Origin of the sequence: Methanothrix sp. (genome assembly GCF_030055635.1) — an archaeon.
Taxonomy (GTDB): Archaea; Halobacteriota; Methanosarcinia; order Methanotrichales; family Methanotrichaceae; genus Methanothrix_B.
This window is the reverse complement of the sequence record NZ_JASFYM010000001.1, coordinates 104462-161791: the sequence shown is the minus strand read 5'-3', so window position 1 is coordinate 161791 and position 57330 is coordinate 104462. Positions and strand designations below refer to the sequence as shown.

Genomic DNA, 57330 nt, shown 5'->3' with positions numbered 1-57330 from the left:
TCGCAGAGCTCATCCACCCTGGACTCGATATCCTCCAGGGATGTGCCCCTTCTCGCCTTTGGAACCGTTATCGCTCTGGCCAGATCCTGGCTCAGGTTTTCAGCCCAGAGCTCCCCTGCAGGCCTGATGCCACCGTTGTACGTCTCGTACACCCTGAGCGCTGCTATGCTCATGGGCGGCACCTCCACCACTGTCACAGGCACGCTGATCTCCATGCCCTCTGTGAGGCTTCTCGGCCTGTCATCTATCATCATGACATGTGTCATGCCAGCTTTGTATCCGGCAAAGCCGGCCATTCCGGCCCTCTCTTCTGAGACCCAGGATCTTATCCTTGGAACCTCGCTCTTGGCCCTCTTCCTGGGGCTGAAGGCCAGCGAACCCCGCCTCGGTCGGTGTATCTTTGCCATTTACTCCTCCAGACGCACCAGGTTCAGCAGGGCAAGCGTCGAGAAGACGGCCTCCTCGACACGAACCGTCTCAGTTCCCTGATGCGGAATTGTGTTGATCACGCAGCATCTCTCCAGCATCTCGCGGCTCAGAAACGCATCAACGCCCCGTGCGGGGGAGCCGAACACCACCGCAAGCCCCTTTGAGCTTGATCTCCCTATGTGGTTGAGCAGATCAAAGCTCACCGGAGTCCCCCTTCTGGATGTGGCCACGATGAACTCGTCCCTGGAGCGGAGGTACTCCTCCGCGCTCTCCACGACCGTCGTCTCGTAGCCCCAGTATCCGGGTATCTCACTCCGGTCCACAGGCTCAGCGGCGAGTGGACTCAGCGAAAAGATCCTGACGTTCAGGCGCTGCCCCTTCTGGAATCTCCTGTCTGACTTAAGGGGTACAGGGCGGTCGAGACCGACCTCAACCCAGGCGCCACCATCAGATCCGACGCTTTCTACTACCACTCCGACTCTTATCTCGCCTACCTTGAGCGTTGAGCTTCTGGAGCCCACTGGATGATGAGCGGTTCTCAGCGGCGGCAGAACTCCCGCATGCCTCAGCTCCCTCATCCTGGGGAAGAGGAGCTTCCGCAGGTACTGCGGAGTCTCTGCATACCGCAGCACTGTGCTTATGAACCTGGAATCGTCGAACTCATCATCGCGATACACGACGATCCGGTCGATGCGGAAGACCGCCGCAGCCCTCGCGATAAGCCCGACCTTCGCGGTGCGAAGGCGCAGATCCGCCGTCTCCATCGTGTACGAGGACGGTATCAGTATGGACCGCTCGCAAGGACCGCTCATCAGATGTCCTTCTCTCAGGGGAGGTATCGTATATAAAAAGGTTTGCACGATCGATGGTTATTTTTCCTCACAGGAAAGGATCGTGGTAGTGTGCCGATTTTGCTGTAATTTTGATCGTGAGTCCTGCAATCCCTGTTTTCATTTGCTGTTATCCATGGTTAAATACCTTTTACTGGTCATCCATTCTTCGTTGATGTCCATCAGGATCGATACAGCGAGCCTGATAAATGCGTTGTCGCTTGGGAATGCACCGACGACTCTTGATCTTCGTTTGAGTTCTTTATGTATTCGCTCCATGCTGTTTGTGGTCTGTATTCTTTTCCAGTGCTCCCTGGGGAATGACTTGTAGTTCCACAATCCGAACCTGAACCGGTCGATGGTATCGATGGCTTTTGAATATCCTCTATCTTCCAGTTCACCGACCAGCACATCCATCATGCTTTCGTGTTCGAGTGCGAGTTTGAGCTTGTCGGCAATCTCTTTCAGATCTTTCCTGGCCACATTTCTCAGGACAGCTCTTATGAAGTGAACGTGCTTCGACTTCGTCGAAGCCTCTCGACGTAGTCGAGAGTGGCACATTTGCCAAGACGCACCCAGAAATGAGCTTTCAACAGCGCTTTGTATCCCTTTATGGCCATCGGATACGACGAGCTTCACTCCTGAGAGGCCACGGTCCTTCAGCTCCTGGAACAGACCATACCAGAAGTTCTCATCCTCTCCATCCGCGATCCTCGCACCAAGTATCTCGCGATATCCGTCATCCCGGATTCCTGTAACGATCATGAATGCCTTGGTTACGTACATTGGGCCATCCCTGACCTTGAAGTAGCTTGCATCGACGAAGATATACGGAACTGGTCGCTCTATCGGCCTTTTCAGGAACTCCTCGACCTTATCATCGAGCTCTTTAGCTAACCGCGAAACGCTTGATGCTGAGAGGTACTCGAGACCTAACTGAGATACGACGGACTTTATCCGTCTGGTTGATACGCCCTGGATATACGATTCTGCCACCGCACTGATAAGTGCCTTCTCAACCCGCGAGTACCTCTCAAAGACCTTGGTCTCAAACGGCATCTCGCGGAACTGCGGCTTCTTGAGTGTGATCTCTCCCACGCGTGTCTTCAACGACCTCTCCTTGTAACCGTTCCTGTGCGCTTTGCGCGATTCCGATCGCTGATACGGCTCCGCACCCGACTGCTGAATCGCTTCAAGCTGCATGACCAGATTCAAAAAGTAGGTCAACAGCTTCTTCAAACCCTCTTCCTGATCGATAAGGTAATCTTCCAGGAGGTCTACAGGTATCATGGTCCTGTCTCCGTTTTCCTTACATGTTATGGGATACAGGACCCTTATTCATCATTACCATCAAATTACAGAAAATTCGGCACGCTGCCGAGAGATGCCGGAGATACAGGGGCAGTTACATTTCTGAGACAGTTTTCCAGTACCCCTTGCCTGCAAGCCCAAAGCAAATGCGATCCTCCCATGGGGAGATCTGGAGGGCACAGCCTGCCCTCAGATGCGTCTCCTCCTCTTGATGTCGAGCCGTGCCTTGCATCTCGGACACGCCTTCGGCTTGCTCACCCTCGCCACCCACTGGTATCCACATTTAGTGCACTTCATCTGTTTCATATGTACATGGTTGTAATAAGAGTATTAATAACTTTCCATTGATGATAATATTTTGATGCCATGAACCATAATCATAAATTTTGATTTTTGCTCTGCATGTGCACAAATAAAAGATTACATAATATTAATATAAATTAATACTATCCACTGTTGCGGATGTTCGCACCCTGGGAAGGATGATCACCTCTATCTCGATGCCGAACTCCTCCGCGTAGGACCGGATCCTGCGCTCAGCATGCTCCACCATGCCACCGGATGTTATGATGAGAGAGCTCTTGCCTGCTATCGCCTTGAGCACGCACTTGTCCACGACTCCATATGAGAAATCGAGCTCCAGAAGCTCTTCGCTTGCGACCATCTTGGCCTTCGTTCCCATCGCGCCGATGTAGCTCACAGCGCCCGATGAGAGGATATCGCGAATCTTTGAGGGCGGGGTGCCTGATATATCGCATATGTATATCCTGCCTGGTTTTCTCCCCGATATTCCAGCAGCAGATTCTATCAGGTGCATCAGATCCACAATGTTCCTGGGCAGCTCATCCACAGGTGCCAGAAGACCCCTCCCGAGCATCTCCCTGTAGATCTCCAGGACCGCGGGGAGCTTCAGGCGCGCCTTCCTGAGCGTATCGGGATCCGCGAACACATTCTCAGGCGCGCCGGTCCGCACGATCTCCCCTTTGTCCATCAGAACGACCTCATCAGCCCAGCGGTACGCAAGCTCCACATCATGGGTGGAGATCACAACGGTCTTACCGTAGAGGTTGAGCTCATCGAGCATCTCCATGATCTCCTCGGATGTCGCGGGATCCAGGTTGCTCGTCGGCTCATCGAGAACCAAGACCTCAGGCTCCATAACAAGGACCCCTGCTATGGCGACCCGCTTCTTCTCCCCACCGCTGAGATGATGTGGAGGTCGGTTCCGGTGCTCCTCAAGACCCACATAGCTCAGAGCATATCCGACGTATCTCGTGATCTTCTCCTTCGGATATCCGAGATTAAGAGGACCGAATGCGATATCCTGCTCAACCGTGGGGGCGAAGAGCTGGTCATCGGAATTCTGAAAGACCATGCCCACACTCTTTCTGATGGCCATAAGAGAGCGAGAATCGTACCTCATCGGCTCGCCCCTGAACAGGACCACCCCGGACGATGGCCTCAGGGTACCATTCAGCATCAGCAGCAGCGTGGACTTTCCAGCGCCGTTTGGCCCGACTAGGGCGACCTTGCTGCCGCTCTCTATGGAGAGCGTGACATTCCTGAGAGCAGCATGCCCATCGCCGTAGATGTAGCACACATCCCTGAGACCCAGTATCTCGCTCAAGCAGATCCACCCCTCACAACCGCCAGGAGAAGCGCTGTGATCGAGAGGATGTAAATAAGAGATGCCACAAGATGACCCGGCCTCACAGCATGGCTCTCACCCAGAGGCATCCTCCCGTTATAGCACCTGGAGTCCATGGCCACCATCAGCCTCTCTCCCCTCTCCCAGGCTCTTATGAAGAGAACGCTTGCGAGCATCGCGAAGGAGCTGATGGAACGCCTGACGCTGGAGTGACCCATCCTCATCTCCTGAGCGCTGTGCACCATCATCGCCTCCTCGAGAAGGACGAAGATATAGCGGTATATGAGCATCGAGAGCTCCACCAGCGACTCCGGCATTCCTATGGACCTGAGAATGGCGAAGATCTCGGTCATCGGGGTTGTGAGGGCCATGAAGAATAGGGAGGAAGTGCCGCCGATCGTTCTCGATACCAGAAGCAGTCCGAGCCACAAACCCTCGCGGCTGAGCCTGAGAGCGCCGATGCTCATCAGCACCTCCCCCGGGCTCAGGAGCGCGACGATCGCGGCGCTCAGGAGAGCGAAGGAGAGGGGTACTGCTGTGATGCCGATGTACACCCTCCAGGGTATCCTGGCCAGCGCGATCACGGCAGCGCCCAGACATGCTGACACCGCAAGGGGCACAGCGGGCGTTGGGGATGCGATGCATGCGATTATGGAGAATGCGCCTACAGCGAGCTTGAGCCTCGGGCTTACATCTCTCAACCCGTTCTCATGCGCATAGTCGTCAAGGAGCCTGTGCATGCCCTAGTTTTCATCTCCAGCTTTCCTTCTGTAGTATCCCAGGAAGTACCCTATGACCAGGCCGCCGATCGCAGCCTGGATGCTGAAGAAGAGGCTCTCGATCTCTCCACTCGGTGGCTCCCAGAGGGGTTTAAGCCACGGGCTGTAGCTTCCGCCTGTTATCTCCTCTATCACACCCTCAGCCTTCGAGTCAGCTCCCTCCCATTCGTGCAGGCCGCTCTGGCTGGTCCAGAGGAATGCCAGGAAGAATATGAGAATCGATGCGATTGCTATGAGCTCTCCCTTCATGTCGCACCCTCCTGCAGCCTCAAAAGATCCGGTTTTGATATCACGTTGAGCCTCAGCAGAACCTCACCCCTCGCCTGGAGTATGTACTTGAACATCAGTGCTGAGATCACGCCCTCAATACCCGCCAGCGGCACCTGCGTGATCGCGAAAACCGCAGCGAATGCCTTCAGTGAGAGAAGAACGCCACCATCAGCAGCAGGAAATGCAAGCGCGAGCTGCAGCGACGTCACGATGTATGTTGCGAGATCTGCCAGTGCAGCTGCCAGGAAGACCGCCAGGTAGAGGTTGAATCTCTGTGCAGCTCTGTACACCATATAACCCACGACAGGCCCGGCGATCCCCATGGAGAAGACGTTCGCTCCAAGAGTGCTCAGGCCCCCGTGCGCGAGAAAGAGCGCCTGGTACAGGAGAACGATTGTGGAAAGTACGGATGTTATCCATGGCCCGAAGAGTATCGCTCCTATCCCGGTGCCTGTGGGATGCGAGCAGCTCCCTGTGACAGAGGGAAGCTTCAGGGAGGAGAGCACGAATATGAATGCTCCGGCAACTGCGAGAAGCGGCAGGGTCTCGCGCCGCTCGCGCGCCATTCTGCCAATCCTGCTCACTCCATAGGCCACGAAAGGAAGCGATGCCGCAAACCAGATCTCCCACCAGGGATGCGGGAGAAACCCCTCCATGATGTGCATGAGCCCTGATCCGTGTACCAGATATATAAAGATTACTTGATTATGTATCAAAAAAGTTTAACTCAGATGTCGATCTTGGGTGCTCGTATCTGAGCGACGTAACAGAAGGTGGTCGTGTAGTTGAATCACCGAATGGAAATTCGGGAATCGGCATTCTCAGACGCAACAGATCACAAATCCTGCATGCACATCCAGTTGAGTTCGATGATCTTAGTACCTGGCCAAGGTTGCGTGCTTGTATCGCTGAGATCAACAGGAGCGCATAGCAGGACCGGTGCCTCTACAGGCAGGCTTTCGATTGATGAGAGGGGGTGTCAGGTTACATAAAACTCAGTATTCCGTTGCCGGTTCGGGCCTCTCGGTTCTGCACCCGTCGATCACACATATCAAACGCGAGGGGCCTGATGATGCCAGCCTTTTCTCATTCCCTCTGGAACAATCTCGAGGATGATGCTGTAGCTGCCCCTCGCGCCGCCCGAGTTGATCCTCATGCTCCCCTTGCCGAGCATCAGATCATCGTCGATCGTGAGACTTATGTTGCCAACAACCTCACCAGCTTCCTCCCCAGATCTCGCATCTCTGAAGCTGATTCTGGCCAGCTCCGCATCTATTCTGGTTATATTTCCAGATCGTGTGAGGGCAATCCCCCTCATCTGGTAAACATCCTGCGCAATCCGGAGAACACCTCTGTATGTGATGTTGCTCCTGCTTATCTCCGACTGTATCTCCTCGAGGCTCATGTTCGATGAGAGCAGCTCCCTCGCCCTGGCCGGCTCCACCTCCCTCATGCCCTCGACCCAGACGCTCAGCATGGAGGATGTGTTTTCGCGCAGAGCGAAACCACGGTAATGAAGCATCGGGATCATGCAGCCCTCCTGTATGCACATCCCATGCCGCAGCGTGTCCAGCTCCTGCGGAGGACCTGGCGGAGGCATATCCGAAGGTGCATCCATGCTCAAGCCTGAGAATGAGATGCAAGAGGATGAGCCTATAACAATGAATCCCACGATCAGGGCTACTGCCAGTTTATGCATCAATCACACCACGCCCAGATGCTCCTGTGGAATATACAGATCTACTCCAGGTGCATGGATAAATATGCAATGGGAGATCATGACATAAAGGTTACCAGGATTGCTGGACCTCAGCAGGCCAGCAATCCTGCAGGGGAACCCCATATCATAGTCATCTCTGCATCTTTCCGAATCTTGGTCCTCCCATCGGACCCTGCGCTCCGCCCATGGGCCAGTATGGGCACTCCGTGTAGCCCGGGCCCTTTCCCCTCATCTCCGCAAGCGTCGTGCTGTTCATCTCTGCAAGCTTTTTCTCTCTGAGCTCCCTGATCTCTGCGAGCGTCATGTTCTCCAGCTCGGCCCTCTTCTTCTCCCTGAGCTCCCTGATCTCCGCTAGCGTCATGTTGTCGAGCTCCTCCTGCGTGAGGTCATCCATCAGGAGCCAGATGCCTCCGATGGACCCCACACATGTCTCTGCATCACATGGCCCCATTCCTCTGAATCCCGTCGGACCCTGCGCTCCACCCATGGGCCAGTATGGGCACTCCGTGTAGCCCGGGCCCTTTCCCCTCATCTCTGCAAGCGTCATGTTGTTCATCTGTGCAAGCTTTTTCTCTCTGAGCTCCCTGATCTCCGCGAGCGTCATGTTCTCCAGCTCAGCCCTCTTCTTCTCCCTGAGCTCTCTGATCTCAGCGAGCGTCATGTTCTCGAGCTCCTCCTGAGTGATATCATCCATGAGGAGCCAGATGCCACCGGGCCCAACCTCAGGACCCCATCCGCGATCGTCAAATCCGCCGCGCATCCACCCATGCATGGCCATCGCTGGCACAGCAAGAAGCGCTGTGAGCGCCAGCACACCCATAATCTTCAGTTTCGACACATCATCACCTCGTCCTCTCGGACAGGATCAGCTCTGACCGAACGATATAAAAGAGGCATGCAGGACGAACGTTCTTTTTTTGATTCCCCTTTGAGATCAGAATGTTCAGGAATGTTCTTTTCTGGAAACAAACCACTCCGAGATCTCTATAACGTTTGTTCTCCCCCATTCTCTCTTTTTTATCAGCTTTCTCCTCTCCAGAGAGTTCAGAATGCCGCTCAGGGACGACTTGGGGATGCCGGTCTCGTATCTCAGATCCGCCTGGGTCATGCGCCCGCTCCTCTTCAGGAGAGCCTCCATGACAGCTTTCTCCCTGGCGGTCAGAGTCTCTATCACCGCAGCCATCTCACTCGTTATCTCTATCGGCTCAGAGCCCGGGATGAACGGAGCTCTTGGGATCTCCTCGGCAGGCTGATCGACATCCAACGTGCCATCGTGCATCTCATTATCATCAGTGGCGCTTTCAGAGCGGAGCGATCCATCCGGTTCCTTCCGTGGGATATCCTGCGGGCTGCTCGCCTGCGGCTCAGGTCGCGGTGTTATTGATCCCATTCGTCTCCTCAGGATCAAGAAGGCGCTGCCACATGCGACCAGTATCAGAGACGCCGCTGCAACTGCAAAATACGCCTGGCTCCTCTTTGCCGGCGGGAGAGATGTATTTATCGATGAGAGGTTTGATGCTGTCAGGAGCGGCTGCCTGTATTCGATAACCACAGAAGGATCCACGAGATCGTATCCCTGAAGATCGACAGCCAGTGACTGGTTTGTGGATGATACAAGATAGCTCAGGCCATCTGAGGGGCTTATGCTGCTGAGCATGGCATCTCCCGGAAGATACAGCATCATGCTGTACCGCTCGTAAAATCCATATGACTGGATCTGGAGGGTCCATGCATCTCCGGCCTTAGATGTTAGCGTGTTTGTGAGGGCATAGAGCTGAGATGTGGAGTTGTCATAGCTGTACTGGGATGAGTTCAGGAATGGAAGCCCCTCAATGCCGTCTGCATATCCGGTTATGAGAGCCTTTCCGGTCCAGTCCAGGTAAACATTCAGGACGAGAGATCGGTTATCATAGGCTGAGATGGCAGCAGTGCTCATTACAAGCAGAACGAGGGTACAAAGCCATAGGGCCTTCGCAGCTCTGATAAACAGCCTGGACTTTCGATTCATACTGCCTTCACATGCGCTGATCTTCTGAGGTCTACTTGCTTCAATATGTAGAAATGGTTTTCGATGTCGAAAGTGATGTTGGCATCACACGAATTAAGCTTAATCTATGAAGATGTTATAATGACATGCTCTGTGGCCGGTCCCCTTGAAATATTACTAAATTACCGTGAAGGTGCTCAAATGCGGCTTACAAATCACTGGCCTGAGATCTCATCATCGATCATTCTCCTCATTTTGGATCGTTTCTTTAGCATTTGTTGTTTCTCACTCGCTCCTCAGCGCCTCGATCGGATCCAGCATTGCTGCCCTGTTGGCAGGGTAAACTCCTGCTATTATTGTTGATAGTGCTCCGAAGAGCATCCCTATGAGCATCGACTGTATCCTTATTGCGGAGGGCAGACCTGCAAGAGATCCTATTGCAAATGATATTACGATGCCGAGCACTATCCCGATGATGCTGCTGACCACACCAAGCATACCGGCCTCCAGCAGGTACTGGATGCGGATATCACGCGTCGTTGCGCCGAGTGCCTTCATGACCCCTATCTCGCGAATCCTCTCCTTCACAGTGAGCATCATCACATTTGCGATGCCTATCCCGCCAACGACAAGCGATATCGCGCCTATTCCGGCAAGCGCATACTTGATCATGCTAAGTATGCTCATCAGGGATGAGAGCATATCCCTCGCTGTCGTTGCATCATATGCCTCGTCCTTGTGATACCTCTCGAGATCGAGCTTTATCCGGTCGACCACCTCATCGACGCTCTCAGGATCATCGACCGTCACCTGGAAAGTTCCATAGTAGTAGTTCTCCCTTCCCAAAAGCTCCTTCATGGCCTTATGCGTGACATACATCTGTGTGTTGATGTTGCCCGCTCTCATTCCGGAGGACTCCTCCTCCCTGAGAACCCCCACAACCTTGAAGTCCATGTGGTTATCCTCATAGTATATCATTATCCTGTTCCCAGGCGAGATCCTCATTCTGAAGAGCCCATCGGCGACACCGCTGCCTATCACGATCGATGTGTAGTCGGATTCTGTGAGAAATCTCCCCTGAGAGATCTTCGATTTGAGATCGTGCTCCTTTTCCGGATCGACCCCGATCAGAGTGGCGGAGGCGTTTGTATTCCTGAAGCTGACTATCACACCTGCGGAGGTCTGGGGAGCAACATTTCTCACTCCAGGTATGTTCTCCAGGAGCTTTGTGTCCTTGTCTGTGAACCTGGCCGGCTCCTCCGGGCTCCTGCCCGGCGGCCCCCCAAAGGTGAACCTGCCTGGAAACACATGTACGACATCGAGGTCCAGCGTGCTGAACTGTGATGAGACTCCTGAGTAAAGACCCTCGCCAACGGAGAGCATGACCACTATGGCCATGACTCCTATTATTATCCCAAGGCTGGACATCAGGGTCTTGAAGCGATCAGCCTTGAACCCTATCGATATCAGATCCAGGATATCGTAAAGCTTCATGTTGCAGCCCCTGGCCCTAAACCTTCATCCTCTTTCGTCTGTAGATATAGGCGGCTGGTATCAGGAGCAGAACCGCCACGCCAGCAAGGACAAGATTGTTCCGCCTCGGCTCGACTTTTGGAGGAGAGTATCGTGTCTCATATGCCTCAGACTCATGCCAGGTCTCGCCGTTCTTGAACCTCGCCACAAAGCTCAGGTTCAGGGGTGAATTCAGCTCTGCCAGCCCCATGGAATCCACCTTGAAGCTTATCGTGAAGACCTCGTCTGGGTCCATGGTACCGATGTAGTACTCCTCGGGCGAGAACCTGACGCCCCTCGCAGACGGAATTATTGTGACTGCATTCACCTTGTTCTCGCGCGGGTTGGCGACGTTGAGGTTGATGGTGCCCATGGTTGTATCCTCAGCTCGCGTCAGGGTGACAGCTGCTGGATCCACCTTCACAGGTATCGTTCTGTGGATTTTTATGCTATCGTAACCGCCCTGCACCTCGAAGTCGAGAAGATGCGTGCCCCTCGTGGCATTCCCGGAGGCCCTGATCTTGTAGTAGATTGTGATCCTGTCGGTGGGGCCGATCATCCCGAGGTTATGGTAATCCTCTGTGAGAACCTCGATCATGTCAGTGCCTGTGAGTTTTGTGGTATTGAGGGGGGTCGAGATGAGCGTGCTGTGCGCTGAGGTTCCTGCGACCGATTCCCCGCCAGCGCCGTAGTTGGCTGCGCCGTTCTCAAGCTCTATGGCGATTATCGCCTCATCCCCGGGCATGAGAACCGCCGGGTCCACGGATGAGTGTATGTTCACAGGCATGTGATATATGTAAGCGAATGCACCTGAAGAGATGAGCAGCAATGATATCATCCACAACAGTAATCTCATGATGATTGCCCCACAGATGACTGATCAAGTATTCTGCCGTCCCTCATTCTGATGACCCGATTGCAGTACTTTGTGATCTCAGGGTTGTGTGTAACCATTATGATCGTCCGCCCTTCCCTGTTCAGACCGCTCAGAATATCCATCACCTCCTCGGTGCTTTTGAGATCGAGATTCCCCGTGGGCTCGTCCGCGATTATGATCTCTGGGTTGTTTGCTAGCGCCCGTGCTATCGCAACCCTCTGCCTCTCTCCTCCGGAGATGTTGAGCGGGCTGAAATCCGCCCTGTGGGCCACGCCAACGGATTCCAGCAGCTGAAGCGCTCTGGATCTCCGCTCGTCACATGGCATACCTTTTAACATCATCGGAAGCTCGACATTCTTGAGCACAGATATTCGCCCGATGAGATTGAACGCCTGAAATATGAAGCCTATTCTGTCTCTTCGTACCATCGCGAGCTCCTCCTCGGATGCTTTGCTTATATCACGATCGAGGAGCAGGTAGGTGCCCGCGGTTGGTCTGTCAAGACATCCGATGATGTTCATGAGCGTTGACTTCCCGCTGCCAGAAGGCCCCATAAGCGCCAGAAAATCTCCAGACTCTATGCTGAGGTTGATCCCCTTCAGCACAGGAAGCTCTGCATCGCCTATGATGTATGTCTTTCTTATGTCACTGAGCGATATAACCCTCAATCCAGCATCACCACGGTTCCCACGGAAACTGTTCAGAGATCAGCGGAACGATAGATAAAGTATACACCGATCGAACGTACGGCGAACGTACATATCGTTCCGTTTCGCAGCAAAGGTCACATGAGAGCTCTCAGGCAAGCCTCAATGCACGATGTCAGGATCCTTGTACTGGATCATCGATAGTGCCATGGCTTCTCCCTGCAAGCTCCATGGATCTTCTCGCCAGAGACCATCGATGCCTGATGTCCTGCTCATGGCTGTTCAAGCCCACAGCCCTAAAACGCCTTCCATCGGGCACGCGTATCCTGTTTGCATGCGGGGTTTGATATGCCTTCCCTAAAAAGAAGAGGTGATGCTAAAAATCTGTCCTCAGCGAACCGAAGATCCCCTCGGTACTCTCCCATGGCAGATCAGACCCCACAATGCATATGATTGATCCGGATCCATTCACCTGATCCGGACTCCATCCAGCTATGTAGAGAGCCCCATTGTTGATGGTGAAAAGCCATCCATCCTGTCCATCTATGGTGCGCACTTCCTTCTCGAAACTCACACGACGGGGCATCATACTCGACTCCATGATGCAGTGCTCAATCCCTGTAGCATCCTCTCGCTCAGAGATTGGAGCATCGAGTGGGACTGGAGCGTTCATCTGGTGGACCTCGATCCAGATCCTGTGACCGTCCTCCATGGTGATGGTGGCAGGATATATCGTGTACTGAAACTCAACGCCACCTTTGCTGTGATCCATTGAAATTGCATCTTCCTTCTCAACACTTTGGACCTTAAGATCCTCCAGATCCATATATACACTAACAGGACCCAGATCGATGGTCTCGCCGCATGCCATCTGTACAAGACAAATCATGCAGATCAACAAAAGCAGTCTTGGGATACCCATTACTATCTTCCAGTGCCTCATATGATACCTCCATTTGATGCCAGCTCCTCACAGACAGCTCAGAGCTGACAGCCCCAGCTTTTTTTTTGAACGATTTAAAAATATGTAGGCGAACGAACATGCATGCATATATCCAGAACAGTCAATCGATGGTTCAAGGAGCTATAAGCGCCGTTCCGCCTGGCTTTTTCCCCACGCCAGAACAGATATGCTGTACCGAACGGTGCCACCACATCGATTTCCGATTCGCCAAAGAGGCAGTGCATACTCATATCATTGAGATCTACACCATCTGATCCCGCAGAAATCAGAGATCTGGATTATCTGAAATAGTATTTATAAATTTCCTTAAATTAATTTTATACTCAGTTCCTGTTTTTTATCTTTCGGACAGGTCCCCATGATTCATCGCAAAGTTTTTTAATCATACCTTTCATATATGTAGTTCACATGGGGGTTTAAGCACATGGATCGGTTTCTGGGGATTGTTGAAAATGGCAGACTGAACATCATGATGCCGCGCGAGCACTGCTGCACCGTGAGGCTTACTCAGATAGTCAAACCGGCGACCTCTGCAGAAGAGCTTGCTGCATCGCATGAGATAGATCTGAGCCAGTACGAGGGATGCGCGATAATGGTGACCGGAAAGCTTCCAGAGGGCAAGGGCTGGATATTCGAGGCGAAGATCATAGACACTGCCGGACCAATACTGACAGAGGTCGTGAGAAGCCTGTTCTGCTGATGCTCTGGCAGCCCTGCATGCCTGAATCAGCGGGGTTCACACTACCATTTTTGTAGAGGTTGTCAGGGATATCCTGGGGTCACATGCAACTGAGATATGGGATCTGGGCTGGAGAGATATGATTTTTGGGGCTGCCGCCTTTAAGAAGATCGATTCAGGCTTTTGGGTTCAGAATGGCTTTATTCCAGCATCAGACCTTGAGCACTCCCGATCTCAGTATCTCAAAGAATGCATCGAACACCTGCATCTCTGAATCGAAGAGGAATCGACTGCATCCCACGGAATCACATATATCTGATATCCTGGCATTGTGCGCCTCGAGCCTGGATCTGTAATCGTCTCTTAGCCTCTGGCTCACTCTCGTTATCAGTGCCTCTCCGCTCTCCATATCGATGAATCTCGCATCCCCCGCTATTCCGAGATCGCGCTCCTCATGGGAGAGTATCTGCACGACGATGAGGTCATGGCGTGACAATCTGTAGATCGCTGTCTCCACCTTATCAAGATCATCTAGCATGTCTGATATGAGAACAACAAGGCTGGTCGTCGAGATCATCCTGTCGAACTGGTCAGATGCCTTCAGGATATCCGTGCCACCAGAGGGCTCCGTGCTGTCCAGCAGATCTATCACCTTCAGGAGGTTTCCAACGCCCCTCACAGGCTCGCCTGCTCTGAGATCCTCGCCGAATGTGGAGACGGAGAACTTCTCGTTCTCCTGTGTGGCGATGAACGCAAAGCCTGCTGCAATTCTCGATGCGAGATCGAACTTTCTGTTGAAGCGCATGCTGCCGCTCGAGTCCAGCAGGATGTGAACAAGCAGGCTCCTCTCCTCCTCGTGCTCTCTGACGTAGAGCCGCTCTGTCCTCGCATACACCTTCCAGTCGACGAGCTTGAAGTCATCCCCTTTCCTGTACTCACGGTATCCCACAGGGCTTATCCCATGGCCGAACCTGATGGACCTTCTGGATCCGATATGAGCTGTGGACACCCGCTTTCTTACAAGCAGGCTGAAACGCTCAAGCTCCTTGAAGAACTCCGTGTCCATATCAGATTTTCAACTCTTTCAGTATGTCGGTTATCACCTGGTCCTGGGTCAGGCCACGCCGCTCAGCCTCGAATGTCAGTATGAGCCTGTGCCTAAGGACAGGATAGGCCATGACGTGGAGATCCTCCCTGGAGACGTAGTTCCTGCCATCGAGCAGCGCTCTCGATTTGGCTGCGAGGATGAGACCTATGCTGGCCCTGGGGCTGGCCCCGTATCTCACACCATCCCATTTCCTTGTGGATACCACGAGCCGCACCGCCGCCTTCCTGAGATCCTCGGATATCGGCACCTCTCTCGCTATCTGCTGCAGCCCGAGGATCTCCTCCTTGCTAGCGACGCTCTGGACCCGGGGCTCCACACGCCCTGTGTACCGCTCCATGATCTGGAACTCCTCATCAGGCGAGGGATAGTCCATCTTTATCTTCATGAGGAACCTGTCGAGCTGCGCCTCTGGCAGTGGGAACGTCCCCTCCATCTCTATCGGGTTCTGTGTTGCCAGGACGAAGAAAGGATCATCGAGCCTGTAGGTTCTGTTTCCAACAGTCACCTGCTTCTCCTGCATCGACTCGAGCATCGCAGACTGCGTCTTTGGCGAAGCTCTGTTTATCTCGTCCGCCAGGACTATGTTGGCGAATATCGGCCCGGGCTCGAACCTGAACCTCTTCTCCCCGTCAACCTCCTCGATGATCGTGGTACCTGTGATATCAGCCGGCATCAGATCAGGTGTGCACTGTATCCGGCTGAAGCTCAGGCTCATGGTCTTCGCTGTGGTCTTTATCAGCAGGGTCTTCCCGAGGCCGGGGTTGGACTCGAGCAGCGCATGCCCTCCAGCGATTATGGCTGCAAGAAGCTGCTCTATCGCAACCCTCTGCCCGACCATCACCTTCTCTATCTCGCCACGTATGCCCCGGAATATGGCAGGGGCCCTTGCGTAAATGCTACTCAGATCCTCTGACATCTATCTCTCCGGTCCCAGCTCAACTCGGGCGCATACAATTTAATCTTTTGGAAGCAGGTTGCCTCCGGGCGATCGGGGACTCATTAAGAGCGCTCTTATTCATCTGATAGGCTCGGAGAGATTGTGGTGCTGCCATGCGTTCTTGGCGATTGAGTGAGTGCTTCCAGCAACCGCCTTGCATGGCCTCCAGGTTGCTTTATACATAAGAGAGTAAGTGAAATGCCACAACATGTGGGTCCTATGGCGCATTTCCTACACCCGTGAATTGGCAAGGAGGTTGCGGGCCCGCAGGGTGGAGGACTGCCCCGGCCCGCAGCTGTTAAAACTGGTCGCCTCCACGGTTACGTTTTCGTAATATTATTTAAAGATTTCGTAACAAACTGGCCTGATAGGATTAGACGTTTGCTGATACGCTCCGGCGAAACTATATCATCCAGCAGGTTTACACTCATCTGGAGGAGTTAGTGTGAGCCTGTGGAGATCTGCACTGATCGTGGTTCTGATGGTCGTAATAGTATCAGCCTCCAGCGCGAGGACTCTTGTTGTAGACCAGGGGAAGACCGGCGCGATCAGAAGCGTGAACGCGGCGCTCGCAAATGCGCAGGATGGAGATGAGATACTCGTCATGCAGGGTTACTACAGGGAGAGCGTGGAGGTCAACAAGCTGGTATCCATAAAGGGATACGGCGCCACCATCGACGGCATGGGCCGGACGACCTTCAGGATGATATCCCACGGAAGCAGCATATCCAACCTCACGATCCTCGGGAGCGGCAGGGAGCCGGCGGTCGTCATAGAGGGATATGCGTATGTGACCGGCTGCAGCATCAAAAACTCCTCCACAGGAATCGCGGCATACAGAGGGGTGGTATCTAACAACACCATCTCAGCCACTGCATACGGGATCAGGCTGAACGGCTCCGCGATCGTCGAGGAGAACACGATATCAGGACCGCTGGGAGCTGGCATAGAGGTGAGATGCAATGACTCCACGATCATCGGTAACACCGTGACCTCTGCAGGAAATGCGATAGATGTGGCCGGACACAACAACAGCATTGTTTCCAACAACCTCTCCAAATCAAACATAGGCATACGCCTGAAGTCGGCGAAGAGCAACATGATAATGAACAACACATGCGAGAGCAACAGGATAGCCGGGGTTTATCTGGAGGACTCGAGGAACAACAGCATATCCTCGAACATGCTTCTCCGCAACGGCAACGGTCTCCTCATGAAATCATCCTCCGGGAACAGTATAATCGGCAACATCGTGGAGAGGAACGAGTACGGGATATCGATGAAGGGCTCAGGCGGAAACATGCTCAGGGAGAACCTGCTGGTCTCAAACAGATACAACCTCAGAATAGAAGCAGGCAACCTCGGCGACCTCAGGCTCATATCAGATCCAAGGGCCAGAATGGACGACAACTCCTTCAACCAGAGCATTGACGAGTCGAACAGGATAGATGGCAGGCCGGTTCTTTATCTGGTCGGTGCACGCAACATTTCGATAGATAAGAGATACGGCTTCGTGGGTCTCATAGACTGCGAGAACATCACTGTGAGAAACCAGAGCATATCAAACAGCAGCGCAGCCATCATGCTCGTGGGAGTGGTGAGCTCCAGGATCTCTGACTGCAGGCTCACCAGAAGCGAGATAGGCCTGTCGATACTTGATTCAGGAGATTGTATGGTGGAGAACACGACCGCAGAGGCCTGCGGGATCGGCTTCTGGTTCGGTCGCTCGCAGGATATTCTTATGAGAAGCAGCGCTGCGCTGGACTGCACTGAGAGCGGATTCAGGCTCGAGGGCGACAGGAGGTCGAGGATAACAGACTCCCGGGCGGAGAACTGCACTGCCGGGATGCATCTCCTCGATGCCCTGTCCTCAGAGATCGCTCGTTCCAGAATTTTGTCGAACAGAGAGGATGGGATAAGACTTGTGAGATCGCACAGATCAACGGTGAATGAGAATGAGGTGACAGGAAACAGCAACGGTATAGCTATCTCTGGCTCGAACCAGTGCGTCCTCGCGATGAACAACGCGAGCGGCAACGCCATAGGGATAAGAATCGAGCAGCTATCTGGAGGATCTGCCGCTGATAACACCGCTCTCCGGAACAGGGAGGGGATATTCGTGAACGGCGTGCGTGGGTTCCAGTTCATCGGCAACAGCATCAGCATGAACGAGAGATTCGGCATGCGAATGGGAAGCAGCTCAGGGTGCAACATAACCGATAACAGGTTCGTGGGCAACGGCATGGTCGGCCTGAGCCTGACCGACTGCAACGACAACAGAATTTACCACAACAGCTTCATCGATAACGGTTCCATGTTCGGACAGAACGCAGTGGACAACGGGAGCAACCTCTGGGACATGGGGCCGGAGATCGGAGGAAATTACTGGTCGGATCACCAGGTGAGAGGTAACCCCGGAGACTCTCCGAGGACCGTGCCATCGAGGGGCGTGGACCGCTACCCGTTCGAGAGGGACAGCGGATGGAGGTCATCCGCTCTGCCCTGAGAGGTTCAGCGCACGCAGGAGGAGATATGTACGAGGATATGGATCCGACGGATCTCGCGCTGCTCAGGGCAGCTCAGGATGGGATACCAATCGTTCCCCATCCTTTCAGAGAGCTCGGAGAGAGGCTCGGGCTTGATGAGGGGACTGTGATATCAAGGCTCAGAGCTCTCCGCGAATCCGGGGTTGTGAGAAGGTTCGCGGCCACGATAGGGCACAGGGCTCTCGGGATTGTCGCTAACGCGATGATCGTCTGGAGGGTCGAGGGTGATATCGAGAGGATTGGAGGCATAATGGCCTCCTTCGAGGAGGTCACACACTGCTACCAGAGGGCTACATGCGAGGAGTGGCCATACAACCTATACACGGTCGTGCATTCAAGAAGCAGGGAGGAGTGCGAGAAGATCGCATCCAGAATATCTGAAGCCACCGGCGTGAAGGAGTACAGAGTACTCTTCAGCGAGAGGGAGTACAAGAAGACGAGCGCGAGGATATGAGCAGAAGCCACGTTCCTCTTTTGATAGACCTGAAGGGAAGGCGCGTTGTCATATTCGGCGGTGGGGGTGTGGCAGCGCGCAAGGCCAGGCTTTTCTCCCACGGTGATCTCTTGGTTGTGAGCAGGGAATTCTCTCCGGCTGTTCTCAGAATGGCATCTGAGGGATTGCTTAAGATCTTGAAGGCGGACCTCATGAGCGAGGATGGTCTTGAGATTGCGGTGAGAGCTCTGGATGGGGCGTTCATCGCGGTGCCTGCAACAAGCAATCAGGCGCTGAATGCAGCTCTGGAGGATATCGCGCGCAGAAAGGGTGTGCTCGTGAACAGCGTCGACAGGGAGGGGGAGGTCGTGGTGCCATCCATCATAGAAAAGGGATCCGTTGTCCTCGCGATATCAACGGGGATACCGGCGCTCTCGAGGTACATCCGCATGAGGCTGGAGCGTGATGTGGAGCTGTACGCTCTGATGGCAGATCTACTGAGCAGTATAAGAGAAGATCTGAAAAAGAACGTGGAGCCGCAGAGCAGGAGGCGGGATCTGCTCTGGTCTGTGGTCTCCGATAAATCCATATGGTCATGCCTGGAGAATGGCGATATCGCAGGAGCCCATGAAAAGGCCTATATGAGAGTCCGGGAGAATCTCACGCCAGATGAGCAGGATAACCTCGATGCTGGTGACTCACAAGAAGGCCTCGATAAGTGAGATCGAGAATGCGTGGCATGGCGATGTCGAGGCTCTCCTGAAGTGGGTCTCCTCGCATGACACCGTCGAGGAGTGCGCGGTCCTCAAGACGTGCAACCGCGTCGAGATATACGTGGTCTCCCCCCGCGGTGAGAAGGTCCTCTTCGAGATAGCAAAGAAGGCCCGGGTCTCCTCCAGGATAATAGACATCCATGACCATGACGAGTCGCTTCTCCACCTTCTCAGGCTCGCCTCAGGCCTGGAGTCCATGATAATAGGAGAGGACCAGATACTCGGCCAGATGAAGGAGCTCTACAGGATCGCGAAGAGCCTCGGATACACAGGCTGGGTCCTGGATACCGCATTCAAGAAGGCCATCCAGGTTGGAAAGCGCGTCCGGAAGGAGACCGCCATCAACGAGCGCTCTGTCTCCGTTGGATCTGCAGCTGTCGATCTCGCCGAGCAGATACTTGGGAGTCTTGAGGGAAAATCTGTACTGGTAATAGGCGCAGGCGAGACCGGGGAGCTGATATCGAAAGCACTGGTATCAAAGAACATAGGCGCCCTCTATGTGACAAACCGCACATTCGGAACTGCGCTCTCCCTTGCCGCATCTCTCGGGGGCACAGCTGTGCCATATGAGGAGATGAAGAGAAAGATAAGGGATGCGGATGTTGTGATAAGCGCGACCTCGGCGCCCCACTACATACTTCTCAAGGAGGATATCGAGCGCGCGATGGAGGGCCGGAAGAACAAGCTTCTGATCATAGACATTGCAAATCCCAGGGATGTGGATGAGGCGGTGCGCGAGATCGAGGGGGTGGAGCTTCACAATATAGACAGCCTGAAGCAGATAAGTGACGAGAACATGCGGCTGAGGATGAAGGAGATCGAGAAGGTCGAGGCAATAATAGAGGAGGAGCTCGAGCTTCTCAGGGCCAAGTACAAGAGAAAGGAGGCCGAGGAGCTGCTTGCGAGGATCTACTCAGAGGCTGAGAAGATAAAGGAGCAGGAGGTCAGGAGGGCGATGAACAAGCTCAGCGCCTATCACACCCTGGGGGAGATAGAGCAGAAGGTTCTCATGGACATGAGCCACTCGATTGTAAACAAGATATTCGCAGAGCCGACAAAGGCCCTGAAAGCCGCTGCTGAGAGGGGCGACACCGAGATGCTCAGGTATGCTGCGGATCTCTTCAGGCTGAACCAGGAGGGATCTGATTGAGACGCATGAGGCGCTTGAGAAAGCCCGGCATCAGGGAGATGGTCGCAGAGACAAGGCTCTCCGTCAGGGATCTCATAATGCCGGTATTTGTGGATGAGCGCATCGATGAGCCTGTTCCGATAAGCTCAATGCCAGGACAGATGCGGCAGAGCCTGAAGACGGTGGCAGAGGAGGCTGGACGCATCGAGGATCTCGGCATCCCGGCGGTGATACTCTTCGGGATACCGTCCAGTAAGGATGATACAGGATCCGGAGCTTATGATCGTGAGGGTGTTATACAGAAAGCCGTGAGGCGCATCAAGGAGTCCACAGATCTTGCTGTCATAACAGACCTCTGCCTCTGCGAGTACACCAGCCACGGCCACTGCGGCGTGGTTCGCGGTCAGGAGATAATTAACGATGAGACGCTTCCCATCCTCGGAAGAACGGCCGTGAGCCAGGCAGAGGCCGGCGCTGATATCGTCGCTCCGAGCGGGATGATGGATCACATGGTGAGAGCTATAAGATCTGCTCTCGATGATGCTGGATATAGCGATGTCGCGATCCTCTCATACGCTGCAAAATACGCATCACACTTCTACGGACCGTTCAGAGAGGCGGCCGAGTCCGGATTCGCGTTCGGGGATCGCCGGAGCTACCAGATGGACCCGGCAAATGCGAACGAGGCCCTCTGGGAGGTCCAGCTCGATATAGAGGAGGGCGCTGATATGGTCATGGTCAAGCCTGCGATGCCGTATCTGGACATACTCCGGATGGTCAAGGACACGTTCAGGATGCCGACTGCCGCTTACCAGGTCAGCGGGGAGTACAGCATGATCATGGCAGCTGCAGAGAGGAACTGGATTGATAGAGATGGAGCGATGCTGGAGGCGCTGACGTCCATAAAAAGAGCGGGCGCTGATATGATAATCACCTACTACGCCAAGGAGTTTGCATCCAGATTCGCGTAGGGGAAGAGGGAGGTCCAGGGAAGGATTCTGAATCAGCGAGTTGGTCTCAGCCGGATCGTTCTGCTGGAACGGGGATTGTCCATACTGTGGCAGGACAGGTTGTGGGAGCATGGTCAAGATGGTTGACCCCGTTTGATTTTCAGCATTTTCTCGGATCTGGAAGGTCGTCGATCATCAAACTGTTCGGACCAGAATGCGAAAAAGCTACGGACTGGAGCGTTAATGCGGAATTTGGGATATTATTCTCAGTTCTGGTTTTCATCTTATCCGGACAGGTTCCCGGTCAGCACCGATACGTTTATCTGACCCTTCTGTTCTCTATCCAGTGAGGGCAGGTAGATCAGCTGGAAGATCGCTACCTTGGCATGGTAGAGGCCTCGGGTCCGAATCCCGACCTGTCCATCACATCGAGTTCTTCAAGACTTACAAAAGTGACTTCCTATCCGGCCCGAAGACCGGAGTTTGCGCCCTGTTACTCTATCAACGCAGAGGCTATCTGTCAGATGGCATGTGCGCCGGCGCATCTATCAAGAAGCCTCAAAAATACATCACCAATCCGCCGCGATAGCCTCCAGTACTCCCCACTGGGACCATGCAACCACCGATGACATCTGGCTGTTTTGATGCATGTTCGACAAAAGCGCGCCCTCAGCTCTGAGCCTCGCTCAGAAGCGTGAAGTACCTCCTGATTATCTCCCTGTGCTTTGGTGGCAGGCTCTCGATATACACCTCAGATGGGACCGCAACCCCCTGGCCCGGCGGCCCTTCTCTGAAAAGCCGCTCTGTCGCCTCTGTGGGCCTTGCCCTGGATCCAACGCCAGATCCCGGGTAGAGCTCCAGCTCCAGTCTGGTCTCAGAGAGCACAGCAAGAGACGGCTTGCCGTATATGCTTACGTTATCCCTTATCTCAGAGACCGGCTGCTTTGAGCTGAGAACATCCTCAGCGAGATCTCTTATCCCGCCGACAACTCCGAGATTCGCGGGCGTGATCTCTTCAGAGATGCTGCTGGATACCACAACCGCAAGCGCCAGCATGACGAATACCAGCAGCACTCTCCTGTGGATCCTGCTGGTGTCGATTACGTCCCTCTCCGAGATCCCGGAAAGGATGTGCCTGAGGTCCTGCGCGAGGCTCCTCATCACTATGCTGTCATGAAACCGATTATCGTAAGCTGCTTTAAGCTTCTCGGAGAGCTCCTCCTCAAAGAGGTCGAAGACGCTGATCCTGCGCCTTCTTCTTACGATATGCGAGAGGATCACGCCGAGGATGAGCGATAGCACGACTGGAGCCTGCTCGAGCGGCGTGCCGCTCCAGTAGAACCTGAAGTAAGCCACAAGGCCGAGCGGTATGAAGATGATGTAAAGAGCGATGGCGATCGCCAGCGCATCCAGGGCAGATACTCTGCGCTCGAATCCGCTGCAGGCATCGCTGAGCCTCTTCAGATCGAGCAGAAACTCATATTTGATGCTCTCAGATCTCTGTGGCATCAATACCTCAAGTTCAAATACAGGGCATCCAGTCGACGCTGATCTCCCCTGCTGTGCTGTTGTTCCAGAGCTGGATGAACTTCTCTATGGAGAACACCCCTGTGAGATCCTCGATGCTGCGGCCGTAAACTCCTCTGGAATCGGCTGAGAGCCATCCGATGTGCGCGCTCCCGATAACATTCGATCTGATGTTCGCCTCGAGGATGCCATTCTGTGCGGACTTGGCAGCACCGCTGTAGGCGGTCCTCACCTCCGTGAACCTCTCCAGCCTCTCCACGCTCGTGTAGCTCTCAGAGAGAGCCGAGCCGCCGCTCACTATGAAGAGACTCTCCGAGAACCTCGGGTCCTGGCCCGCCGCATAGTTCACCGGAACCGGGAAAGAGCACGATAGTCCCACGAGCACCATGCACAGAGCAACCAGAGCCGATGCTTTCATGCTTTACGAGTACACATTCGTCGATTAAATACTAATCGCGCCTCTGCTCTGAGAGGATCGACTTCCCCTCATCGACCACTATGTAATCCTTTATCGCACAGACCGCGCTGAAGGGTATGCGAACGAATCTGCCGTCTGCTCTGTACTTCACGCGGCTCAGGTTGCGGTCGGGTTTGACGACAAGATCCACGAGCTCGCCTGTATCCAGATTGAAGGTTATGTTCTCCAGCTCTCCCAGGACGATGCCATCCACTGTGACTATCTCCTTGCCGGCGAGATCCGAGGCGAAGATCTTCTTCATAACACCTCCTGCGTCCAGGGATGGCAGAGGCTATCAGGAATCATATGAATCCATCACCTGTAGCCCATGAGCGAGCTCGACTCGACCCTGCCGCCGCCTCTGAACCGCTCGCTTATCCTCTCGTAGTAGCTTATCATGCTCTCCTCCACGCTCGGCCTGACCCTCTTCAGAGCCTCAAGGTAATGCCTCATCTCGACGATCTCTGCATTCTCGTTCTCCCTGAGCGCTAGCAGCACGGCCTCCCTGCAGAGAGCGCCCAGATCTGCGCCGACATATCCGTCTGTGAGATCCGCGAGCTCCTCAAGGCTGACGTCCTCTGCATTCGGAATCCTGGCAGTGTGAATCCTGAGAATCTCCAGCCTGCCTTCGCGATCAGGCGGGCCGATCATTATCAGCCTGTCGAACCTGCCGGAGCGGAGAAGCGCAGGGTCTATCATATCAGGCCGGTTTGTCGCTCCGATCACGATCACGTTCTTCAGATCCTCCAGTCCATCCATCTCTGCCAGCAGCTGGTTGACGACACGCTCGGTGACCCGCGCACCCTCATCCATGCCCCTCATGGGCGCGATCGCATCGAGCTCATCGAAGAATATTATCGCGGGCGAGACCTGCTTCGCCTTTCTGAATATCTCCCTTATCGCCCTCTCCGACTCCCCGACCCACTTCGAGAGGAGCTGCGGGCCTCTGACTGAGATGAAGTTCGCGTTCGTCTCATTTGCAACAGCCTGCGCTATGAGGGTCTTGCCTGTGCCCGGGGGGCCGTAGAGCAGTATGCCCTTCGGGGGCTTTATCCCCATCTGCTCGAACCTCTCCGGCCTCTTCAGGGGCCACTCTATCGCCTCTATCAGCTCCTGCTTGATCTGGCCCAGTCCGCCGACGTTCTCCCAGGTGACCTTCGGGAGCTCCACCAGGACCTCCCTCATCGCGCTCGGCTCGATCTCCTTGAGCGCCATCTCAAAGTCATCTCTGGTCACCTTCATGCTCTCCACGATCTCAGGAGGTATGTCATCCTCTGTCCCGAGATCCGGGAGGTACCTGCGCAGAGCCTTCATCGCGGCCTCCTTGCAGAGAGCTGCGATGTCGGCTCCCACGAACCCGTGAGTCCTGTTCGCCAGCTCCTCCAGGTTCACATCATCTGCAAGCGGCATGTTCCTCACGTGGATCTGGAGGATCTCCACGCGATCATCCCTGTCAGGAACGCCTATCTCGATCTCCCTGTCGAATCTGCCGGGCCTGCGCAGAGCTGGATCTATCGCGTCTATCCTGTTCGTGGCGCCTATGACCACGAGCTGGCCGCGCTCCTTCAGACCGTCCATCATCGCAAGGAGCTGCGCCACAACCCTTCTCTCGACCTCGCCGGTGACCTCGCTTCGCTTGGGAGCGATCGAATCCAGCTCGTCTATGAATATTATGGAGGGCGTGTTGTTGTTCGCCTCCTCGAATATCTCGCGGAGCCTCTGCTCGCTCTCACCGTAGTACTTGGACATTATCTCAGGCCCTGCGATGCTGAAGAAGCTGGCCCCGCTCTCATTGGCGACTGCTTTTGCAATAAGAGTCTTGCCGGTGCCCGGCGGTCCGTATAGAAGCACGCCCTTCGGCGGATCGATCCCGAGCTTTCTGAAGACCTCAGGGTGCTTCATGGGAAGCTCGATCATCTCCCTCACCCGCTGGACCTCGGCGCGCAGCCCCCCAACGCTCTCGTATGTGACTCCGGTCGCCTTTATCGATCCGACGCCGCGCGCTGGCTTGTCCATGAGGAGTATCTCAGTTCTGTCTGTTATCACCACGATCCCGCCGGGATCGGTGGCCGTTACGACGAGAGGGATCGCCTCCATCCTGCCCAGGAATGTCTGGCCGGACGTGCTCATAACCGGAAGAATATCACCAGCGACAACAGGACGCTTCAGTGTCTGTCTCTTTATCATATCCACAGCGTCCGGGCCGAACTGCATGTGCGAGCCGGCTGGCGGCGCCAGGACTATCCGGGTCGCGTCGCTGTACCTGGCCTTTCTCACCTTCACGCGATCGCTTATCCCAACGCCAGCGTTCTGCCTGATGAAGCCATCAATTCTTATGTAATCCTGGATCCAGTCCTGCCTGTCCGCGCGCCAGACCTTCGCTGCTGTGATCTTCTTCCCCTCGATCTCTATGATATCTCCCGGGGAGAGGCGCAGTGTGAGGAGCGCGCTCGGATCAAGCCTGGCTATGCCCCTGGCAGAGTCGTTCGGATAGGCCTTCGCCACCTTGAGCTGAAGTTCTTTGACTTCCCACACGCTACGTGATTATATGATTAACATTATTTAGATTTATCTAGCAGGAGGAAGAGCAGGAGGCACGTGAACCTCAGACCCCACCGCGCTCTGTAGCTGTCGACCTCTCCAGAGATAACCGCTCTAATGGGTGGTTCGAGCATCTGAACAGGGAGTCAGAAATCAGCATGCATTGGCATTGTGCTGCATGGATCACGCGGCCGCATGCGACCCATTTAAATTCAGGTACACGACCCTGTCATGGAGGCTGTTAAAAACGATCCGGTGTAAATGCTCACGTTACTCGAGCAGAACTGCACTCAATATGCTGCAGGCTGCTGCTGCGTCACGCAGTGGACCGTGCCGAGGCCGTAGACCATCGCTAGGGCGTCGATCCCAACGATCTTCCTGTCTGGAAAGAGTGCACCGATGATGCTCAGTGCCCTAGCATCGTTCCTGTGGCCGAATACCGGCACAAGCACCGCGCTGTTCCCGATGTAGAAGTTTGCGTAGCTTGCGGGCAGTCTATGATCGTCACCGACATAACCTGGCATCGGCAGTCGAATCACCTCGAGCGGGTTTCCATCCTGGTCTGTCTCGTTTTTGAGGATCTCGCAGTTCTCTCTGAGCGGTTTGTAGTTCTCGTCATCCCTATCATCCTCGAACGCGACAACCACTCTCCTGGGGGAGACGAATCTCGCCACATCATCGACATGCCCATCGGTGTCATCGCCTGCTATTCCCCTCCTTAGCCAGATTATCTTCCTGACCCCCAGATACTCCCGGAGGTAGAACTCTATCTCCCACCTGCTCAGGTGAGGGTTCCTGTTAGGGTTCAGCAGGCACTGCTCTGTGGTCATGAGCGTTCCTGAGCCGTTGACGTCTATAGATCCTCCTTCAAGCACGATCCCCGGGCGGAAGCACCTCACACCGAGATCGCGCGCAATGTAGCACGGTATCTTCACATCACCCATGAGCTCGCAGTACTTCCCGCCCCATGCGTTGAAGTTCCAGGCGACCATTCCAAGGCGCTTTTCGTTTCGGTTCACGACGAATGTCGGGCCGTAGTCCCTGAACCAGACGTCCGCGTAATCCATGGTATGGATTCTCAGGCTGCTCATCCTGACATCCCGCTGGAGGAGATGCTCCACACGTTCGCGCATCTCCTCGTCTCTCACCAGCAGGTTCACGGTCTCTCCCACATGGAGCGCTTTTATCATCGAGACGTACGCGCGCTCCACAGAATCGATATCGTTAAAAGTATCAGTGTCATGCGGCCAGGCGAGCCAGACACCATCATGCCTCTCCCACTCCGCAGGCATGTGGTATCCATCGCCCCTAGGTGTTGCAGAGAGCCTCTCAGGATCCTTCACCAGAGAGCGGTACGCATCGGGCCGCCTGTTCCTGAGGAATCCCCATCCCTCCCTCACCATCACGTTCTTCGAGAGGTCGAGATCTGCGATAAGAACCTCTTCATCAGCGCCCGCATGTGCGATGAAGCTCCCGAACGAGTCGCATACGAACGATCCTCCCCAGAACGCTATCTCGCCCTCCACGCCCACCCGGTTCACTGCGGCCACATGCACGCCGTTCGCAATCGCATGCCCGCGCTGGACTGTCTCCCAGGCGGCCTGCCAGTCGCCCTCTGACTCCTCAACACCTCTTATTCTGCCGATGGCGGTCGGGTAGAATATTATGTCCGCACCGTCAAGCACCACAGCGCGCGCTGCCTCCGGGAACCACTGGTCGTAGCATATCAGCACTGCAAAACATGCGTGTTTCGTCCTGAATACCCTGAAGCCATCTCCCTCTGAGAAGTATCTCTTTTCATAGAACATGGGATCGCACGGGATGTGGGACTTCCTGTACACACCTGCGATCGAGCCGTCGGCATCGATTACAGCTGCGGAATTGTAGTAGACACTGCCATACCGCTCGAAGAGCGGGACTATCACAGCTATGTTCTTCCTCGCCGCGAGCTTTGAGAAGGCTGCGGTCGATTCGCCGGGGATCGTCTCGGCGTAGTGCTGGACCTGAGCTCTATCCTCTCTGGGAAAGTATGGAGTCCGGTAGAGCTCCGGAAGGCAGACGATCTCCGCGCCCCTGTCCGCAGCACCTTCCACCAGATCGAGAGCTCTCGCTAGATTTAGGTTCAGGTCCTCGGTGACACTGATCTGAACAAGTCCCACCCTGACCATGGCTCAGCTCACCGCAGCTCAGGATTCTGCAGTGACTGTCGGCTCAGGAACAGCAGATGGCTGCGGGACCTCTCCCGGCCCTGCGAGTATCTCCGTCTTTCTTATCTCGACTCTCCTGAGGGGATACACAGCCTTCGCGTCCTTGTATATATCGAGAGAGAGCTTGCCCAGAACTACCTCCTGGATGAGCCCGTTGAGGTCTATGTTCCCGGCCTTGGAGAGGATGACCTGCCGCGAGATCTCCCTTATCGCCTTGACCTGATTCGCCCTGGCCCTCTTGACTGTGAAGCAGCTCGGCTTGACCCTGACCAGATACCCATCACTTGTCATCACATCGACAACGGCATCGATACGTGATGTCCTGCGCTTGACAAGGGATCTGATGTAGTCTGTGGTCATCTCGTGGCCTATGAACCTGGTGTAGGCTGTATCGCCGGCCACCGCGTCGATCTTGAACCTGAGCTTTGTGTTCTGCTTCGAGAAGTTGTTTGTAAGGTCGCCCAGCGTGGTCTCGATCACACGCCCTAGAAGCTTGTTCGGATCGTTTGCGAGCGTCTCGCCAACAGGCGTGCGCCCGAACATCTCGGGTGCGAGGACCTTGTACCACTGCTTGACCTTTGCCCTTTCTGCTTTCCTCTGTGCCCTTCTAGCCAATAAACATCCTCCAGACAATGAATAGCAATCCGAGATCCAATCAGGCTAACCATATATAAGCTTATCCGGAGGCAGGTGGTCTCCGGCGGGCTGAAATGGAATCGATCCATCCGGCCGGATTCGTTGAGAATCCCGTTTGCGGATTCCGGTTCCATATGAATTGTAATATTTGCCCACGACCCTCATGGCACGATCTTCGAGATATCCATCTCCAGGATATCGGATGCGCCTGCCTTCTTGAGCTGAGGTATCAGCAGATTGATATCCTTTTTATCGACGACGCTCTCGATCGCGTAGTAGCCTGAGTTGTAGAGCTTTGAGATCGTGGGGTGCTTCATGCTGGGCAGTATGGAGATGACCTGCTCTATGTTCTTCTCAGAGACATTCATCTTGAGCAGTGCCTTGCCTCTGGCCCTGATCACCGCTGAGAGCAGAGTCTCCACCGCCTCGATCTCCTCCCTCTTGGAGGGATCTGACCAGCTCTGCTGGTTTGCTATCAGCTCTGATGTCGATTCCATTATGACATCGATTATCTTCAACCCGTTCTTGATCAGCGTCGAGCCTGTCTCTGTGAGATCGACAACGACATCCGTGAGCTCAGGAACCTTCGCCTCGGTGGCGCCGTAGGAGAACTGCACATCAACCGGTATGCCCAGCCGCTCGAAGTAGCTTCTGGTGATGTTCGGGTACTCTGTCGCAACCCTGCTCCCTGGAGGTATCTCTCTGGAGGAGCTGATCGGCATCGACTCTGGCACCGCGACGACGATTTTAACAACTCCAGGCCCCTGCTTCCCGTAGTTCAGGTTGGCCACTGTCACAACATCTGCTCCGGACTCGACGATCCAGTCTGTGCCCGAGATGCCCAGATCGAAGTATCCCCTGCTGACGTAGGTCGGGATCTCCTGTGGCCTCAGGATCTTCACCTTGCCTATTCTGGGGTCGTTTATCCTGGCGTTGTACTCCCTCTCCGTCCTCCGCACCTCCAGCCCAGCCCTCTCGAAGAGCTCGAGGGTCTGGTTGAGCAGGCTCCCCTTTGGAATTGCTATGTCTATCATGGGCTATCCACACATCCCTCAGAACAGGAAAGACATATATGAGGATTCCTGGTAGTCCTTGAGTCACATAATGATCTAGCTCATATCCATCGATGACTCGACCGGGAAGGTACTGGTCCTGCTATACATTACGAGGTTCCACCCGTCACACATTGATTGACCCGCTGGCTGTCGAGGGACCGGCGCTTAAAGCCCACGACCGCTCACCTCCCTTCAGCCCTCTTCCACTATCAGCTGCTGTGTTGGATAACCTCTCGAGATAATGTCTCGAGATATCGATTCTGATCTATTATCCGCGCATTCCTGGAATCGTCTTCTGGTTGCGGATTTTCATGACTTATCCAACACAGCACCATGCAAGTGGATCTCGACGGCACATTCAGAGCCGCGATCTGCCTCCGGACAAAATCTTTTTATCACATCATCTCAGCTACGAGATCTTCCGTTGAGCCTGGAGGAGAATGTCACCGGAACGGAGCCGTAACATCATGGATGAGCTCAGAGGTATAGTCGGACCCAGGGTCTCGAATTCGCCAGCTGAGCTATGCTGCTACTCCTGCGATGCATCTCAGGTACACGGCCTCCCGGAGTACGTCGTTCGACCTCTGACGACAGAAGAGGTATCCAGGATACTCAGTCTCGCATACAAATACGAGATACCTGTGACAGCGAGAGGCGCTGGCACCGGCCTTGCAGGCGGCGCTGTGCCCCTCAGGGGTGGCATGGTCCTCGACATGTCCGGCATGAATAAAATTCTGGAGATCGATGTGGAGAACCTGCAGGTCCATGTGGAGCCTGGGGTTGTTGTTGAGCATCTCAACAGAGCCCTCAAACCTCATGGATTCTTCTTTCCTCCGAATCCAGGAAGCTCCAGCGTCTGCACGATAGGCGGACTGATATCAAACAACGGAAGCGGGATGAGGTGCGTTAAGTACGGCACCACGAAGAGCTATGTTCTGGATCTTGAGGTCGTTCTGGCTGACGGCAAGGTTATCCGAACAGGCTCGAGGGTCCTGAAGTCGTCCGCCGGATACGATCTGACGCGGCTCATGGTCGGGGCGGAGGGCACGCTTGGGATCATAACAGCCGCGAGGCTCAGGATCGTGCCCATCCCGAGGAGACGGAGGCTGGTCATGGCATCATTCGAGAGCTCTGAGCTTGCCGGCATGGCCGTTGTGAAGACATTCTCCGCAGGCATCGTGCCGTCCGCATGCGAGATAATGGACAGCACAACTGTTAAGGTGCTCAGAAGATGCGATCCGAATATTGTGCTTCCAGACGGTGATGTTATCCTCTTCGAGGTTGATGGAACAGATCTCTCGACATCCGAGGATGCCAGAAGGATATCAGAGGCCTGTGCAGGCCTGGCGCAGAGCATCAGGATCGCATCCGATGAGAGGGAGATGTCGGAGATCTGGGCTGCCAGGGAGCTTGTCGGCGCTGCGATCTCCAGGCTCGATCCATCGAAGAGCCGCGTCTATGTCGGGGAGGACGTGGGGGTTCCGATGAAGGAGATTCCCAATCTGATGAGAAAGGTCCAGGAGATATCGGACAGCACCGGCATCCCGGCGATGAAGTACGGTCATATTGGCGATGGCAACCTGCACGTCGCATGGTTCATAGATGTGAGCAGCGAGGATGAGTGGACCAGGCTCAGAAGAGCGGCGGACATGATCCACAGAGCTGCCATAGAGCTCGGCGGAACTGTGAGCTCGGAGCACGGAATCGGCGGGTCGAGAGCTGAATACATGGAGATGCAGTGGGGGCCTGCTCTGGATATCATGCGCGCAATCAAGCGCGCTCTGGATCCGAAGGGGATACTGAACCCGGGCAAGCTGGGTCTGTGAGGTATGTCAGTGATCGATATCGATCAGATCAGGAGGTGTGTGAGGTGTGGTGCATGTCGGGCGGTCTGTCCCAGCTTCGAGGTTCTGGGATGGGAGTCATTCAGCACCCGCGGTAGGATGATCCTCATCGGGAAGATCCTGGACGACGTGGACGGCTCATGGGCGCTGGATAGCCTGGGAACGTGCACAACATGCTCTCTCTGCTCTCAGATGTGTCCTGCGGGTGTTTCTCCCTCTAAAGTCGTGGAGGATGCGAGAAGTGTGCTCGCGTCCAGGAAGATCGCTAAAGCCTGGCAGATCGAGCTCCGTGACAGGATCTCATCCACGGGAAACAGTCTTGGGGAGACCGGACGGAGGCACAGCTGGCTCAGCATTCTTGGATCAGATGCATCCCCAGATGTAAAGGCAGACCAGGTTTACTTCGCAGGATGCATGGCCTCCTACAGGTATCCGGAGACTGCAGCAAGGACTTTCGGGATTCTGAGAAGGTTCGGTGTATCGCTCCTCCCATCTGAGCGGTGCTGTGGATCGCCACTTCTGAGAACCGGACTGGATGCGTCGGGATGCATGGAGGAGAACCTGCGCCAGATGAACGAGATGGATGTGAATGTTGTAATAACAGGATGTGCTGGCTGCTACACCACTCTCAAAAACGATTACGGTCTAAAGGTCATGAGCGTGGCGGAGTTCCTGGCTGATCACGTATCCGAGCTTGAAATCGGACCTCTTGATTTCACGGTTACCTACCACGATCCGTGCCATCTCGGCCGGGTGAACGGGATCTTTGATCAGCCGAGGAGGGTCATAAGGGAGATCTGCGAGCTCGAGGAGATGAGGTGCAGCAGGGAGCTCGCCAGATGCTGCGGGGGAGGAGGGGGCGTCAGGGCTGGCTACAGGGATGTATCACTTGAGATAGCTCGGAGACGGCTCGCTGATGCGCCTCCAGAGGCGAAATATATCGTAACAGCGTGCCCGATGTGCGTCAGGAACCTTAACGAGGCCGGAGGCCACGGCAGGGTTATAGATCTTGTGGATCTCGTGGCGATGGCGTGCAGGAGATGAGCTGGAGGCTACGGGCTGTGTAGGCGGCTCTTCGAAGACTGTGAACGGTAGCTGCTCCCAGCCGTCAGGTCGAGTGCCGGTTCTGGCGATCTCCCATCACCAGATGCAAAAACGCTGCTGTGCGATCATCAAATCTGGGGTCTCGATTGCGGGAAGCATTCATCGCCAGAAACGTATGGCCGGACCTATACTGGCAGGTTGTCACGTAACAGCGTGCACAAATTTCCACATCAGACCGAATTCTTTTAATATGGATTACGTTAATCAACGATGGGGGATCGGTTATGGATTTGAAATATGTCGCGGTACTGATGCTGATTTCTGTATCTGCTGTATCACTGGCATCTGCAGCTGACGTTCCCACGATAACAGTTGTTGGGGAGGGCAGTGTGACGGTGCCTGCGGATGTCGTGTACATCTCTGTATCGGCATCAAGCGATAATGAGAACGTGACAGAGGCGTATGCGGAGAGCTCTGAGAAGCTGAACGGCAGCCTCGATGCCATAAGGGATGCGTGCACCAGGAACTGTGAGATACTCCAGGGATACTCCACAGGGATTCAGAGCACAAAGGTATGCAGCAGAGGCGCATCGAATGAGAGCATATGCGTGAACCAGACCATTGTGACCGTATCTGCTTCGATACGTCTTGCGAACCCGACGCAGAGCACCATAGAGAGCATCAAGCAAACTGCAGAGAGCACAGGTGTGTATGCAGCGGTGACAGGCTATGCGCTGAGCGATGCCACAAATGCAAAGAACGAGGCGCGGAAGAAGGCGGTTGAGAACGCCAGGGCGACAGCAGAGGCGATGGTCAGCGCAGCAGGCGGGAGGCTTGGAAAGATCGTGGACATCACAGAGAGCCCGCTTTACCTGTGGGACATACCGTTCGGCATCTTCGGCCCATCAGTCGAGCCGAGCACGACAGAGCCTGGCATGGTCGAGGTGAAGACGACAGTGCTGGTCACCTACGAGATCGTGAGCTGATCTGGGATACCCAGGCTATTGGATCTGGATGCTGTGAGATCGACACGCAAAAGCCAGAGGGCAGCGAGAGTGGGGATCTGAATCTTCATGGCGCTGGGAGATGCTCTCCCCGCCATATTCCCTTGATATTTCCTTGGTAGGTGGCAGCATCGTGGAGTTCTGAGCGCGTTTCTGTGCGTTCATCTTATACCATTCTGTTCCTGGGGTGCGACCACACCGGCCACACCTCCATCTCCTCCAGCGCCTCTGAAATCATGATGTCTGTCATGGCTACAACAGGAAAAACAATCCCTGCATTCTCGATCGGGCCGTAGAGGACGAGGCTGGAGCAGAAAGATGCTGCAAGGGCTGCTGTGGATGCATCGCATGCGTTCCTCACGCATCTCTCCTTTGATCTCAGCCACTCCCACGAGCTCGCAGCATTGTGCATACCTGAGCAGACGGGAAGGCCGAGCTTCGCCTTTGCGACGATAGCGAACCTGAGCGCGGCACCGGCCCCGTTCCCGAGAGGCGCCACGCCCGGGTCGAGCAGCATGTTGTTTATACCTGCCCCTCTGGCAATTGCCAGGAGACCGCCCTCACGGCTCAGCAGCTCCATCCTTGACTCAACGCTCGATGCATTGGGGCTGAAGGCGAGCAGTATCGCCGAGTCGATATCCGATTCCCTCAGCAGGCGCATCTCCCTCTCAGTGGATGCCAGACCTATGCTGTTGTATACTGTCCGGTCCGCGTATCCGACCTCGGTCACATGCATCGCCATTTCCGCCCTTGTCTCCGGATCGAATGAGTCTATTATCAGGGGTCCGTTCCAGATGGGATCGATGAAATCGAGGTACCTCTCAAAAGCGCGCCGGGTGCTCGCGAATATGTGCAGCATCCCCGGATTTCCGGTCTCCTCTGAGATCTCAGCCTGCCTGTTTATGAGCTCCTCAGCCCGCTTAACATCGAATATGCCCATCTCCTCATTGGAGATTATGTTATGGCCATGGTAGAAAACAGTCCCGGCCAGGGCTGTTGGCAGCTCCCCCGGCTGGCCTCCGATGCGAAGGCCTGCGATGTTGATCACCGACTGATCCCTGGCAAATCTGAACAAACACATCACCAGCTCAGGTCAGCAGAAACACTGCCCATGCATCCACATCCAGACACACATCAGGTCCGAGGCTGACGTCGATACCGCCCGGCTGTGGGCTTGACCTATGCGTTTTTTTGACGACCTCAAACGGCGGCTCCTGAAACGGCTCTGCGATCTCGCTGTAGTGTTCAACAGCCCTCTCGATCTCAGCGATATCCTCAACCCCTCTCATATCCACCACATCGATCTGCCTGCGGAATCGCTCCACGGCTTCGCGCTGGAGGTTCTGTATGAAAGGTATCGCTCCTGCAGCGCCTATGATTCTGCCGCTGCTGTCAGTGCCGTTTCTGTGAAGGGATATTATCGCGTCGCCGGGCAGATGACCCCGCGACTCAGCGCCGCAGACGATCAGGTACCTTATGTTCGGGTTGGAGATCAGGTTCGCCACGATCTTCTCCACCCCGAGATTCTCGGTCTTGCATGTCCCGACTATAGCTGCCCCTCTGATATCCAGGCTGCTTGCAAGTGTGACCACCGCGACGCCCCGTCTCCTGTCGCCAACCCTGTAATCACCGCGAAGCGGCGGCCAGTCATCATGCCACTCGTCCATCCATTAACACCCTCAGCATCATGCGTAATGCGGCAGGAGAGCTCACTGCCTGCCCGGGTGCGTTCTCCGGACGTTCACCTTTACCGGCCTCCATCAAAGCACTGAAAGGCAGCTCGCTCCGACCTGCGGATAAAGCCCTGCTCTCCGGCAGGGAGGTTTTGAATATGATACGATATAACATCTCCGTCATGCCTTAATGACACCACAGTCTATATATCTCATGAGATCCATCCTGAATGGCGGTGTCCTATCATACCGGCCGTGGAGGCCCTGTCCGGCGCGACCAGCGAGGACCGGGCTCCTGGCCAAGTGATAGTGCCTATTCGCCGGATCAGCGGATTGATCAGGCATCAGATGCTTGGCTATGATACCATCAAACACTGTGAAGTTAGTTCCAAGGTGGTGACCAACCATGGCAGAAGATGATGTGGTGTTCGTCGGCAATAAACCAGTGATGAACTATGTGCTGGCTGTAGTGACCCAGTTCAACAGCGGTGCGAAGGAAGTCAGGATAATGGCAAGAGGGCGTGCGATCTCCAGAGCCGTCGATGTCGCTGAGGTCTCACGCAGCAGGTTCCTGGGCGATGTTGTGGTAAAGGACATAAAGATATCGACCGAGACGTTGAACACGGACAGAGGGGAGACCAACGTCTCTGCGATAGAGATCGTACTTGGAAAGTGAAACCTTTACCGGCTCGACGCCCCTTTCGCGCATTGGTGTCATCTCCTCAGGGCGCGGGGAGAATCTCAGGTACATAATAAAGGCCACCAGGTCAGGTTACCTGAGGGCAGAGGTGGTGCTTGTCCTGGCCAACCAGCCGGACGCTGGAGCTCTCAGAATAGCCAGGGAGTTTGGCGTTCCGGCTGAGTTCATCGACCCAACAGGCCTGTCCAGAGAGGATTACGACAGGCTTCTCATCAAAAGGCTCGATGATGCACGGGTCGATCTGGTGGTCCTGACAGGCTACATGCGCATCCTCTCTCCTGAGTTTGTGCGGCACTACAGGAACAGGATTCTGAACATACATCCTGCTCTCCTGCCCTCTTTCAGGGGAGTGGACGCCTTCCAGCAGGCTCTGGACTACGGGGTGAGATGGACCGGAACGACGATACACATCGTCGACGAGGAGGTCGATCACGGTCCCATCGTGTACCAGGTGCCAGTGCCGGTGAAGCCGGATGACACGCATGAGAGCCTCAAGGCCAGGATCCAGAGGGCAGAGTACAGGGCGTATCCGAAGGCCATCAAGATGTTTCTCGAGGGGAGGCCGAGGATAGAGGGACGGAGGGTGGTGTTTGAGAGGCAGGTATCTGATTGCAATAGCGCTGGACCTTAAGTAGGTGCAAAGGATGTAGCGACCGGGAGGCATAGGATCCAGGAGAGAGGGAGGCGGCAGATGGACGTTCTGTGGGCGCCTTGGCGCATCGATTACATACTGAGCGAGAAGGGGAAGGGCTGCATATTCTGCGAGAAGCCCAGGGAGAACAGGGACCCCGAGAACCTGATACTCTATCGCGGAAGAAACCACTTCGTGATAATGAACGCCTTTCCGTACAACAACGGCCACATGATGGTTGTTCCCTACCGGCACACATCGACTCTATCGGGATGGAGCGGGGATGAGCTTCAGGAGTTCATGGAGCTTGCTGATCTTTGTGTATCCGTGCTCCAGAGAACAATGCGGCCCGACGGCTTCAATCTGGGAATCAACATGGGAGAGGTTGCAGGCGCTGGCATCGCGGAGCACATCCATCTTCACATCGTTCCGAGATGGAAGGGTGATACGAACTTCATGCCTGTTCTGGCCGACACACGGGTGATACCGGAGCACATCAGGGCAACATACGAGAAGCTTCTGCAAAACCTGAAACTCATGATGTCTGAGAAACAGTAGCATCTCTGTGCGACTGGGCCTCTGTCGCATAGAGTAGGATCAACTTGGAGGGATTTCCTTCAGAGCCTGATGCAGGTCTCACTAAGACTGCTACATTGGGAACTCCAAGTACATCACATTTCAGCCTGCGCTCAAGCCGGCGGTTATGCAGCAACGCTCTTGTCCATATGATGATTTAGAATAGGCACTGCCCTGCTATGTGTTATTGATGAATGAATGTGTAGTTCCAGCAACCTGCTTTCTTGCCCTCTACGAACACACAGGAGCGTGAAGCAATTCATTCATGCGCACAGGTTCATAAATTGTGAGCAGCGCCTGTCGGGCGCGTATCTCACACACCTAATCTTGCGATTATGCTCTGGGTGATTATCTGCCCCTGGGACTCCTGTGCTGAGGAGCTTCCTGATGATTCTACGGTCTGGAAGCTGGAGGGAAGAGAGAGCGGCATGTAAGCCGAGCTTCTATCAAGGCCGAACTTGTACACAGTCTCCCTCTCGAGCATTATGCTGTTCCAGACCGTCGGGCTGACGTTCTTCGCAGTGAATGTGCCCATTGCGAACGTCGACTCTCCGAGCTTAACAGGGCTCTCGAACTTGAGCGGGAATGTGTTGAACCATATGCTCATGCTCTTGCTTGCCTCTGTGCTGCCTGTACCCTTCTCGATATAGGTGTTCCAGTAGTTCTGAACATCCTGCTGGAAGCTGCCTGTGTCCGGACCGTTGAGGTAAATCAGCTGGTTTCTGCTGTACTGAGGCTCGGACATGGCATCCGCAGCCGCCCCCCCAACCAGGCACAGCAGTAATAATAATGCCATACATCTCATATTTTGATGTACCCCCATAATATCTGGCTTTGTATCGCCATCGGTCCCAACCTATTTATGTCTATCCGTGGAGCCGATTGGATATGCAGGGCTGCTTTGAGATCTTACACAAAGACCTGGCCGGCAGGATAGGGAGGCTGCACACGCCCCACGGCACTGTGGAGACGCCGGCGCTCATGCCTGTGGTGAACCCACACGTGCTTCTGCTTGACCCCCAGCAGCTGGCTGACCTCGGCGCTGAGATGATCATAACAAACAGCTACATCATCCATCAGGATCAGGTGCTAAGGGAGACGGCGCTCGAGAGCGGGGTTCACGGGCTTCTGAACTTCGACGGGCCGGTTATGACAGACTCAGGCGCATTCCAGCTCTCCGTTTACGGTAGTGTGGACATAGAGCCTCTTGAGATACTCGAGTTCCAGCGGGAGATCCGCTCAGACATCTCCGTGCCGCTGGACATACCAACATCTCCTGATGCTCCGAGAGAGCAGGCCGAGAGGGAGCTCGCGGAGACAGAGAGGCGGCTCAGGGAGGCTGTGGAGCACAGGAGGGATGATCTCCTTCTCGCAGGGCCGGTGCAGGGCGGCGTTTACCCTGATCTAAGAGAGTCTGCGGCGCGCAGGCTGAGGGATATGGGATTCGATGTGTATCCGATCGGCGCGGTCGTTCCGCTAATGGAGAGCTACAGGTTCAGGGAGCTCGTCGATGTCGTGGTCGCATCGAAGACCGGACTGGGTCCTGGGGTGCCTGTCCATCTCTTCGGCGCCGGCCATCCGATGGTCTTCGCACTTGCAGCAGCCCTGGGGTGCGATCTCTTCGATTCCGCGGCGTATGCGCTTTACGCGCGTGATGGGAGATACCTCACACCAACCGGCACATACAGGCTTTCTGAGCTGAGATATCTGCCCTGCTCGTGCGAGGTGTGCAGAAAGCACACACCTGAATCTCTCAGCGAAAACCCTAAGAGGGTGGAGCTTCTCGCCCGCCACAACCTAGCGGTATCATTCCAGGAGATCAGGGCTGTGAGGCAGAGCATCCACGAGGGATCTCTCTGGGAGCATCTTGAGAGGAGATGCAGATCCCACCCGAGGATGTACCAGGCGTTCAAGCATCTCTCAAGATACGCGGAGTATTTAGAAAGACTAGATCGTGTCTCGAAATCGACTCCGTTTTACCTGAGCAGCGAGTCTGCGAGGAGGCCTGAGGTCCTGAGGTACAGAAAGCGAATCTGCAGGCTGGATCTTAGGGGAAGGGTCCTGGTGACGGACAGGAGTCCTGGAGAGGAGGAATGCAACGGATACGATCACATCCTGGGTTTCCTCCCTCCATTCGGGCCGTACCCGCTTGGCCTGGAGGAGATGTACCCCCTGAATGCTGAGCTGCCTGATGAGATGGATGAGGATGCTGTAAAGGAGGCGCTTGATGCGCTCAGATCACTCATCAGAGAGAACCCGGGCGCGGAGTTCCATGTTGAGATAAGCTATCTGGAGGGCTGCAGGGATGCGGTTCTTTGAGGTCCTCAGAAGGGACGGGCCTGCGCGCCTTGGCAGGCTGATGCTATACCGGAACATCACGACGCCATGCATCATATCGCCAGAGGACTATGTGAGCGCAGGAAGCGTCTTCAGGTACAGAAGCCCGGAGGAGGCGAGGGACGCCACGATCTTTCTGGCAAGATCCCTATCGGACGGCAGGAAGCTCATAGTTCTTCCGTATCCATCTGATGTGGCGCAGGATATCGATATGGATATCGATGCGCCAAGGGCTGTGGTTACAGACGTTTCATCCGTTAAAAAAGACGCTCAAAAAGATGCGGACGTGTATGTCCTCACGGCAGCGGGGACCATCGCAGCTGCGAGGGATCTCGTCGATACGCTGATAGAGATCCGGGAGTCGATACCCCCTGACTCTGCACTCTACACCCCTGCGCTCGCTACCCCATCGAACCTCTCGCTGCTCATCTACCTTGGCGTGGATATCGTCGACTCTGTGAGGGTGGAGATGGACGGTCACTACAACAGGTATCATACGAGGGATGGTATCTTTCAAAGAGAGGATATCTCTGAGCTACCGTGCAGGTGTGAGCACTGCTCCTCTGGAGACGTAGCGGCGCACAACATCCTGAAGCTCGAGGAGGAGCTGGCGTGGGTCAGGAATTGTATAAGATCCGGCACCCTCAGGGAGTATGTGGAGCGGCAGGTCAGATGCGTGCCGTGGATGACCGCGGCGCTCCGGCTCGCGGACATGCATGAGAGTTACCTGGAGCGCAGGACTCCGACGCACAGAGGAGGTGTGATGTATGCGAACACCTCGGAGTCGCTGCGCCGGGTCGAGGTCCGGAGGTTCGTCAGCAGGGTGCTCACCAGGTACAGGCCGCCTGAGAGCGATGTTCTTCTCCTCCTCCCATGCTCCGCCAGGAAGCCCTACTCCGAGTCGAGGAGCCACAGGCTGTTTCGATCTGTCATGGGCGGGATGCGCAGATTCGTCCACGAGCTCATTCTTACCTCGCCGCTCGCGATAGTCCCAAGGGAGCTTGAGGATGTGTACCCTGCAGCGCACTACGACACACCCGTTACAGGTGTATGGGATTTGGAAGAGAGGGCCTGGCTCATGAGCTCTCTGAGATCATACCTGGAGAGGCACAGGTACTCCCGCATCGTTGCGCATGTGGAGGGCGAGCTGTGCGAGACGCTGCGTGATGGCGGGATTGAGGCTGTGTACACGGGCGGCGGAACAGGGCCGGAGGATCTCGAGAGGCTCAGGGAGGCGCTGGAGACTGCCTGCACCGGTACCAGGCCCATCGGAAACTTCAGGCTCCAGGAGTTCAGGGCGAAGGTCGACTTCTATTTCGGATCTGGAGCTGGAGATGCCCTCATTCAGGGCACGAGGGTGAAGGGGAGCAGGCTCTTTGATTCAGAGGGAAGAGCACTCGCCTCCATCAGCAGCGGCAGGATCGCGCTCACGCTGGAGGGCGCGAGGAGGCTGCTGCCGCTCAAAGCTTACACAGTGCGCATAGGTGATTTCACGCCCAGAGGAACCGTGCTGGCGCCCGGAGTGGTCGACGCTGACGAGCAGATCCGGCCCGGGGATGAGGTTATCGTTGTCGGAGATGGTTTCCTCGGGACAGGAAGGGCCAGGATGAGCGGGTGGGAGATGGTCGCCTCCAGACGCGGCGTGGCCGTGGAGCTGCGGGATGGGACTGAGGTTTGAAGGGGCGCAATCAATCGAAGTTCCGGATATGACGGCGTACAGAGAATCAAAAAAAAAGAAATGGGACCCTTCGGTCCTCAGGGTGCACCGTAGAGCTTCTGGATTCCTGCGATATCCCCACTGCCCAGCGTCCATCGTGAGGTCCCGTCGTTGTATCCGTACATGATCTGGTCTGTGTTACTGCTGTCGTACAGATCCTTGAGACCCAGCGTGTGTCCGAGCTCGTGCAGGGCGATTGTGCGGATGTCGAAGCTGCTCGCCTTATTACCTTCATCCTGATCAATGCGCCAGCTAAGTCTGTCGTTGTACCAGCAGTCGGATTCAACCGCCTGAGAATACAGCTTGCCGTCAGCACCTGTTACAATCTTTGATCTTGTGTACCATGTGATGGTCATGGCTATTGTACTATCAGAGAGGCGTGTATCCGTGGTCCACATGTGCACATTTTTGTAGTCACGTGTGCCGTATTTTCCAAAGTCACGGTTGAATCCATCGCTTGCTTCTGCAACATTCCCGAAAAGGGCCTCAGCAGCTACAGTGTCCCAACTAATTTCTGCAGATGTGATTTGCGATTTCACATCTCCCGCGGAAATCGAGGATGGTAAATCTATTGAGGAAACAGTTATAACGATTTGCGGATTCCTGCTCCACCTGTAGCCTGTCAGCTTGTATGAGGGCTCTGAAGGCGCGGGCTTTGCGGTAGCCCCACCCTTCGCGTTCTGTGCGACGACCCCGAACTCCCCTATATTCTTATCATCTGAGACATACAGTGCGTGGACGCTCACAGCAGCATCCTGGCCGGCTATCCCCTGCGTAAGCTCCCCGTTTAAGCACTGGGTTCCGAGGGCGAAGGCCTCGCCGGTTGTCATGGCCTGATCTGCGGCAACGGATGTGAGCGAGACGCTCATATCCCCGCCCTCCCCAAGGAATCCTCCGGCCACGGTCATCTCGTTCTCAGCGCCGCTGGAGACCGCTGAGAAGATCCCTGCGGATCCGCTGAGCGAGGCCTGCATTCCCGACGAGACAGCTGCCCCAGAGGCATCATCGCTGGCCGCGTAGCTTAACGAGCCGTCAGCTGCCACCGTTCTGCTCACAGAGCCTGATCCGCTGGAGACGCCCTCAGCGATCATGCCGGGTCCGGCAGACGCAGACTGCCTGGAAAGCGCGCCGCCTCCCAGAGTTACGTCCGAGACAAGAGATGCATCGTTTGCGAGGCTGTACGTCCCATGTGCTGTCGCCCCTCCAGCGCTGCCAGCAGTGCTCGAAGTGACCGATATAGAGCAGGCAGGAGCGGCAATCAGCATGAGAAGGGCAACAAGTGCAAGCAAAAATTTCATGAGATCAACTCCCTGCATTGACTCCCACTCATCTATTTTAAAATGATTACTGTTTGATATATAACTTGCGCCCTCCGGCAGCACAGTGACAGCGATTTATCCCAGAGTGGCTCCTGTCATGACAATAAGCGGATGCACGCATGAGATCACATCACAGGCCTCGGGTATATCGTCTCATCCCTCGAGTAGTGTATCTCGAAGAACCTGCTTTTTGCTGCGGAGCCGGTTGTGCTCGGCGCAGCCTTTGATTCGGCTGCAACCTCATTTTTGCCTGTCATAGATGTGACGTTGAGGAAGCTGGGATCAGGGTTTGTGAGCGTGGCTATGAAGCTGCCCCTCCATGCCCTGCCATCGGATGATGCTGCGACGAAGCTTCCCCTGAGGATGCCGGAATCCTGGCTGCTGCCCTTTAGGGATATTATGAGAAGACGTTTCCTGTACATCGTTGCTGTGATCTGAAAGCCATCAGGAGCCCAGGTGCCTGCGATCCTTCCATTCATCTGCTCCGGCTCCTCGATGTATGCATCTCCCGCTATGACGCTGCCGTTCTGGACGATCGAGAAGATCGAGCTCCCGAGCATATCAGATGTGGTCGACCAGGCGACATCATACCTGAAGTCCCAGAGCCCCGTGATATCTGCTGCATGTGCTGGGAGAAGTGAGACCAGTATCGAGATCAGCATCATCGTGATCAGAGCAGCATATCTCCTTGCAGTCATCACCTGATGATGGGATGCCATTATTTATAATCTGCACCATCGATGATCGCATGGTGGAGATCAGGGATCCCGTTCACGGGTATGTGAAGATAGATGGGCTGTGCCTCTCGCTGCTGGACGCCCCGCAGCTTCAGAGGCTCCGCTGGATCAGGCAGCTCGGGCTTGCGTGTCTTGTGTATCCAGGAGCATCTCACTCCAGGTTCGAGCACAGCTTGGGCTCATATCATCTTGCGGTGATCCTCAGCGACCGGCTGGGGCTCAGCGATGACGACGCGATGAAGATAAAGGCTGCGGCTCTTCTCCATGACATCGGCCACGGCCCCCTCTCGCATGTGACAGAGCCGATGCTCTCCAGGTACCTCCGCCGCGGGCATGAGAGCATCATGGATCTGCTCAGATCTGAGGATATCCGTGCTCGCCTCGAGCATTACGGAATAACGCCTGAGGAGATACAGAGGCTCATAAAGGGCGGAACAGAGCTGGGGAAGATAGTCTCGGGGGAGATAGATGTGGACAGGATGGATTATCTGATAAGAGATGCGCACTACACAGGCGTTGCTTATGGAGTGTTCGACCACCTCAGGCTCATCGAGAGGATGCATCTATCCGCAGGCAAGCTCATGATCGACTCAGGAGGTGTTCATGCTGCCGAGTCTCTTCTTCTCTCGAGACTTCTCATGCAGCCCACTGTCTATCAGCACCACGTCTGCAGGATCTCCGAGTGCATGGTTGCATGTGCGCTGAGATACATGATCGAGGATCTCGGCTTTGATCCATCATCAATTCTGAGAATGGACGACATCGAGCTCTTTGCGGCCATGAGATCCGCAGGAGGATACGCCTCTGAGATCGCGGAGCGGATCAAGACCAGGAGGCTCTTCAAGAGGGCGCTTTACGTCGGCGCCGAATCCCTGGAGTTCGTGCCAAAGGCTGGAAGCGAGAGGAGGCTTGCAGAGGAGATCGCATCAGAGGCAGGCGTCGATCAGAGGTACGTGCTCCTGGACAGCCCGCCAGCGCCTGAGGTTCCAGAGGGGAGTTTCCCTGTGATGGTCGATGATGAGGTTCTCCAGCTCCGGGAGATCTCGCCTGTGATAAGGATGCTGGAGGATGCACACAGGGCGACATGGAGGCTTGGTGTTTACACAATCAAGGAACACAGGGAGAGGGTCGCAAGAGCAGCCGAGCGCTGTCTGGGGGTGAGAAGGCCCCCTGTCCAGCATACCCTGGATTCTCTTTGAAGGCATATCGACCTGATGAGCGCATTGAGCAAATACTGGCCCTCAGGTCGCATAGGAGGTCACGCGAATCCAAAACGCATTGCTTAACAGCACCCGTTGATGGAAGTGCACATCACCACGTACAGGATCCTGGCTGCTGTGACAATCATCAGTAACATGTGCGTGCAGGTTTGAACTCCTGCCACGCACATGCCGCCACTCCCCTACAGTGTTATTCTCGGAACCCCCAGCCCTGTGAGAATATCATCGCCCTGGAGGATTTTCAGGTAATGTGTCGAGCCGTCCATGTATGGATATACCATCTTGTAATATCCGGAGTTGGAGTACGGCTCTGCATGGCTTCTGTACCATACTGACTCAGGAGTCACCTTCACGGTGGTGACATCGTTCTGCTTCGCGCAGTTCATCATGATGGTCTTGATATCGTTCGCACCGTCTCCGTAGATGAGGTACCTGGACCAGAGGCTCGCAGCAGTCCCGGCGATGTGTGGCGTTGCCATGCTCGTGCCGCTCATCGTTGCGTAGTACCCGCTGGATGTCGGGTACGTCGAGTAAACGCTCACGCCGGGAGCTCCGAATGCGACCTCGTTCCCCTCAGGGACGTAATCGCCGTCGTTTGCTCCCGGTGAAGACCACCATATCGCATTTCCTGAGCTGTCTATGGCGCCGACGCCGATGACCCCTGGGTAGCGGGCTGGCGTTGCCATCGTCGGATTGCCCGGCAGACCGTTTCCGGCTGCAGCGACGACAAGAACGCCGTTTGCCATCGCGTAATCGAGGGCTCTGTTGAGCGTGATGGACTCGACAGAGCCGCCGAGGGACATCGATATTATCTCAGCTCCGAGATCCGTGGCCCTGTAGATCCCGCTGGCGACATCGCTGTAATAGAAGTTGGTGCTGTAAACCCTGAGATCTGCCTCAGGTGCCATCCCGTAGATTCCCTTCCCATCGAATCCGCCATCGGCAACTATCGTGCCCGCCACATGCGTCCCGTGGCCCTGGGTGTCGGACTGTGAGTACTCTCCCGGACCGTATGCATCAGCGAAGTCCTCGATCCTCATGAGCAGGTCAGGATGTAGAGTGTCAGCGCCTGTGTCTATTATCGCGACATCGATCCCCTCGCCGCCGTAGGTCCTGGAGAGCGAGGAGCTGCTGTACATGTACTCCACTCCCCATGGCACCCGGTCGTATGGCGTCCTGCTCCTCGGCTGCACCTCCCAGAGCCTGTCCCACTTGTATGACGAGGTCACTATATCATTAGCTCTAACCGCAGCTGTGTAGCTTCCCGAGCTGTAGTAGTTCTTTGCTGCCACCCACTTGCCATTCTCCCACTGCTGTATCTTCATGTCAGAATTCTTCGCTGATATGGCCGAGGATGCTGTGGATACGTACTCATCCATGCTGTGGTGGTCGTTCTTCGGGTAAGCATGCGAGTAGAGGTGGCTCTGGTACAGGTACACATCGCCGCCGGATCGTGTGGCCGCATATGAGTACAGCCCGCTCTTCACGGTCGATCCTGTGCCTGACTGCGTGTATGATAATGCGGCATCGCTTCCTGTCTTGATCTCCACATCCGAGACCGCGCTCTTCACGGTCTCAGCGCTGACCGTGAGCTCTCCTGAGCCTGCCTTCGTCCACTCACCGTGGGATCTCGCGAAGTTGTTGAGATATGATGCAGAGGAGTCAGCCTTTATCGATGTCGCATATCCTGAGGTGTCAACGAAAGCGCTGGTTCTGTGGTGGAGCTCGTTGCTGTATCTGGTGTTCGATGCATCCGCGAGCGTTGTGAGCATCATGGCCTTTGCACCGCTTATGCTCGCGGATGCAGAGGAGCTATCTCCGTTAGAGCTCGCTCTAGAGGATGATGCCGCTGTCGCTTTGCCTGTTACTGTGAGGGACTGCGAGCTGATGACCTTGATTGGATCCGAGATGGCGATCTGGGTGCCTGAGATGGTGCCTGATGAGGCGAGAGAGCTGGCTGCTCTGAGCTCCTCGCCGTTGCTTCTCGACCACGCGCTCTGGGATGTTGTGAGCGCGCCGTTCGTGCTGCTCAGCGTCTGGTACATCGCAGCGCTGCTCTCGCTGTATGTGGCTGAGCCTGCTATGCTGTATGGATATCCCGTGCCGCTCACGCTGTTCGATACAGATTTCGTTCCATCTGTGCTCTTATAGGTCGATGAGATCGGAGAGATCCTGCCCCTTCCGGACCTGCTCCAGGTTGTGGTCACGCTGCTTCCGGTGGCCACGCCCAGAGACTGTGAGCTCATCGGCTTGGACACACCGCTCTGCGCCTCCTTTGTGACCATGCTACCCTTCGGGTTGGATATGACCGAGCTCAGGCTCACCCCGTCCCCGGTCGCGACCACAGATGCACCTGAAAGGGCGTATCCTCCGGTGGAGGCCAGGAGCGTCGTTGATGCCATTTCATCTGCGTCACTTCCCTCATCCTCCATCAGGATCTCGTGCCTGCTGCTGCTCTTCACATCAGAGGCGGATGCTGTCAGGCTTCCAGGGCCGCTCAGGGCGAGATCTCCGTACACAGTGGAGCTATCTGATCCGAGGAAGCCAGACAGCGCTCCCCGGGAGACCGTGGAAGCCACCTCCCCGGCCCCTTCCTTACTCGAGAATCCTGCAGAGATATATCCGTTCATGCCTGCGATCCGGGTGCTCTCCATTGCTGAAACGCCCTTTCCCACTCCAATGCTCTGAGCGGATGAGAGCAGGCCAGACTCAATACCTGTGCTGTGCACGGCCTCCAGATCACCTGCGACGCCTGTCAGGGATGCAGTTACGGAGCCCGAGGCAGATAGAGCCTGGGAAATTCCAGCCACGCTGCCATCTCCAGCAACAGCGCTGGACAGCGAGAGGGATGATGTGCTTTCCACGCTGGTGCCAGCAGCATATCCCTTTGACGATATGGAGGTGGAGATGCGGTTGGCTCCTGTTCCAGAGGCGCTCTTCGTCTGCTCCACCGATCCCTGGCCCAGGCCAGTCGACTCCGATAGCCCCGTGGAGGTGTCCAGCTCGTAGCTCTCAGAGAGCGTCACAGATCCGCCATAGCCGCTGGAGCCGTAGCTCACGGATATCGCACATGCTGTGGGCATCGAGAGGAGCACAGCAATGAGAAGAACGCATCTTTTTGGATCCATTCACATCACCTCCACCGCATACCTACGATACGTAATTACGATAAGTAATTTAGATACTTATCATACATAAGTATTTCTAGTAAGAGTATAATTTAATTTAATATGTATAGATATTTGCGCATTTATTTGCAGGTCGTGCGCTGAACTGTTCAGGCAAATTTGTTCCACATGCTGATGTTAAACAGGACGCAAAAACGATAGAAACGCCATGAAAACCCCATGATAATCTGTACAGATCCATGCCGAACACTCATCGATCGGTCAGGGTGATACGAAAAAGAACTTGCTCATCCGAGAAGAACTCTCCCCTGGCCACAACTGCTGCCTGCGGACATGAGCCAAATCTTTAATAGATATGAGCTGCGGCTATTATGTCTGTCTCAAAAATGCGCTGGCCGTCTGCAGGATTCAAAACGACTTCGTGATCCTGGGTCTTATTGGTATCTGGGCGGCTGGCTGTTTTGGGACAGGTTCGCTGATGAAAATCTTGTACGAGTAAGGTGCAGAACGCATGAGACGATTCATTACACCTGAAACAGAATCTGCCATGAATTTTTCATTGCTTTTTAATATGGGCAGGACTGTTCTATGTTTTATCACCATCGGAAGCATGCTTCTCCTGTGTTTCGCTGCGGAGGATGAGGATGTTATGAGACTGGATGTGGAACCACAATACGTGCTGATCGGCGATCCAATCAGCATAAGGGCAAGCGGGCTTGATGCAGGGCAGATTGCCACGCTGCGGGTCTCAGGCCAGGACATCTTAGGAAACACATGGTCCTCGGAGGCATCATTTATAGCTGACGAAAGTGGAACAATAGACACATCTCGAGATGCTCCAGCGGAGGGCTCGTACCAGGGGATCGATCAGGCAGGGCTTTTCTGGTCCATGAGCGTCAATCAGACTGGAGAGTTTGTTTCCGCATTCCCGGTGATCCACAGCCTCACCGTGAGTCTGTACGTGAATGGCCGGGAGGTGGAGAGAATGGAGATCCAGCGGACTGCCCAGATCGATCTCGCCAGGGAGAATCTGACGGAGCCCATCGTCGGGGTTTTCCTGATACCTGAGGAGATAAAGGAGCCCACGCCGGCGATCATAGTGCTGGGCGGCTCTGAGGGCGGGTACAAGGAGGGCTGGGCGAGCGTGATAGCCTCAAAGACGCGCATGCCCACTCTGGCGCTCGCCTACTTCGGCGCACCCGGGTTGCCGCAGACCCTTGAGAACATACCGGTAGAGACTGTGGGAAGGGCGATCGAATGGCTGAACCAGCAGCCCCTGGTTGCCAGAGACCACATCGGAATCGTCGGGGCATCGCGTGGTGGAGAGCTGGCCCTGCTCGCAGCCTCGATATATCCTCAGATCAAGGCAGTGGTGGGGTACACACCGAGCGGAGTCATATGGTCGGGCATCGGAGAGAACCCGGATGCCCCCGCGTGGACGTATCAGGGCAGGGCATTTCCGTATCTGAAGGCGATGATGGGTGAGGAGCAGGAGAGGCAGTTTCTGGAGGCCCAGAAGAGCGGCACACCCTATCTGGATGCGCCATCCTTCCTCTACAGCCTGGAGATGCAGAGATCCCGCGTCGATGAGGCCACCATACCCTTGGAGAGATCGGAGGCGGCATTTCTGCTCATAGGCAACCCTGGAGACGGGGTGTGGCCATCGGATATCCTCTCACAGATAGCGATCGATCGGCTGCGATCCCACAACCACTCCCGCACGTACCAGCTTCTCTCCTACGATCAGGGAGGGCACATGCTGATCACGTATCCGTATTACCCAACAACGATGCGCCAGTTCTATCTTCCCACAGTCAACGTCTGGGAGGGTCTGGGCGGAACAGCTGAGGGCGCTGCGAGGGCTGCTGGGGATTCGTGGCCCAGGGTGATCGAGTTCCTGAGGCGGGAGCTGGCCAGGTAGCCGTCTCCTGGCAGCCCCTCTTTTCTGAAGGGCTGGATGGCCGCGACAGGGTCGAAACATGCAGGGGGTGGTGCGCGCAATACAGAGCACCGTCTGCTCAACATGAAGGATCGATCTGACAGCCGGATTCTCCAAGCTGCTCAGCTGATCCACCTCCTGCCGGTGGAAGTGTTCTCCACCAGCTCCTGGAGGAGTTCGAGATGAGCTGTCACGATTTGAATGGCTTTAGCATCGCTTAATAGAAACTCTGGCGATACATCCACGACCAGGAAGGTCCGGCAGGCGCTCCAGGTCGCTGGAGCTGTATTGGCCCTGTCGCTTGCACCACTGCAGTTCTGCGCATCCCTGAGGCGCACCTATAATAAGCATGGCCTGAGGAGATGTGATCATGAGAGCTATTATCATACTGGTATCGATTCTGTCGTGCTGCAGCGCAGCAGATGTGGTTCTGAACGAGGTGGAGCTCGGCCCGCCGGAGGGCTCGGGCGAGTGGGTTGAGCTCTACAACACCGGGAACGAGAGCGTCATGATCGGCGGATGGTGCGTGAGGATAATGGATGAAAGCTGGATCGGCGAGATCTGCATACCGGAGGGCGTCTTGATCGAGCCGCACGGCTTCTACGTCGCCCCCGGCAGGAAGGAGTGGATGCACAACAACAGCGGCGCGGTCCAGCTCATCGATGATGCCGGGAATATCGTGGATGAATCTCCTCTCAGAACAGACACGCTCGCGAACGATATGACGTGGGGGAGGTACCCGGACGGGCGCGACACAGATACAGCAGGCGACTGGGGGTACATGATGGGCACGATGGGCGCGCCGAACACGATATCGGTCAAGGTATAACCGGTAAATCAGGAAGACGATGCCCTCGCCAGGAGCGATCGGTAAGGTTGAACACCAGCTGAATCCGGCCGGGAGATAGGACCCTCGCGATGAGGCGGAGGTGCTATCGTCTTCGCTCCTATGTGATCGACAACTTGAATTTTGTGCAGACGGGTTGCTGGGTCGTGTACTTGATTCATTGAATTGGTATCCGAAACATCATAAGTTCTTTTAGTGTCCACACATGGTCAGTTAGACCTTCTGCCATTGTGGGAGTTCTGGTTCGTGTACTTGTTCATTGAGATCAATGGCATTTGACCCCACGGAACTCATGCCGTTGGGTATTGAGCCTGTCTCTTCAGTGATTCAAACGAGTCCTCTGCATGCAGGATTTGAAGTTCATACAAATGAATACGGCTGCCATGGCCCCGTGAAGCAGACCGAGATCCCGGGCTCTGCAGCTATTTCGTCCAGCACCTGGCCGAGAGCCTTCTCATCGCTGGCAAGCACAGATAGGTTCATCATCATCACCATGTTGCCGTCGGATTTCCTGACCTTCTCCACCTTTATGTCCTCAGCGTTACCCCGAATTCTTTCATAAAACTCTTTGAAATACGTGCCCATGAGCTCATCCAGCTCCCTCCTCACAGCCGCCTCGAGCCTCTGCCTGTACATGTACGCAACACCTGGAGGCTTTGATGACATCTCCTCTTTGATTCTCCGCACATCCTCACTCTCATTTTCGATCCTCTCGCTGAAAACTGCAGGATCGTAGAATATCTGAACTCCGTACTCCTTCCTGCCCCTTATCCTCTCCATCTTTCTCCTTATCTCATCGAGCTCATCAGAGATCCATCTCTTCAGAACTTCCTCTGCAGTGCAGGATTCCTTAGGCGCTATTATCGTATCGAAGCCGAACGGCATCACAGTCCCAAACCTCTCGGCTGCCAGATCAACCACCTGCTGGTGTGCCTTGACCCATCTCTTCACGGTCTCCTCATCATCACTCCTGTACGGCTCCAGCGGGCAGCTGTGAACTACCGCTGATACCCCCTCGTGCGCGATGGTGTACACCTCACATCCATCGATACCCATGCATCCCAATGCTGTGGACACGCTCGCATCAGCAAGGCAGTAGAGGTAGAGCCCATTCTCATTCGAGTGCACAGCCACCACAGCTGCATCTTTTCCCGATGTCTCTTTTTTAATCTCATCGGGTTCCTGGAAAGTGATCTGAGGGACGCCTTCACGGATATCACCACTCTCAGCTTCACCATATGATGCACAGCCGCTCAGCTCTTTGAGTACCGCATCTCTTATCGAAGCTCTGAGTGCTGGTATGAGCTCCGCTCGCACCACCTCTGATATCACGGGAGCCAGCTCGTCGCCGATCGCTTTGATCTCAGCCCTGACCATCTCCGCGATCGCATTCCTCAGATCACTTTCCTTCATGCGCCTCCTCCCACCTCTCAGGGTTCAGCATCCGATCGAGTACGTCATCGACGATCTCATCCAGACCGTCGCGTACCGCCTTTACTGATTCTGTCACCCCATGCTCTCTTTTGATTTCGTCTATGGCGATATCGAGCTCCATCAGCGCCTCGCCGAGCCTGTTTACCTCCTCCTCGGTCAGAACACCCGACTCCATGCGCCTCAATGCCTGTATACGGAGGGCATCCCGTATCACCTCGACAAGCGCTACGACCAATCCAAGAATGCCATGCTTCAGGTTGCTCTCATCGATATTGATGGTCATTTATCATGCTCCCGCTGCTCATCTCAGCATTTTGCATTCCATCTGGCTCTTCGCGCTGGAGGTCGCGCTCATGTTTGAGGGGATTTCTGGAGGTGTGAGATGCTCTGAATAGAGTTCATCCGGCCCAGCATCCTGGAGCAACCGGAGAGAGCGCATCTCACGCTCTGCAGCATCTCTCAGGGCATGGATCTCTGCTGAATGGATCTTTGCCACGGTGCCGTCTTTCAGGCAGATGCGCAGGACATCCGTCTCCATCTTCGCGACAACCTCTCCCTTTTCCAGGGCAAAACGCTCTATATCCTCGTAATATGCTGCAAACAGGAGATCAGGGGGCTCCTTTCTGCAAACGATTATACGTCTGTTCGTCACGCACACGTCTCCAGGCCTCCAGGCCTGGTAGATTCCATGAGAATACCAGTACGAGCCAAAGGTCCTGAGACGTATATCCTCTCCCCTGAGCAGAAAATTCGTGCTAAGCGCCTTTAGCCTCTGCTGCTCCGCCGCCCATGCTCTCTGAGCTGCATCCCAGTCCCTCCATATGCCATACCTGATCATGGTGTCCATTCCCGCAAGCGCAGCCCTGAGGTTGAGGCCAAGCAGAGGCACCCCTGCAACTGAGATTATGACATCTGCGTTCAGCACGACCCCCTTGGTTAGTATCCTGTCCAGGAGATCGACCAAGCCCGCGTTTGTGCATCTATCAGGTTCCATAATCGTCCTTCAAAACAAAAGGCATCTTCAGCATCCGATCCCTCGCGAGTGCACTCGTCCATCCACACCACGGGCAGCACTCGTGCATCAGCTCCTCGCGCTGCACCTTCTTCCCGCACTGCGGGCATTCCTCCTTATCGAGCATCGCCTCCTGCCATGCAGCAGTCTCGCAGCGGATCCCAGATGGGAACTCCAGGCCGTATTTAGCAGCGGTCTCGAATGATGCGAGCGCAGCCCTCACCTTAATTCCCAGCAGCTCAACCCCGGCCACAGAGACTGTGATGTCCGCGTTGATGACCAGACCCTTGTCGAGTATCCGGTCGATCGCGCCGGCCAGCCCACGGTCCGAATTTTTCTCAGGAAGTACCATCAATTCTCCTCCAGTCAGAAGGCTCTGATTGGCACACAGAGCCGTTGATATCCACACTTCGTCCCGCAGATCACCTCTCCATCTTCTCCGCTATCCTGAGCCGCTGCATCAGCTGCTCAGACCTCTCCACGTACTCCTCACGGCTCATCTCTCCGAACTCATACAGCAGCCTGATCTCCTTTATCTGATTCCTGATCCGCTCAGGATTGTACAGCTCGCGCTGAGCGTATCCTCTGATCTGCTCCAGCGTCCAGATCAGATCCAGGCCCGGGACGGAAATACCGATGCTCCTCAGAAGAAGATCGTCTATGATGAACAACCAGCAGGACCTCCTGAGAGTATCTTCAAATCGAATAGAAAAATACCTTATCATCTGTCTGAAATATTTTCGTAATATTTCTCATGGAATTTGTCGGGATAATTCTCAGAGTCTGAGAGAAAGTGAAGATGCCGATCATAGATGCAGCATCCGAATGCCTCAATCCGGTCGGTACCTTACCGGATCTGCTCCCCGGATCTCACGTGCTGGGGCTGGAACCCTATCCACACGAAGTAATGGATGGGCCGTATATCGGCCCTAGGACCTCAAGGCCGCCTGGCTTCACGACAAGATGGTGCTTCTCCATCTGATGTCTCGCACCGCGCATCTTTCTGATCTGCAGGTACCTCTTAACGCCATCGTAGCTCTCAATCACACCCAGCTCTATGATGCCATCTGAGAGAAACCTCTCGCCACCCTTTTCGGCGTCACCCCCTGTCTCGAGTATGAGAATGGATGTGAGGCCCCTGTCCCTGAGCGCGGTCAGAAAATCGTAAATGTTTCTGCGGAGGTTTGCTTTGGGGGAGAGGGCGTAGAGGGCGTTCAGGGAATCCATGGCGAAGAGCGTGAGGTCACGGTACCTGTCGATGTATGTATCCAGGACGTCCTTCGTCATGCTGAACATGTCCAGGCTGTGATCCTTCCATTCCACCCGCATATCTCTGTAGTCGAAGATGTGGAGGTTCTCATGCCATCTTATCCCGATGCTCTCCATGTTTTTGAGATGGCTGTCCCTCGTCTGTTCCAGGCTCGCGTAAAGTCCGTGCTCCGCGCTGCCCTCGAGGTACCGGGACATCATTGCAAGCACCAGGCTGGACTTCAGTGTGCCCTCACCTCCGGTGACCAGCAGAACTGAGCCAGCAGGCGGATCTGCCTCGAGGACACGGTCCAGTCCTTCAACGCTCATCCTAAGCATGATCCCTTCAGATATGACAGCAGGTACTCCAGAGCATACACCATGTTCCCGATCTTACTTCTCATCACCTCTTGCCCCTTGGGTGTCAGGGTGTAGAACTTTGTCCTCATATTCCCTCTGCTGTACTCTGCTCTCAGAATACCCTCCGCCTCCATCGAGTATAGGAGGGGGTAAACAGCGCCCTGGCTCAGGAGGACGTTGTACCTCCTGTATATCTCCTTGATGAGGTCGTAGCCGCACATCGGCCGCTCTCCTAGTATGGAGAGTATGAGTATATCCTTGTTCGGCTTCACGAACCTGCTCAGGATCTCCTCCCGGTCATCCTGCCCGCGGTTTGTTTCTTCTATCAGAGCCCCTCCCACAGATGCTAGAGACATAGTGATCTAAATACTTATCTTTGTTACGTATTTAAGATATGCTCGATCTCTCAAGATTCGAAACAATTTTGATTTAGTTAATCAGATCTCCATATCAGAAAGACAGCCTTGATTGCATCTGGTTCTTATTTGCAGCATTAACTCTGGTCACAACTGAACAGATCTTTGCGCGATCTGATGCAGCAGTCGGTGCGGTGCACCTGAGGTGGTGTCTCGACTAACTGACTAAGTCAGGAATCGGCATTTGATGGCCGGTACCGCATGATCCCAAATTCATATGCTGCCGATCTCAGTGATGCGCTAAAGTGCAGAACCTTCAGTTCCATCCTGCGGGTATCTCCTGCATATCCCTCTCTATCAGCGCCATCTCCTTCGCGGAGAGTGCGGATGGGTTCACAGGAACAATCAGTATCCCTCTGCTTATGAAAACCATCTCCATTATGTCGCGCAGAAACCTGATGACCTGGACAAAGCCGTTCATGACCACAAGAAGCTCCAGACCATCCAGGAGAATCACAGGGTTGTGGCTCTTCTCTAGGAACCTGGCAGTTATATCCGCCATTATCTCCAGGTTATTTACGGCCATCTGACTCTCGCCATGCCTGCTGATCCAGAAGATCGGCGTGGTCTGAAGCACATACCTGTTTCTGATCTGCTCAGGATGCTGGGTGGTGAAGCAGAGCCCTTGCGCTCTCTTCTGGCTGCAGCTCTTGCACGGGCATTTGAGGGTACATTCTTCACAACCTATGCTCTCGCAGTTAAACGCATCAGGATGCTCGCAGCTCGCACACTGCCCTTTTACAAGCGACGAGAAGATCTGGAAGCTGAGCTCAGGCGTTTTCTCCCTGATCAGATAAGCTGAGCCACGAGATAGCTCCCTGGATATGCGCATGCTCACAGGCTCGGTGAGTGGCACCACCCTGGGCTTTCTTCTGAAGATATTAAGAATGCTCAGCATTCTGACCACAAGGGAGAGTGCGGCAGAATGTGCTCCCCTAGCCGACCCTGCTCTCGAACCACATCCGTCCACCATGTGCCTCCACAATATCCTCTGCTATGGAGAGGCCGAGACCCATGCTCATATCTGCACTCGCCTCGTTGCTCATCACAAAGAACTTCCTAACCCTCTCACTGCTCATCGCCTCTTCTCGGGAGAGAATCAATGAGATCCAGTAGATCCTGCATCCTGAATGGCTTCAGAAGAAAACCCCTCGCGCCTGCATCCATACACTCCTTCTCCAGCCCAGGCTTGCCTATCGCGGTTATCACGATGATATTGGCAGATGGGTCTATTTTCACGATCTCCTGTGTGACTGATATTCCATTCATGCCTGGCATGAGAATATCCATCAATACCACATCTGGCATGAGATCGCGGTAGACTGAGAGTGCCTCCTCGCCGCTCTGCACATCGTGAACCTCAAAACCCCGTGTTTCGAGGGCATCCCTAAGCGCCCTCACTATGAAAGGAGCATCATCGACCACCAGTATCCTCATTCTGCACCATCCCGGCTTTCATCGTGAATCAGATGCGGATTTGATATACAGTATGAGCGTCCGGATCTTCTATAGTTTACCAATTTTCATCAGATGATATTCTTGTTGACAAATGCCAGGAAAAACATGCAGAAACAAAATTTAAAACTATTTTAGACAGATGATAACTTATTTTAACCATCAGTGTATACCTCTGTTTGGATGATCTCAATTTACAATGATACCGTCTTCGCCCTCGGGTGTCGGACACGGCCAGAGCCTCCTGCGGGGATGAGTCGGGCCCAGCTCGATCATCCCCCTTATACTGACTGGCTCATGCAACAAACGGAAAGAGGGCTCTCACACATCATGCTCCAAGAGATCTCTGGAGAAAAGAATTGTCGGAGGTGAAAGAGAATGGTGACATCAACACCTGATTCGTCCAGCCTTGCCGAGGTTCTCGACAGGATCCTGGACAAGGGAATAGTGGTCGATGTCTGGGCCAGGGTCTCCCTGGTTGGCATCGAGATACTGACAGTCGAGGCGAGAGTGGTGGTTGCATCCGTCGATACGTTCCTCCACTACTCCGAGGAGATGGCGAAGATCGAGCAGGCTGCCATAGCCGCAGCACCTTCTGCGTGAGGTGAAGGAGAATGGTGACATCAACACCTGATTCGTCCAGCCTTGCCGAGGTTCTCGACAGGATCCTGGACAAGGGAATAGTGGTCGATGTCTGGGCCAGGGTCTCCCTGGTTGGCATCGAGATACTGACAGTC

The 57330-nt window shown here is 54.9% G+C and carries 58 protein-coding genes and 1 tRNA gene (1 of these 59 running past the window's edge); 20 read left to right on the top strand and 39 right to left on the bottom strand.

Going from position 1 to position 57330, the window contains the following annotated elements; all coding sequences use genetic code 11:
* From QFX31_RS00830 to QFX31_RS00765, 14 genes are all read right to left on the bottom strand, one after another.
* On the bottom strand, positions 1–407 hold the start of the coding sequence (locus tag QFX31_RS00830; protein ID WP_348530257.1) for a 50S ribosomal protein L3. Its footprint begins 601 nt before the window's first position; 407 of the gene's 1008 nt are visible here — the first part of the coding sequence; it begins with the start codon at positions 405–407; the stop codon falls past the left edge of the window.
* On the bottom strand, positions 408–1241 hold the full coding sequence (locus QFX31_RS00825; RefSeq protein WP_348530256.1) for a putative RNA uridine N3 methyltransferase: 834 nt from the start codon (positions 1239–1241) through the stop codon (positions 408–410).
* A gap of 138 nt (positions 1242–1379) precedes the next feature.
* Positions 1380–2549 carry an IS256 family transposase gene (locus tag QFX31_RS00820; protein WP_348530255.1) on the bottom strand — a complete coding sequence of 390 codons (1170 nt, stop codon included), beginning with the start codon at positions 2547–2549 and terminating at the stop codon, positions 1380–1382.
* A gap of 451 nt (positions 2550–3000) precedes the next feature.
* Complete coding sequence (locus tag QFX31_RS00815; RefSeq protein WP_348530254.1) at positions 3001–4197, bottom strand: ATP-binding cassette domain-containing protein; 1197 nt, start codon at positions 4195–4197, stop codon at positions 3001–3003.
* Complete coding sequence (gene cbiQ, locus QFX31_RS00810) at positions 4194–4958, bottom strand: cobalt ECF transporter T component CbiQ (RefSeq protein ID WP_348530253.1); 765 nt, start codon at positions 4956–4958, stop codon at positions 4194–4196. Before cbiQ ends, QFX31_RS00815 begins: the two co-directional genes overlap by 4 nt.
* A 3-nt stretch (positions 4959–4961) precedes the next feature.
* Positions 4962–5246 carry an energy-coupling factor ABC transporter substrate-binding protein gene (locus QFX31_RS00805; protein WP_348530252.1) on the bottom strand — a complete coding sequence of 95 codons (285 nt, stop codon included), beginning with the start codon at positions 5244–5246 and terminating at the stop codon, positions 4962–4964.
* Positions 5243–5932: an energy-coupling factor ABC transporter permease gene (locus QFX31_RS00800; RefSeq protein ID WP_348530251.1), complete on the bottom strand. Its 690-nt coding sequence runs from the start codon at positions 5930–5932 to the stop codon at positions 5243–5245. Before QFX31_RS00800 ends, QFX31_RS00805 begins: the two co-directional genes overlap by 4 nt.
* Positions 5933–6318: 386 nt before the next feature.
* Complete coding sequence (locus tag QFX31_RS00795; protein WP_348530250.1) at positions 6319–6885, bottom strand: hypothetical protein; 567 nt, start codon at positions 6883–6885, stop codon at positions 6319–6321.
* Positions 6886–7117: 232 nt separating this feature from the next.
* On the bottom strand, positions 7118–7825 hold the full coding sequence (locus tag QFX31_RS00790; protein WP_348530249.1) for a hypothetical protein: 708 nt from the start codon (positions 7823–7825) through the stop codon (positions 7118–7120).
* 105 nt (positions 7826–7930) lie between these two features.
* On the bottom strand, positions 7931–8923 hold the full coding sequence (locus QFX31_RS00785) for a MarR family transcriptional regulator (RefSeq protein WP_348530248.1): 993 nt from the start codon (positions 8921–8923) through the stop codon (positions 7931–7933).
* A gap of 336 nt (positions 8924–9259) precedes the next feature.
* The gene (locus QFX31_RS00780) at positions 9260–10468 is read right to left on the bottom strand and encodes an ABC transporter permease (protein ID WP_348530247.1); all 1209 of its coding nucleotides are present in this window, start codon (positions 10466–10468) and stop codon (positions 9260–9262) included.
* A gap of 16 nt (positions 10469–10484) precedes the next feature.
* Positions 10485–11324 carry a hypothetical protein gene (locus tag QFX31_RS00775; RefSeq protein ID WP_348530246.1) on the bottom strand — a complete coding sequence of 280 codons (840 nt, stop codon included), beginning with the start codon at positions 11322–11324 and terminating at the stop codon, positions 10485–10487.
* A 14-nt stretch (positions 11325–11338) separates the two neighbouring features.
* Complete coding sequence (locus QFX31_RS00770; RefSeq protein ID WP_348530245.1) at positions 11339–12031, bottom strand: ABC transporter ATP-binding protein; 693 nt, start codon at positions 12029–12031, stop codon at positions 11339–11341.
* Between the two features lie 355 nt (positions 12032–12386).
* Complete coding sequence (locus QFX31_RS00765) at positions 12387–12953, bottom strand: hypothetical protein (protein ID WP_348530244.1); 567 nt, start codon at positions 12951–12953, stop codon at positions 12387–12389.
* Between the two features lie 445 nt (positions 12954–13398).
* On the opposite strand from QFX31_RS00765, the gene QFX31_RS00760 reads away from it, so the two are divergent.
* Complete coding sequence (locus QFX31_RS00760; RefSeq protein ID WP_348530243.1) at positions 13399–13674, top strand: hypothetical protein; 276 nt, start codon at positions 13399–13401, stop codon at positions 13672–13674.
* Between the two features lie 190 nt (positions 13675–13864).
* Here the strand turns inward: QFX31_RS00760 and QFX31_RS00755 are convergent, their stop codons facing one another.
* Positions 13865–14719 (bottom strand): DUF58 domain-containing protein, encoded by an 855-nt coding sequence (locus QFX31_RS00755; protein WP_348530242.1) that lies wholly within the window; start codon positions 14717–14719, stop codon positions 13865–13867.
* A 1-nt stretch (position 14720) separates the two neighbouring features.
* Positions 14721–15677 carry a MoxR family ATPase gene (locus QFX31_RS00750; protein WP_348530241.1) on the bottom strand — a complete coding sequence of 319 codons (957 nt, stop codon included), beginning with the start codon at positions 15675–15677 and terminating at the stop codon, positions 14721–14723.
* A gap of 466 nt (positions 15678–16143) precedes the next feature.
* Here QFX31_RS00750 and QFX31_RS00745 point away from each other — a divergent pair, with 466 nt between their 5' ends.
* From QFX31_RS00745 to QFX31_RS00720, 6 genes are all read left to right on the top strand, one after another.
* The gene (locus QFX31_RS00745) at positions 16144–18204 is read left to right on the top strand and encodes a NosD domain-containing protein (protein WP_348530240.1); all 2061 of its coding nucleotides are present in this window, start codon (positions 16144–16146) and stop codon (positions 18202–18204) included.
* A gap of 26 nt (positions 18205–18230) precedes the next feature.
* A complete protein-coding gene (gene ahbB / locus QFX31_RS00740) occupies positions 18231–18698 on the top strand; it encodes a siroheme decarboxylase subunit beta (RefSeq protein WP_348530239.1) in 468 nt (155 codons plus the stop codon).
* Entirely contained in the window at positions 18695–19399 is a 705-nt protein-coding gene (locus QFX31_RS00735) for a bifunctional precorrin-2 dehydrogenase/sirohydrochlorin ferrochelatase (protein WP_348530238.1), read from the top strand. Before ahbB ends, QFX31_RS00735 begins: the two co-directional genes overlap by 4 nt.
* Positions 19347–20600, top strand: coding sequence for a glutamyl-tRNA reductase (gene hemA / locus QFX31_RS00730; protein ID WP_348530237.1), 1254 nt, complete (start codon positions 19347–19349; stop codon positions 20598–20600). The genes QFX31_RS00735 and hemA overlap by 53 nt, the downstream gene beginning before the upstream one ends.
* Positions 20601–20605: 5 nt before the next feature.
* Positions 20606–21550 (top strand): porphobilinogen synthase, encoded by a 945-nt coding sequence (hemB, locus tag QFX31_RS00725; protein ID WP_348530282.1) that lies wholly within the window; start codon positions 20606–20608, stop codon positions 21548–21550.
* Between the two features lie 329 nt (positions 21551–21879).
* Positions 21880–21952, top strand: a tRNA-Ala gene (locus tag QFX31_RS00720).
* Positions 21953–22198: 246 nt separating this feature from the next.
* Here the strand turns inward: QFX31_RS00720 and QFX31_RS00715 are convergent.
* The 7 genes from QFX31_RS00715 to hisG all read right to left on the bottom strand — a co-directional run bounded on the left by QFX31_RS00715 (position 22199) and on the right by hisG (position 29931).
* On the bottom strand, positions 22199–23038 hold the full coding sequence (locus tag QFX31_RS00715; RefSeq protein ID WP_348530236.1) for a hypothetical protein: 840 nt from the start codon (positions 23036–23038) through the stop codon (positions 22199–22201).
* Between the two features lie 13 nt (positions 23039–23051).
* Positions 23052–23474, bottom strand: coding sequence for a hypothetical protein (locus QFX31_RS00710; RefSeq protein WP_348530235.1), 423 nt, complete (start codon positions 23472–23474; stop codon positions 23052–23054).
* 31 nt (positions 23475–23505) lie between these two features.
* Positions 23506–23775, bottom strand: a complete 270-nt coding sequence (locus tag QFX31_RS00705; RefSeq protein WP_348530234.1) for a PRC-barrel domain-containing protein — start codon at positions 23773–23775, stop codon at positions 23506–23508.
* Positions 23776–23828: 53 nt separating this feature from the next.
* Positions 23829–26048, bottom strand: coding sequence for a CDC48 family AAA ATPase (locus QFX31_RS00700; protein WP_348530233.1), 2220 nt, complete (start codon positions 26046–26048; stop codon positions 23829–23831).
* A 296-nt stretch (positions 26049–26344) separates the two neighbouring features.
* On the bottom strand, positions 26345–28222 hold the full coding sequence (locus QFX31_RS00695; RefSeq protein ID WP_348530232.1) for an agmatine deiminase family protein: 1878 nt from the start codon (positions 28220–28222) through the stop codon (positions 26345–26347).
* 18 nt (positions 28223–28240) lie between these two features.
* Entirely contained in the window at positions 28241–28876 is a 636-nt protein-coding gene (locus QFX31_RS00690; protein ID WP_297761131.1) for a 30S ribosomal protein S3ae, read from the bottom strand.
* Between the two features lie 182 nt (positions 28877–29058).
* A complete protein-coding gene (hisG, locus tag QFX31_RS00685; protein ID WP_348530231.1) occupies positions 29059–29931 on the bottom strand; it encodes an ATP phosphoribosyltransferase in 873 nt (290 codons plus the stop codon).
* Positions 29932–30419: 488 nt separating this feature from the next.
* Here hisG and QFX31_RS00680 point away from each other — a divergent pair, with 488 nt between their 5' ends.
* The 3 genes from QFX31_RS00680 to QFX31_RS00670 all read left to right on the top strand — a co-directional run bounded on the left by QFX31_RS00680 (position 30420) and on the right by QFX31_RS00670 (position 33826).
* Positions 30420–31778 carry an FAD-binding oxidoreductase gene (locus tag QFX31_RS00680; protein WP_348530230.1) on the top strand — a complete coding sequence of 453 codons (1359 nt, stop codon included), beginning with the start codon at positions 30420–30422 and terminating at the stop codon, positions 31776–31778.
* Positions 31779–31781: 3 nt separating this feature from the next.
* On the top strand, positions 31782–32840 hold the full coding sequence (locus QFX31_RS00675; RefSeq protein WP_348530229.1) for a (Fe-S)-binding protein: 1059 nt from the start codon (positions 31782–31784) through the stop codon (positions 32838–32840).
* 284 nt (positions 32841–33124) lie between these two features.
* Positions 33125–33826, top strand: coding sequence for an SIMPL domain-containing protein (locus QFX31_RS00670; protein WP_348530228.1), 702 nt, complete (start codon positions 33125–33127; stop codon positions 33824–33826).
* Positions 33827–34010: 184 nt separating this feature from the next.
* Here QFX31_RS00670 and mtrH read toward each other — a convergent pair whose 3' ends face one another.
* Together mtrH and QFX31_RS00660 are read right to left on the bottom strand one after the other, a co-directional pair.
* Positions 34011–34925: a tetrahydromethanopterin S-methyltransferase subunit H gene (mtrH, locus tag QFX31_RS00665; protein ID WP_348530227.1), complete on the bottom strand. Its 915-nt coding sequence runs from the start codon at positions 34923–34925 to the stop codon at positions 34011–34013.
* 7 nt (positions 34926–34932) lie between these two features.
* A complete protein-coding gene (locus QFX31_RS00660) occupies positions 34933–35511 on the bottom strand; it encodes a tetrahydromethanopterin S-methyltransferase subunit A (protein ID WP_348530226.1) in 579 nt (192 codons plus the stop codon).
* A 412-nt stretch (positions 35512–35923) separates the two neighbouring features.
* Here QFX31_RS00660 and albA point away from each other — a divergent pair, with 412 nt between their 5' ends.
* The 3 genes from albA to QFX31_RS00645 are packed head-to-tail and all read left to right on the top strand — an operon-like array spanning position 35924 to position 37406.
* Positions 35924–36193 (top strand): DNA-binding protein Alba, encoded by a 270-nt coding sequence (gene albA, locus QFX31_RS00655; protein ID WP_011696800.1) that lies wholly within the window; start codon positions 35924–35926, stop codon positions 36191–36193.
* Positions 36183–36848 carry a phosphoribosylglycinamide formyltransferase gene (gene purN / locus QFX31_RS00650; protein ID WP_348530225.1) on the top strand — a complete coding sequence of 222 codons (666 nt, stop codon included), beginning with the start codon at positions 36183–36185 and terminating at the stop codon, positions 36846–36848. Before albA ends, purN begins: the two co-directional genes overlap by 11 nt.
* A gap of 60 nt (positions 36849–36908) precedes the next feature.
* Entirely contained in the window at positions 36909–37406 is a 498-nt protein-coding gene (locus QFX31_RS00645) for an HIT domain-containing protein (protein WP_348530224.1), read from the top strand.
* A gap of 331 nt (positions 37407–37737) precedes the next feature.
* On the opposite strand, the gene QFX31_RS00640 is transcribed toward QFX31_RS00645, so the two are convergent.
* Complete coding sequence (locus QFX31_RS00640; protein WP_348530223.1) at positions 37738–38169, bottom strand: hypothetical protein; 432 nt, start codon at positions 38167–38169, stop codon at positions 37738–37740.
* A 143-nt stretch (positions 38170–38312) separates the two neighbouring features.
* Here QFX31_RS00640 and tgtA point away from each other — a divergent pair, with 143 nt between their 5' ends.
* Together tgtA and arcS are read left to right on the top strand one after the other, a co-directional pair.
* Positions 38313–39743: a tRNA guanosine(15) transglycosylase TgtA gene (tgtA, locus tag QFX31_RS00635; protein ID WP_348530222.1), complete on the top strand. Its 1431-nt coding sequence runs from the start codon at positions 38313–38315 to the stop codon at positions 39741–39743.
* The gene (gene arcS, locus QFX31_RS00630; RefSeq protein WP_348530221.1) at positions 39730–41439 is read left to right on the top strand and encodes an archaeosine synthase subunit alpha; all 1710 of its coding nucleotides are present in this window, start codon (positions 39730–39732) and stop codon (positions 41437–41439) included. Before tgtA ends, arcS begins: the two co-directional genes overlap by 14 nt.
* A gap of 77 nt (positions 41440–41516) precedes the next feature.
* Here the strand turns inward: arcS and QFX31_RS00625 are convergent, their stop codons facing one another.
* The gene (locus QFX31_RS00625) at positions 41517–42776 is read right to left on the bottom strand and encodes a matrixin family metalloprotease (RefSeq protein ID WP_348530220.1); all 1260 of its coding nucleotides are present in this window, start codon (positions 42774–42776) and stop codon (positions 41517–41519) included.
* Positions 42777–42922: 146 nt separating this feature from the next.
* Positions 42923–43495, bottom strand: coding sequence for a hypothetical protein (locus QFX31_RS00620; protein WP_348530219.1), 573 nt, complete (start codon positions 43493–43495; stop codon positions 42923–42925).
* Between the two features lie 50 nt (positions 43496–43545).
* Here QFX31_RS00620 and QFX31_RS00615 point away from each other — a divergent pair, with 50 nt between their 5' ends.
* Complete coding sequence (locus QFX31_RS00615; protein WP_348530218.1) at positions 43546–44733, top strand: HD domain-containing protein; 1188 nt, start codon at positions 43546–43548, stop codon at positions 44731–44733.
* A 203-nt stretch (positions 44734–44936) separates the two neighbouring features.
* Here the strand turns inward: QFX31_RS00615 and QFX31_RS00610 are convergent, their stop codons facing one another.
* Positions 44937–47882, bottom strand: coding sequence for a S8 family serine peptidase (locus tag QFX31_RS00610; RefSeq protein WP_348530217.1), 2946 nt, complete (start codon positions 47880–47882; stop codon positions 44937–44939).
* A 610-nt stretch (positions 47883–48492) separates the two neighbouring features.
* Between QFX31_RS00610 and QFX31_RS00605 the strand changes: the two genes are divergently transcribed.
* Both QFX31_RS00605 and QFX31_RS00600 read left to right on the top strand, forming a co-directional pair.
* Complete coding sequence (locus QFX31_RS00605; RefSeq protein WP_348530216.1) at positions 48493–49803, top strand: acyl-CoA thioester hydrolase/BAAT C-terminal domain-containing protein; 1311 nt, start codon at positions 48493–48495, stop codon at positions 49801–49803.
* Between the two features lie 388 nt (positions 49804–50191).
* Complete coding sequence (locus QFX31_RS00600; RefSeq protein ID WP_348530215.1) at positions 50192–50650, top strand: lamin tail domain-containing protein; 459 nt, start codon at positions 50192–50194, stop codon at positions 50648–50650.
* 378 nt (positions 50651–51028) lie between these two features.
* On the opposite strand, the gene QFX31_RS00595 is transcribed toward QFX31_RS00600, so the two are convergent.
* From QFX31_RS00595 to QFX31_RS00550, 10 genes are all read right to left on the bottom strand, one after another.
* Complete coding sequence (locus QFX31_RS00595) at positions 51029–52081, bottom strand: GvpL/GvpF family gas vesicle protein (RefSeq protein ID WP_348530214.1); 1053 nt, start codon at positions 52079–52081, stop codon at positions 51029–51031.
* Positions 52068–52385 carry a gas vesicle protein K gene (locus tag QFX31_RS00590; RefSeq protein WP_348530213.1) on the bottom strand — a complete coding sequence of 106 codons (318 nt, stop codon included), beginning with the start codon at positions 52383–52385 and terminating at the stop codon, positions 52068–52070. Before QFX31_RS00590 ends, QFX31_RS00595 begins: the two co-directional genes overlap by 14 nt.
* 18 nt (positions 52386–52403) lie before the next feature.
* Positions 52404–53096 carry a gas vesicle protein gene (locus QFX31_RS00585; RefSeq protein ID WP_348530212.1) on the bottom strand — a complete coding sequence of 231 codons (693 nt, stop codon included), beginning with the start codon at positions 53094–53096 and terminating at the stop codon, positions 52404–52406.
* Positions 53086–53466 carry a gas vesicle protein GvpJ gene (gene gvpJ, locus QFX31_RS00580; protein ID WP_348530211.1) on the bottom strand — a complete coding sequence of 127 codons (381 nt, stop codon included), beginning with the start codon at positions 53464–53466 and terminating at the stop codon, positions 53086–53088. The genes QFX31_RS00585 and gvpJ (QFX31_RS00580) overlap by 11 nt, the downstream gene beginning before the upstream one ends.
* Before the next feature lie 70 nt (positions 53467–53536).
* Positions 53537–53785 carry a gas vesicle protein GvpG gene (locus tag QFX31_RS00575; protein WP_348530210.1) on the bottom strand — a complete coding sequence of 83 codons (249 nt, stop codon included), beginning with the start codon at positions 53783–53785 and terminating at the stop codon, positions 53537–53539.
* 220 nt (positions 53786–54005) lie between these two features.
* Positions 54006–54692 carry an ATPase domain-containing protein gene (locus QFX31_RS00570; RefSeq protein WP_348530209.1) on the bottom strand — a complete coding sequence of 229 codons (687 nt, stop codon included), beginning with the start codon at positions 54690–54692 and terminating at the stop codon, positions 54006–54008.
* A complete protein-coding gene (locus QFX31_RS00565) occupies positions 54689–55078 on the bottom strand; it encodes a PadR family transcriptional regulator (protein WP_348530208.1) in 390 nt (129 codons plus the stop codon). The genes QFX31_RS00570 and QFX31_RS00565 overlap by 4 nt, the downstream gene beginning before the upstream one ends.
* Positions 55079–55394: 316 nt before the next feature.
* Positions 55395–56036 carry a DUF835 domain-containing protein gene (locus QFX31_RS00560; RefSeq protein WP_348530207.1) on the bottom strand — a complete coding sequence of 214 codons (642 nt, stop codon included), beginning with the start codon at positions 56034–56036 and terminating at the stop codon, positions 55395–55397.
* Between the two features lie 37 nt (positions 56037–56073).
* Complete coding sequence (locus QFX31_RS00555; protein ID WP_348530206.1) at positions 56074–56217, bottom strand: hypothetical protein; 144 nt, start codon at positions 56215–56217, stop codon at positions 56074–56076.
* On the bottom strand, positions 56207–56575 hold the full coding sequence (locus QFX31_RS00550) for a response regulator (protein ID WP_348530205.1): 369 nt from the start codon (positions 56573–56575) through the stop codon (positions 56207–56209). The genes QFX31_RS00555 and QFX31_RS00550 overlap by 11 nt, the downstream gene beginning before the upstream one ends.
* A gap of 396 nt (positions 56576–56971) precedes the next feature.
* On the opposite strand from QFX31_RS00550, the gene gvpA reads away from it, so the two are divergent.
* The gene (gene gvpA, locus QFX31_RS00545) at positions 56972–57196 is read left to right on the top strand and encodes a gas vesicle structural protein GvpA (protein ID WP_011695264.1); all 225 of its coding nucleotides are present in this window, start codon (positions 56972–56974) and stop codon (positions 57194–57196) included.
* An 11-nt stretch (positions 57197–57207) separates the two neighbouring features.
* The coding region (gene gvpJ / locus QFX31_RS00540; RefSeq protein WP_348530281.1) for a gas vesicle protein GvpJ at positions 57208–57330 on the top strand (123 nt) is incomplete at its 3' end.

Bases quoted from the DNA above. Each gene is read 5' to 3' on its own strand.
- QFX31_RS00825 (WP_348530256.1), bottom strand. From the start codon at position 1,241: ATGAGCGGTCCTTGCGAGCGGTCCATACTGATACCGTCCTCGTACACG.
- QFX31_RS00820 (WP_348530255.1), bottom strand. From the start codon at position 2,549: ATGATACCTGTAGACCTCCTGGAAGATTACCTTATCGATCAGGAAGAG.
- cbiQ (WP_348530253.1), bottom strand. From the start codon at position 4,958: ATGCACAGGCTCCTTGACGACTATGCGCATGAGAACGGGTTGAGAGAT.
- QFX31_RS00805 (WP_348530252.1), bottom strand. From the start codon at position 5,246: ATGAAGGGAGAGCTCATAGCAATCGCATCGATTCTCATATTCTTCCTG.
- QFX31_RS00800 (WP_348530251.1), bottom strand. From the start codon at position 5,932: ATGCACATCATGGAGGGGTTTCTCCCGCATCCCTGGTGGGAGATCTGG.
- QFX31_RS00795 (WP_348530250.1), bottom strand. From the start codon at position 6,885: ATGGATGCACCTTCGGATATGCCTCCGCCAGGTCCTCCGCAGGAGCTG.
- QFX31_RS00785 (WP_348530248.1), bottom strand. From the start codon at position 8,923: ATGAGCACTGCTGCCATCTCAGCCTATGATAACCGATCTCTCGTCCTG.
- QFX31_RS00780 (WP_348530247.1), bottom strand. From the start codon at position 10,468: ATGAAGCTTTACGATATCCTGGATCTGATATCGATAGGGTTCAAGGCT.
- QFX31_RS00775 (WP_348530246.1), bottom strand. From the start codon at position 11,324: ATGATATCATTGCTGCTCATCTCTTCAGGTGCATTCGCTTACATATAT.
- QFX31_RS00765 (WP_348530244.1), bottom strand. From the start codon at position 12,953: ATGAGGCACTGGAAGATAGTAATGGGTATCCCAAGACTGCTTTTGTTG.
- QFX31_RS00760 (WP_348530243.1), top strand. From the start codon at position 13,399: ATGGATCGGTTTCTGGGGATTGTTGAAAATGGCAGACTGAACATCATG.
- QFX31_RS00755 (WP_348530242.1), bottom strand. From the start codon at position 14,719: ATGGACACGGAGTTCTTCAAGGAGCTTGAGCGTTTCAGCCTGCTTGTA.
- QFX31_RS00750 (WP_348530241.1), bottom strand. From the start codon at position 15,677: ATGTCAGAGGATCTGAGTAGCATTTACGCAAGGGCCCCTGCCATATTC.
- ahbB (WP_348530239.1), top strand. From the start codon at position 18,231: ATGTACGAGGATATGGATCCGACGGATCTCGCGCTGCTCAGGGCAGCT.
- QFX31_RS00735 (WP_348530238.1), top strand. From the start codon at position 18,695: ATGAGCAGAAGCCACGTTCCTCTTTTGATAGACCTGAAGGGAAGGCGC.
- hemA (WP_348530237.1), top strand. From the start codon at position 19,347: ATGAGCAGGATAACCTCGATGCTGGTGACTCACAAGAAGGCCTCGATA.
- hemB (WP_348530282.1), top strand. From the start codon at position 20,606: ATGAGGCGCTTGAGAAAGCCCGGCATCAGGGAGATGGTCGCAGAGACA.
- QFX31_RS00715 (WP_348530236.1), bottom strand. From the start codon at position 23,038: ATGCCACAGAGATCTGAGAGCATCAAATATGAGTTTCTGCTCGATCTG.
- QFX31_RS00710 (WP_348530235.1), bottom strand. From the start codon at position 23,474: ATGAAAGCATCGGCTCTGGTTGCTCTGTGCATGGTGCTCGTGGGACTA.
- QFX31_RS00705 (WP_348530234.1), bottom strand. From the start codon at position 23,775: ATGAAGAAGATCTTCGCCTCGGATCTCGCCGGCAAGGAGATAGTCACA.
- QFX31_RS00695 (WP_348530232.1), bottom strand. From the start codon at position 28,222: ATGGTCAGGGTGGGACTTGTTCAGATCAGTGTCACCGAGGACCTGAAC.
- hisG (WP_348530231.1), bottom strand. From the start codon at position 29,931: ATGATAGACATAGCAATTCCAAAGGGGAGCCTGCTCAACCAGACCCTC.
- QFX31_RS00680 (WP_348530230.1), top strand. From the start codon at position 30,420: ATGGATGAGCTCAGAGGTATAGTCGGACCCAGGGTCTCGAATTCGCCA.
- QFX31_RS00675 (WP_348530229.1), top strand. From the start codon at position 31,782: ATGTCAGTGATCGATATCGATCAGATCAGGAGGTGTGTGAGGTGTGGT.
- QFX31_RS00670 (WP_348530228.1), top strand. From the start codon at position 33,125: ATGGATTTGAAATATGTCGCGGTACTGATGCTGATTTCTGTATCTGCT.
- mtrH (WP_348530227.1), bottom strand. From the start codon at position 34,925: ATGTGTTTGTTCAGATTTGCCAGGGATCAGTCGGTGATCAACATCGCA.
- QFX31_RS00660 (WP_348530226.1), bottom strand. From the start codon at position 35,511: ATGGACGAGTGGCATGATGACTGGCCGCCGCTTCGCGGTGATTACAGG.
- albA (WP_011696800.1), top strand. From the start codon at position 35,924: ATGGCAGAAGATGATGTGGTGTTCGTCGGCAATAAACCAGTGATGAAC.
- QFX31_RS00645 (WP_348530224.1), top strand. From the start codon at position 36,909: ATGGACGTTCTGTGGGCGCCTTGGCGCATCGATTACATACTGAGCGAG.
- QFX31_RS00640 (WP_348530223.1), bottom strand. From the start codon at position 38,169: ATGTCCGAGCCTCAGTACAGCAGAAACCAGCTGATTTACCTCAACGGT.
- tgtA (WP_348530222.1), top strand. From the start codon at position 38,313: ATGCAGGGCTGCTTTGAGATCTTACACAAAGACCTGGCCGGCAGGATA.
- arcS (WP_348530221.1), top strand. From the start codon at position 39,730: ATGCGGTTCTTTGAGGTCCTCAGAAGGGACGGGCCTGCGCGCCTTGGC.
- QFX31_RS00625 (WP_348530220.1), bottom strand. From the start codon at position 42,776: ATGAAATTTTTGCTTGCACTTGTTGCCCTTCTCATGCTGATTGCCGCT.
- QFX31_RS00620 (WP_348530219.1), bottom strand. From the start codon at position 43,495: ATGACTGCAAGGAGATATGCTGCTCTGATCACGATGATGCTGATCTCG.
- QFX31_RS00615 (WP_348530218.1), top strand. From the start codon at position 43,546: ATGGTGGAGATCAGGGATCCCGTTCACGGGTATGTGAAGATAGATGGG.
- QFX31_RS00610 (WP_348530217.1), bottom strand. From the start codon at position 47,882: ATGGATCCAAAAAGATGCGTTCTTCTCATTGCTGTGCTCCTCTCGATG.
- QFX31_RS00605 (WP_348530216.1), top strand. From the start codon at position 48,493: ATGCTTCTCCTGTGTTTCGCTGCGGAGGATGAGGATGTTATGAGACTG.
- QFX31_RS00600 (WP_348530215.1), top strand. From the start codon at position 50,192: ATGAGAGCTATTATCATACTGGTATCGATTCTGTCGTGCTGCAGCGCA.
- QFX31_RS00595 (WP_348530214.1), bottom strand. From the start codon at position 52,081: ATGAAGGAAAGTGATCTGAGGAATGCGATCGCGGAGATGGTCAGGGCT.
- QFX31_RS00590 (WP_348530213.1), bottom strand. From the start codon at position 52,385: ATGACCATCAATATCGATGAGAGCAACCTGAAGCATGGCATTCTTGGA.
- QFX31_RS00585 (WP_348530212.1), bottom strand. From the start codon at position 53,096: ATGGAACCTGATAGATGCACAAACGCGGGCTTGGTCGATCTCCTGGAC.
- gvpJ (WP_348530211.1), bottom strand. From the start codon at position 53,466: ATGGTACTTCCTGAGAAAAATTCGGACCGTGGGCTGGCCGGCGCGATC.
- QFX31_RS00570 (WP_348530209.1), bottom strand. From the start codon at position 54,692: ATGAGCGTTGAAGGACTGGACCGTGTCCTCGAGGCAGATCCGCCTGCT.
- QFX31_RS00565 (WP_348530208.1), bottom strand. From the start codon at position 55,078: ATGTCTCTAGCATCTGTGGGAGGGGCTCTGATAGAAGAAACAAACCGC.
- QFX31_RS00560 (WP_348530207.1), bottom strand. From the start codon at position 56,036: ATGCTGAGCATTCTTAATATCTTCAGAAGAAAGCCCAGGGTGGTGCCA.
- QFX31_RS00555 (WP_348530206.1), bottom strand. From the start codon at position 56,217: ATGAGCAGTGAGAGGGTTAGGAAGTTCTTTGTGATGAGCAACGAGGCG.
- QFX31_RS00550 (WP_348530205.1), bottom strand. From the start codon at position 56,575: ATGAGGATACTGGTGGTCGATGATGCTCCTTTCATAGTGAGGGCGCTT.
- gvpA (WP_011695264.1), top strand. From the start codon at position 56,972: ATGGTGACATCAACACCTGATTCGTCCAGCCTTGCCGAGGTTCTCGAC.